Below are 45,431 nucleotides of genomic sequence, written 5' to 3' on the forward strand. Positions count from 1 at the left end.
GACGATCCGCTATTACGAGCAGGTCGGTCTTCTGCCGCAGCCGGAACGCTCCGAGGGCAACCAGCGCCGCTATGGCCGCGTTCATGTCGAGCGGCTCGCCTTCATCAAGCATGCGCGCGATCTCGGATTTCCGGTCGACGGCATCCGCGCCTTGCTCCGGCTCTCCGACAATCCCGGCATGGCCTGCGACGAGGCCCATGCGATCTCGGTCGCCCATCTCGACGAGGTCCGGCACAAGATCGCGCGGCTGCGCTCGCTGGAAAAGGAGCTCGAGCGCATCGCCGCGACCTGCTCGGGCGGCGTCGCGGCCTGCGATTGCGCGATCATCGAGGCGCTGGCGGACCACAGCCAATGCCGGCACGAGCGACACTAAACGCACTCGGACACGACGAAGAGGAGCGCGCGATGAACATTGCGTTCGACAACAGCTACGCAAGGCTGCCAGAGCGCTTCCATGCGCCGACCATTCCGACCGTGGTGCCTCAGCCGCGTCTGGTGCGGCTCAACCTCGCTTTGGCTGCCGAGCTCGGGCTCGATCCGGACTGGCTGGCGAGCCCCGAGGGGGTCGAGGTGCTGGCGGGCAATGCGGTGGCGGAGGGTTCGACGCCGATCGCGACAGCCTATGCCGGGCACCAGTTCGGGCAGTTCACGCCGCAGCTCGGCGACGGGCGCGCCATCCTGCTGGGCGAGGTCGTCGACCGCGCCGGCACACGCCGCGACATCCAGCTCAAGGGCGCCGGGCGGACGCGCTTCTCGCGCGGCGGCGACGGGCGCGCGGCGCTGGGTCCGGTCATGCGCGAATACGTCGTCAGCGAGGCGATGGCCGCGCTCGGTATCCCGACGACGCGCTCGCTCGCCTTCGTCCTGACCGGCGGCGTCGTCATGCGCGAACAGGCCTTGCCGGGCGCGGTGCTGACGCGGGTCGCCGCGAGCCATATCCGCGTCGGCACCTTCCAGTTCTTCGCTGCAAGGCAGGATGTCGAGGCGCTGCGGCTGCTGGCCGACCATGTCATCAACAGGCATTATCCGCAGGCGGCCCGCGCGGCGAGCCCGTGTCTCGCCTTGCTCGAAGCGGTGATCGCGGCGCAGGCCGATCTGGTGGCGCGCTGGCTCTTGGTTGGCTTCATCCATGGCGTGATGAACACCGACAATGTCTCGATCGCTGGCGAGACCATCGATTACGGCCCCTGCGCCTTTCTTGATGCCTACGATCCGTCGACCGTGTTCAGCTCGATCGATCGCGGCGGGCGCTATGCCTATGACAACCAGCCCAGCATCGCGCTGTGGAACCTGACCCGGCTGGCCGAGACCCTGCTGCCGCTGCTGGCGCCCGATACCGACCAGGCGATCGCCATCGCGCAGAACGCGCTCGGCGCCTTTGCGCCGCGCTATCAGGCCGCATACGATGCCGGGATCGCGCGCAAGCTCGGCCTGCCCGGCGACAGCGAGGCCGACACCGTGCTCGGCGCCGAATTCCTCGGCCTGCTCGCGGTGCATCTGGCCGATTTCACCCTGAGCTTCCGCCATCTCAGCCGGTTGCATGCGGGGCTTGCGGGAGAGGAACCGCTGCGCACGGCGCTTGAGAACGATCCGGCCCTGGATGGCTGGCTGACGCGCTGGCGCGAGCGCAGTGCTGGCACGGCGCGGGGTGCGATGCTCGCGGTCAATCCCGCCTATATTCCTCGCAACCACCGGATCGAGGCCGCGATCGCGGCGGCGCAGGAGCATGACGACTTCACACCCTTCGAGACGCTTCTTGCGGTGCTGGAACGGCCCTTCGAGGAGCGGCCGGAATTGTCCGATTATGAGGCCCCACCGCAGCAGCATGAGCGGGTGATCGCGACCTTCTGCGGCACCTGAGTCGCGCGGCGACCACCTCCCAAACGACGATGTACCGGGCGCGCCGCCGGTACCGGACCAAAAGGTCCGGAGGGGTTTGGTGATCTCAAGGTGCTCAAAGGTATCGATCTCGCCCAGCGCCCGCCATGCGCGGGGCGCCAGCAGCCGCGCCAAAAATGTCGCGGCGACGGCCTTCCCCAGCCGGCGAATTGTGCTCTGATCTCGCCAGCCTAACGACGCCCGAATGCAAGGACGACTGACGATGCATGGCCGCCGCCCGACGATCCAATCCCGCCACGGCATGGTCGCCGCCGCCCATCCGCTCGCCGCGCAGGCAGGGGCGCGGCTGCTGATCCAGGGCGGCAACGCGTTTGATGCCATCGCGGCGACGGCCGCGGCGCTGAACGTGGTCGAGCCGTTCATGTCGAGCCTGTCGGGCATGGGCTCGGCGACCTTGTGGTCTGCCACTGAGCGCCGCGTGCGCGTGCTCGATTTCGTTCCGCCGATCCCGAAGAGCTTCCCGTCAGACCGCTTCTCGCAACGCTCCGACCTCGAACGCGGCGCGCATGCGGTGGCAGCGCCCGGCAACCTCGCCGGCTGGTGCGAGCTGGCCTCGCGCTATGGCCGAAAGCCCCTCACCGAGATCCTGGCGCCGGCGATCGCGCTGGCGCGGGACGGCTTCGCGCTCTCCGAATTCGGCGTCGCCGAGTTCAACGAGCAGGCGCCGCTGCTTGAGGCCTGGCCGGAGATTTATCCCAGCTTCGCCGCGACCTATCTGCCCGAGGGCGGGCCGGTGAAGATCGGCCAGGTACTGCGCCAGCCCGATCTGGCGCGGACCTTCAGCGAGATCGCCGCCAAGGGTCCGGACCATCTCTATCGCGGCGAGCTCGGGCAGCGCGTCGTCAGCCATCTCCAGTCGCTCGGTGGGTTGATGACGATGGAGGACCTGGCCGCCGTGGCGCCGCGCTGGCGCGAGCCGCTAGCGGTGTCCTATCGCGGGCTCGACATCCATGTGCCGCCGCCGGCCTGCGAGGCCTTCCAGTTCCTGCTCAGCCTGAAGCTGCTCGAAGGCTTCGATCTCGCAGGGCTACCGAAGGACGGGCCGGAGCATCTCGACCTGGTCTACCGCGCGATCAGGCTCGCGGCGGGCGTGCGGATCGCCTCGAACAACCCCTCACCCGAAACGCTGGCCGCGATCTTCTCCGAAGATTCGCTGGCAAATCTTCGTGCGCGCCTCGGAGACGGCGTGCCGGTCGAGGGCCCGACCGAGCAATGGACGCCGCAGGCCGGCGAGGATCCCGCGCATACTACCTCCTTCTCGGTAGCGGATGCGGAGGGCAATCTGGTTTGCATCACCAACAGCCTCGGCAGCCCCTTCGGCAGCGGCGTGGTGGTGCCGGGCACGGGGCTTTGCCTCAACAATTTCCTGTACTGGTCGGACGTCCAGCCCGGCAGCCCCAACCGCTCCAGGCCCGGCGACGAATTGCCGATGTGCATGTCGCCCAGCATCTCGACGCGCGCCGGCAAACCGGTGCTCGCGCTCGGCACGCCCGGCAGCTACGGCATCATGCAGACGCAGACGCAGGCCATGGTGCAGCATCTCGATTTCGGATTGCCGCTGCAGGAGGCGATCGAGGCGCCGCGCTCGCGGCTCTGGGACGGGCGGGCGATCGAGGCGGAGAACCGGATCGCGCCGGAGACGATCGCGGAGTTGCGCAAGCGTGGCCACGACATCACGGCCTTCGATGTCGGCTGGACGATGAAGTGCGGCGGCATGCAGGCGGTCGCGGTCGATCCCGCGACCGGCGTGATGACCGGCGCGGCAGACCCGCGCCGGGATGGGTATGTCGTGGCGGTGTGAGGCAGCTCGTGAGGCCGGAGCGTGCCGCGTTGGCGAGGAAACACGCCGTCATCCTGGGCGACCGCAGGTCGACCCGGGATCCATCATAGAGCGCCGTACTGCCCTGCGATGGATCCCGGAGCTGCGCGGCTGCGCCGCTTGTCCAGGATGACGGCGCGCTTCTGAGCGAAGTCACCGCCATCCCGTGTCGTCGAAAGCCTCAGCCCCGGCTTGCCGTGACCACGATCTCGATGATCGCGCCGCCGCCGAGATCGGCGACGCCGACGGTGGCGCGGGTCGGCAAATCGTCGCCGAAGAAGCCGGTCCAGGCGGCGTCCATCTCCTTCTTCTGGGAGAGATCGGTGACGAAGATCTGCGAGGCGACGATCGCCTTGCGGTCGAGCCCGACCTCGCCGAGATAGCCCTCGATCTTGGTCAGGATGTTCTGGGTCTGCGGGCCCATCGACTGGGTGGTGTCGTCGGCGATGCAGCCGCCGACGAAGACAAGATTGCCGGTCTCGACGATGCGGTTCTGGATCGGGGTCTTGATGCTGCGCTTGATGGTCATGGTCATTCTCCTGCTTGGGATAAAATGGCGATCATGGAAATTACGCGGTCATCCCGGACAAGCGGCGACAGCCACGCCGATCCGGGATCCATTCCGGAGCGCTTGTCGGAGAGGTTCCGGAATGGATCCCGGGTCTCCCTTCGGTCGCCCGGGATGACAGCGGTGGTCACGAGGCAAGTCGGGCATCGCTCCCGTTCATGGACCCGAATCGTGCAATGCCGAGCCCGTCGATCGGCACATTGCTGGCGCCGGTCGCGATGATCTCGGCCATGACGGCGCCCGCGCCGGGGCCGAGCTGGAAGCCATGGGCCGAAAAGCCGAACTGGTGGTAGACGCCCTCGTGCCGGGCGCTGGGGCCGAAGACCGGCAGATCGTCGGGCATGCGTGCCTCGATCCCAGCCCAAGCGCGCACGATCGGGGCGCCGCGCATGATCGGGAACAGATCCCAGACCGTTCTGGCGTTGGTGGCGAGCTTGCCCCAGTCGAGCACGGTGCGGTTCTCGTCGCGGATGGCGCGGCCGAGATAGCCGCCGCCGATCAGCACGGTGCCGTTGGCGAACTGCTTGAAGGAGAGCTTGCGCTTGCGCAGGATCACCACCGGCCTGATGAAGGCCGGCATCGCGGCCGTAATCATCAGCATCGGCGCGATCACCTCGAGCGGCACCGGCTCGTCGAGATCGGCGGCGATGCGATCGGCCCAGGCGCCGGCGGCATTGACTATGCGGGGTGCGAGGAAGGTGCCATCGCTGGTCTCGACCCGCCAGTTCGTTCCATCGCGGCTGACGCGGGTGACCCGCACGCCCTCACGGATATCGGCGCCGAGCGCTTCCGCCTTGCGCCTGAAGGCCTGCGTCGCGCGCAAGGGAATCGCGGCGCCATCGCGGCGCGAGACGACTCCGCCGGGACAGGTCTCAGAGACGGCCGGCACCAGCCGGCGCAGCTCGGTGGCGTCGATCAGTTCCTCGTGATGGAAGCCGCGCAGGGTCAAATCGTCGACGCGGGCGCGGCAATTGCCGAGGTCGTCGTCATCCTCGGCGACCAGCACCTGCCCGTCGCAGGTAAAGCCGCAATCATCGTCGACGAGATCCTCGATCTTGTGCCAGAGCGCCATCGAGGCATTGGAGAGCGGGATTTCCGCGACATGGCGCGCGAGCTGGCGCACCCCGCCGGCATTGACGCCCGAGGCGTGCCGGCCGGCATGGTCCTTCTCGATCAGGATCACGGAGAGCCCGCGCATCGCGCAATGCAGTGCCGTCGAGCAGCCATGGATGCCGCCACCGATGACGATGACATCGGCGCTGCGGCCCTTTGCGCTCACCGCACCACCGCTTTGACGGCCGCCTCGCTCGGCGGCAGCGCCGCGAGCTCGCCCAGCGTGATCGGCTTCACCGGCGGACGCAGACGATAATAGCCGACCTCCGCGGGTGACACCTTGTGTGCCTGCGCGATCAGCTCGACCACCGTCGGCCCGCAGAGCCGGCCCTGGCACGGCCCCATGCCGCAGCGCAGGAAGGCCTTCATCTGGTTGGGGCCGGTGACGCCGAGCCGGCGGGCGGTGTCACGGATCTGGCCGGCGGTGACCTCCTCGCAGCGGCAGATGATGGTCTCGTCGGCGGGGGGCGCGAGGAAGCTCTCGGCTGGTCGGTAGAGCAGGTCGAGGAAGCGGCGGCCGCGCAGGCTGCGGGCAAGTTCGGCGCGGATTGGCGCGGCCTTCTCGTCGCGCTGTGCCTCGCTGAGGCGGCCGAGCCGGCACACGGCGTCCAGCGCCGCGATCTCGCCGCGCAAGGCCGCGCTCTCGGCACCGCCGATGCCGGCCCCGTCGCCGGCAATCGCGATGCCCGGTATCGAGGAGCCGAACCAGTCATCGACCGTCGGCGTCCAGCAATGCTGCTCAGTATCGAAATGCTGCGCGCAGCCGGCCGCGTTCGAGAGGTTGATGCCGGGGATGACGCCCTGATGCAGAAGCAGCGCGTCGCAGGCGATGGTTTCGGTGGCGCCGCCGCGCGTGACCTTCACGCTCGTCACGGTGTCGGTGCCCTCGGCCGCCAGCGCCGTGACGCCGGTCTTGAACGGCAGCTTGCGGCGCGCCTCCATCATCAGCTTCAAGCCCTTGGCGAGATAGGGCGAGAGCAGGAAATCCGGCAAAGACGCCAGCGCCGAGAGCCAGTTGCGGCGCGGCGTCGTGTCGAGCACGGCGACGATGTTGGCTCCGGCCGCCGCGAGCTGGTCGGCGAGCAGATAGAGCAAGGGGCCGCAGCCTGCGATCACGGTGCGCCCGCTCGGCACAAGGCCGGAGCTTTTCAGAGCGATCTGCGCCGCGCCGGCCGTCATCACGCCGGGCAAGGTCCAGCCGGGGATCGGGAATGGCCGCTCCTGCGCGCCTGTCGCCAGGATGATCTGGCTGGCGGAAACCAGCCGCGCCTGCCCGCCGAGCGACAGGCCGAGTTCGAAGCCGCCGGCCTCGTCGGGCGCGACAGACCAGACCGTGCAGCCCGGCGCGTAATGCGTATCCGTCCGCTCCAGCCGGGTGACCAGCGCCCCGCCCTTCCAGTAATCCTCGCCCAGAATGCTGCGGTCGGCGACCGGTGTCGTGGTGACGGCGCGGTAGATCTGCCCGCCCGGCGCCGGGTTCTCATCGGCCAGCAGGACGGAGAGGCCGAGTTCAGCGGCGCGCGCGGCGGCGGCAAGCCCGGCCGGGCCGGCGCCGACCACGGCAATGTCGTAATGCTCGGCGACATGATCGATGGCGGTGAGCGTGATCATGACTCGGCCCCGTCGGGATGGCGGCGCCCGACCTGGGTCTCAACCCGCATGCCCTCGCGGAGCGGCACGAGACAGCCCTGCCGGTTGCCGACGCCGTCGATGACGACGAGGCAGTCGAAGCAGACGCCCATCATGCAGTAAGGCCCCCTCGCCGCGCCCGAGACCGGCGTCTGGCGGCAGGCCTGGACGCCATTGGCGAGCAGCGCGGCCGCGACCGTGTCACCCGCGCGCGCCGTCAGGGCGCGGCCGTCGAAGGTGAAAGCGAGCGCATCGGCCGCCTTCAGCTCATGCATGGGCCGGAACATGGAACCTCCGTGCGGAAAAGGCATCGAGCGTCTCGGGCAGTCCACCCGCGAGAATGGCGGGCGCCAGCGTCAGGACGTGGTTGGCGGCCAGCGTCACGCCGGAATGGCAGGTCACGACGAAGGCGCCGGGGTGGCTCAGCGACTGGTCGTAGATCGGGAAGCCGTCGGGGCTCATCACGCGCAGCGCCGACCAGGAGCGCACGACGTTGAGCCCGGCGAGGCGCGGGAACATGCGGACTGCCCTCTCTGCCATCACCGAGAGGATCGGCTGGCCGACGACCGTGTCGAAGCCGCGATCCTCCTGGCTGTCGCCGATCATGATGCCGCCCTCGTCGGTCTGGCGGAGCGTGACCATCGGGTTGTGCAGGAAGGCGTCCGTCTTCTCGGTGACGATGATCTGGCCCTTGCTCGGCTTCACCGGCGCGTCGAGGCCGACCATGGGGGCGAGCCGGGCGTTGCCGAGGCCGGCTGCGAGCACGACCTTGCCCGCCGCAATCTCGCCGAAGGCGCCTTTCAGCCGGAAGGCGCCCGCGTCTGACGTGATGCTGTCGACGGTGCAGTTGGGGCGGTAGTCGACGCCGCGCCGCTGCGTGGCGTCGCGCAGCGCGCGGAACAGCTTGAGCGAGTTCACATGCCCATCGAGCGGGCTGTAGACCGAGCCGACGACATCGGGGCCGATATCGGGCAGGCGGCGCTTCGTCTCGTCATGGTCGAGGATCTCATAGGGGAAATCGCTCAGCGACATCTGGTTGTGCAGCCGCTGCATGGTGTGGCGGCGCTGCTCCAGCTCGGCCTCGGACAGGCAGAGCATGAAGCCGCCGGGCTGGCTGTGGGCGACGTCGATGCCGGCCTCCTCGCTCAGCACGCCGGAAAGCTGGTGCCATTGCTCGGCCGAGCGGCGCGACCACATCGCGTATTCCGGCATGCCCAGCCCCTTGGACTGGACCCAGACCAGCGCGAAATTGCCGCGCGAGGCGCGAAAGGCGACATCGCCCTCGTCGAGGATGGTGACGCGGGCGCCGCCGCGCGCCAGGCCGAGCGCGATCGCGCCGCCGACGACGCCACCGCCGACCACGACGATATCGGCTTCCGATATGGATTTCTGCGTAGTCACGGCCTGTCAGCCCTTTCCGGATCCGACGAAGAGACGGTCGAGCCCGAACAGCCGGTCGAGCGCGAAGAGCAGCGCCGCGGTCATGGCGATGAGGCAGGCGGAGACCGCGGCGATGAGGGGGTCGATATTGTCCTGGACGTAGAGGAACATCCGCACCGGCAGCGTCACTGTCGCCGGCGAGGCGATGAACACCGTCATCGTGACCTCGTCGAAGGAGTTGATCGCGGCGAGCAACCAGCCGGAAACGACGCCGGGCAGGATCAGCGGCAGCGTCACCCGCCGGAAGACCGTGCTCGTGCCGGCACCGAGCGAGATCGCGGCGTGCTCGATGCGCCGGTCGATGCCGTAGGAGGCGGCGAGCACCAGCCGCAGCGCGAACGGGATCACCACGATGATGTGGCTCAGCACCAGGCCGACAAAGGTGCCGGAAATGCCGATCTGGGTGAAGAAGCGCAGGAAGGCGATGCCGAGCACGACATGCGGCACCATCAGCGGCGACATGAACAGCGTCGTCATCGCCTCGCGTCCGGGGAAGCGATAGCGCGCGATGGCGAGCGCGGCCGGCACCGCCAGCATGATCGCGATGGTCGAGGACAGCGCCGCCAGCCAGAGCGAGTCGCGGAAGGCGCGGATGAATTCGGGATAGTCGAAGATCGCCTTGAACCAGCGCAGGCTCGGGCCGCGCGTCGGCAAGGAGAGATAGCCCTCGGGCGTGAAGGCGACGATGCAGACGATCAGCAGCGGCGCCAGCATGAAGACGACGAAGAGGCCGTGGAAGATCAGAGCGGGCAGGCTGTTGCGCCTCATGTGAAGCACCTCCCGCCTTCAGCAGAAAAAGCGCCGTCATCCCGGGCGACCGAAGGGAGACCCGGGATCCATTCCTGAACCTCAGCGGTAAACGCTCCGGAATGGATCCCGGGTCTGCGCTGCGCTCCGCCCGGGATGACGGCGCGCTTGAGGTTTGTGGTCTTGCGCCTCATTCGAACACCTGTGCGTAGCGGCGCTCGATCAGCCGGTTGGAGCCGACCGTGATCAGCACGAGCGCGAGCAGCAGCAGGGTCGCCACCGCCGCGCCGAGCGGCCAGTTCAGCGTGTTCAGGAACTCGTCATAGGCCAGCGTGGCTGCAACCTTCAGCCGGCGGCCGCCAATGATCGCGGGCGAGGCGAAGGCGCTCGCCGCCAGCGAGAAGACGATGATCGAGCCCGAGAGGATGCCCGGCACGATCTGCGGCAGGATCACGCGCCGCCAGATCGTCAGCCGGCTGGCACCGAGCGACAGCGCCGCATTCTCGATCTGCGGATCGAGCCGCTGCAGCGAGGCCCAGACGGCCAGGATCATGAAGGGGATCAGCACATGGATCAGCACGATGACCACGCCGGTCTCGGTGAACATGAATTCCAGCGGGGTCGTGATCAGCCCGAGCGCGATCAGGCCCTGGTTGACGAGGCCGGTCGAGCCCAGCAGCAAGGCCCAGCCGAGCGTGCGCGCCACGACCGAGACCAGCAGCGGCCCGATCACCACCAGCAGGAAGGCGCTGCGCCAGGCCGGGGCCATCCGGTTGAGGATGTAGGCCTCGGGCACGCCGATGACGATCGACGCCAGCGTGACCAGGATGGCGATGCGAAAGGTGCGCAGGAAGATCTCGAAGAAATAGCTGTCGGTGAAGACCTCGATCCAGTTCTTCAGCGTGAACTCCGGCACGATGCCCTTGTACTGGCCCCAATCGTAGAAGGAGAGCAGCACGGTCATGCCGAGCGGGATGATCACCAGCCCGAGGAAGACCAGTAGGGCCGGCCCGGTCAGCAGGAAGGGCGCGTTGCGCTCGGTGACGGCAAGGCTCATGGCGTCGCCCCGCCGGGCAGGAGTGCCGCGTCGGTGGCGTTGAAGCGCAGACGGACGGTCTCACCTTCGGTGGGAACCGCCGCGCCGTCATTGCCGCGCATCAGCGTCAGCGCGCCCGCCGCGCTCTGCGCGCTCAACAGCCAATGCGTACCCTGGAAGATGCGGCCCAGGATGCGGGCCTCGAGGCCGGGTTCGCCGGCCGCCGCGATCGATAGGCGCTCCGGCCGCACCGCCAGTTGCAGCGGCCCCTTGCCGGCGCCGGGAAGCGGCAGGACGAGATCGCCGATCGCAACCGAGCCCTGCCCGTCGCCGGTGCCGGCGAGCACGTTGGTCTTGCCGAGGAAGCTCGCGACGAAAGCGCTGGCGGGGCGGTCATAGACCTGGTCGGGCGCGCCGATCTGCTCGATGCGGCCCTGGTTCATCAGCACGATGCGGTCCGACAGCGCCATCGCTTCGTGCTGGTCATGGGTGACGAGGACCGTGGTGGTGCCGACCGAGCGCTGGATCTGGCGCAACTCGCCCTGCATTTCCTCGCGCAGCTTGGCGTCGAGATTCGACAGCGGCTCGTCGAGCAGGAGCAGCGCCGGCTTGATGACGAGCGCACGGGCGAGCGCGACGCGCTGCTGCTGGCCGCCCGACATGCGGCGCGGATAGCGGTCGGCGAAGCCCTTGAGCCCGACAAGTTCCATCGCGGCGAGCGTGCGCTTGTCGCGGTCAGGCTTGGAGACATCGCGCATCTCCAGCCCGAAGGCGATGTTCTCGGCCACCGTCATATGCGGGAACAGCGCATAGCTCTGGAACACGATGCCGAGCCCGCGCTTGTTGGGCGCGACGGAGACGAGGTCGGCGCCATCGAGCCTGATGCCGCCGCGATCGACATCGACGAAGCCGGCGATCATCTGCAGCGTCGTGGTCTTGCCGCAGCCCGAGGGGCCGAGCAGCGAGACGAACTCGCCGCGCTCGACCGAAAGGTTCATGGCATCGACGGCGGTGAAGCCGCCGAAGCGCTTGGTCAGGCCATCGAGGACGAGATGCGACATGGGTTTTCGAACGATTTCTGCTTGAGCGGGGGCGTCATGGTCGGGCTTGACCCGACCATCTCAGGACGGAGGTGCTCGGGTCACGCCCGAGCATGACGCAGCGCTTTCGCGTCACGAGATTCCCGGGTCGCCGCTTTGCGGCGCCCGAGAATGACGAAAGATTGCCTTACCGCTCGACCTCGCGGTTCCAGCGCCGGGTCCACTCCTCGCGCTTGGCGTTGGCGACGTCCCAGTCGACCGCCTTGAGCTTCTTCACGTCCTCGCCATAGGGCAGGCCCTTCTGCTCGTCGGTGGTCAGCGTCACGGTTGTATTGGCGGGGCCGAAGCCGGCGCCGGTCGCCATCACCTTCTGGATTGCGGGCGAGAGCATGAACTGGATGAAGGCGTTCGCCTCCGCCGCGTTCTTGGAGCCCTCGATCGGGCAGGCTGCGACGCCGAGCGCATAGCCACCTTCCTTCGGGTAGACGAACTCGACCGGGAAGCCGGTGTCGGCGAAGGCCTTGACGCGACCCGAGCCCCAGACGCCGAGCACGGCCTGGCCGTTCTGGAACAGCTCGGTCATCTTCGCCGGAGACGGCTCATAGGCGATGATGTTGGGGTTGATGTCCTTCTTGAAGGCCTCGAAGCCGGGCTCGATGTTGTTCTCGCCGCCGCCGCCAAGCTGGGCAAAGGCGATCAGGGCATGCAGGCCATAGGTGTTGTTGATCGGCGGCGTGACGATCTTCTTGCCATAGGTCTTCGACTTGAGATCGTTCCAGGAGGTCGGAGCCGGCCACTTGTTCTCGTCGAAGACCTTCTTGTTGTAGAACAGCCCGGTGCCGACGAGGCCCAGGCCCACGCCCTTGTTGGACTTGAACTTCATCACCGGCGCGACGTCCTTGTAGACGGGGCCGTCGGTCAGCGTGCCGCAGAAGCCGAGCGCCACCGCCTGATAGGCCGGGCCGTCATCGACGATGGCGACATCGATCTGCTGGTTGCCCTTCTGCGCCTGCAACTTGGCGAGGGTGTCGGTCGAGTTGCCGGCAACGTATTCGATCTTGACGTTGGCCTGCTTCTCGAAGGCCGGGATCACGTCCTTGCGCATGGTCTGCTCATAGGAGCCGCCATAGCCGGCCACGAACATCGTCTTCTGCTGGGCGAAGGCGGCCGATGCGACGAGCGCGGTGCTGGCGGCCAAGGCGAATGTAACGGCAATCTTCACGGGATCCCCTCCTCGTTTTCGAGTGATGGTGAAGGTTCTGCGACAGGCTGGAACTGGTCAAATCGAATGATTCGCGGAAGACATACCGAAATGTTATGATTGGCATCCAACCCTGGAATGCCATGCTGAACCCTCGCCAAATCGAAGCCTTCCGGACCGTGATCGTCACCGGAGGCATCACTTCGGCTGCCCGCGCGCTGCATATCAGCCAGCCGGCGGTCACGCGGCTGATCCACGATCTCCAATATGCGCTGGGCCTGACGCTGTTCGAACGCCGCGGAACCAGGCTGGTCCCCACCAACGAGGCGCTTTCGTTATATCGGGAGGTCGAGCGGCAGTTCGTCGGGCTGGATCGCATCGAGAGCGCTGCGCGACAACTGCGCGAGGGCGAAGCCGGCCGGCTCCGGATCGCGGCGCTGCCGACCTTCAATGTCGGCTTCCTGCCGCGCATCGTCGGCGCCTTCCTGAAGGAGAAGCCGGGTCTCGAAGTCTCGATCTACGGGAGCATCTCGTCGCAGGTGATGGAATGGGTCGCCAGTGGATTCTGCGATGTCGGCTTCGCCCAGTCCCCGCTCGACTTCCCGAACATCGAGGTCGAGGCGATGGCGCCGGTTCCCGGCCTCGCAGTCATTCCCGAAGGCCATCGCCTGGCGGGCAAAGAGGTGCTGGAGCCGCAGGATTTCGCGGATGACCCCTTCGTGCTGCTCGAACAGTCGACGCCGATGCGCTACTATACCGACGCCGTCTTCGCCGCGGCACGTATCAGCCGCCGATCGCGCGTCGAGACGCCGCTGTCGATGATTGCCTGTTCGCTCGTCGCAGCCGGTGCCGGGCTTTCGATCGTCGATCCGTTCACGGCGGCGGAGTATCATGGCCGCGGCGTCGTCGCGCGGCGCTTCCGACCCTCAATCCACTATGATGTCGGCGTCGTCTGGGGCGCCGGGCGCCTGCGTTCGACGCTGGCGCTCGGCTTCGTCCAGAAGGTGAAGGCCGCGGTCGAAGCGATGGCTGACCGCGACGCGATTGCAGCAGAGCCGTCAGGCGGCCTGCCTGTCCCATGACGGGAACGGGTCGTCGAGCGCGAGCAGGCCTGGAGTCATCCCGGTCGCCGGGCTGCCGGCCAGGCAGGCATCGAGCGCGGCGCGGATCGCGGCCTCGTCCATCTCGGCCGTCCCGATGAAGACGAGTTCCTGGCGGCGGTCGCCCCAGGTTTGCGACCAGTGCCGGCGCATCAGCGAGGCGAACTCCTCCGAACGTGGCCAGCGATCCTTCGGCACCGCCGCCCACCAGCTGCCCATGCCCTCCGTCCGCGTGATGCGGCCCGCCAGCGAATATTCGCCCACCCAGCGCGGCCGCGTCGCCAGCCAGAAATGCCCCTTGGCGCGGATGACGCCGGTAAGGCGCTGCTCCAGCAGAGCATGGAGCCTCGCCGGGTGGAAAGGTCGCCGCGCCCTGTAGACGAAGGAGCGGATGCCGTATTCCTCGGTCTCCGGGACATGGTCGCGGAAGCCGAACAGCTCCTTGTGCCAGAGCGGATGTTCCTGCGATCGCTCCTCGCTGTAGAGCTTCGTGTCGAGCACGGAATCGAGTGGGACGCGGCCGAAATCGGCCTCGACGATGCGGGCATCGGCATTGAGGCCGCGTACGACCTGCCGGACCTTCTCGCGCTGCTCGGGCGTCGCCTCGCCGATCTTGTTGATGACGACGACATCGGCGAATTCGATCTGCTCGACCAGGAGATCGACCAGCGTGCGCGCATCGCCCTCGCCCGCCGTCTCGCCGCGATCGGCGAGGAAATCGCGGCTGTCATAGTCCGCCAGCAGGTTGAGGGCATCGACGACGGTGACCATCGTGTCGAGGCGCGCGACATCGTCCAGCGAATGGTCGTCCTCGTCGCGGAAGGAGAAGGTCGCCGCGATCGGCAGCGGCTCGGCGATGCCAGTGCCCTCGATCAGCAGGTAGTCGAAGCGCTTTTCGGCGGCGAGCCGGCGCACCTCAGTGAGCAGGTCGTCGCGGAGCGTGCAGCAGATGCAGCCATTGCTCATCTCGACGAGCTTTTCCTGCGTCTGCGACAGGCCGGCACCGCCGTCGCGAACGAGATCGGCGTCGATGTTCACCTCGCTCATATCGTTGACGATGACCGCGACCCGCTTGCCCTCGCGGTTGTTGAGGATGTGGTTCAGCAGCGTCGTCTTGCCGGCGCCGAGGAAACCCGAGAGCACGGTCACGGGCAGGCGGCGGTCGAGAAGGTCTGTGTGAGGCATGGGATCAGGTCCGTCTTGAAATGATATTTTGTTACAGTATAACATTTCATTTCTGTCAACCGCGACCGCGGCGGGCCAGATCGCCCCGCCGCAAGGTCCTTCCGAACCGCACAGGATGTCCCGTGACCAACTCCTTCCGTCCCCTCGCTCTGGCCACCGGTGCGATGCTCTCGCTCGGCACCGCGCAGGCCCATGACCATGCCGTCCTGCGCGGGCGCCTGGTCTTCGCCGACCACGACAAGCCGGTGTTGCGCATCCTCGATCTCGACAGCGGCGAGACCACCCACAGCTTTCCCGTGCCGCTGCCGAATGCCGGGCTGGCGACCGCTGGCGACGGCCGCCATGTCGTCGTCAAGACGGGCGAGGAGGCTGGGACGATTCGGATTCTCGACAGTGGTCTGGCGCGCGAATCCCATGGCGACCATGACGATGTCGAGAAGCTAACGCCCCGGCTGCTCGACCTTGTCGTGACCGGCGACAAGCCCGCTCATGTCGTCTCGGAGCAGGGCCAGATCGCGCTGTTCTATGACGGCGAGCGGCCCTGGCTGCGGAAGAGCGACCCCAAGGTCGTCCTGCTCGACCTCGCCAGCCTCGGGAGCAAATCCCCCAGATCCATCGTCTGGAAGAGCCCCGCCCCGCAGCACGGCATCGCGATCCCGCTCGGCAAGCGCCGGCTCCTCGTCTCTGTGCCCAACCCCGTCTACGCCAAGGGCGAGGACAGAAGTGCCTCGTCGCGTCCCGACGGGTTCGAGATCCTCGACACGACGGGAAAGCCCGAGAGCTGGAAGCCCGTCTTCAGGATCAACGACACGACGAAAGCCGATGCCTCCTGCCGGCTGTTCCACGGCCATGCCGCTCTCAAGGACACGCATGTCTTCGGCTGCGCCGAGGGCGAAGGCGGCGGCGTTCTCGTGCTGCGGCGGGATGGAAGGAACTTTGCCGCGCACAAGCTGGCCTATCCGGACGGACGCCGCACCAGCGCGATCAAGGGCGGCGGCGGACGCCATCTGGTCGGAAATTACGGGTTGAAGTCACCTTACGACGCGTTGCTGCGCATCGATCCGGCTGCGGCCAGCTTGTCGGAGGCCGATGTCCTGAAAGTGCCCGGCGAGCAGGGCGCCTGCCAGTTCGAGGTCTCGTCCAACGGCAAGCGGCTCGCCAATCTCACCGCCGACGGCAAGCTGCGCATCTACGAGATCGCGCCCGCCTGGAAGGAGATCGCCAGCTTCGACGCGGTGCCGGCCTTCGACTGCGCCTATGGCGCGAAGACGCCGACGCCGAACCTCGCCGTCATCGGCGCCAGTGCCTTCGTCAGCGATCCGACGCAGGGGCGGATCCGCGAATACAATCTCGACAGCCTGCAGCAAGGCCTCGACCTGCCCGTCGAGGGCAAGCCGACGGTGATCGCCGGCGGTGCGTCAGGCGGCTGATCGCAGAAACGTCCCGTCACATGGGCGGCCGGAGGTCGTCCTGGGATCCATCGTAGGGCTCCGGCGCCCTACGATGGATCCCGGAGCTGCGCCGCTTTCGCGGCTTGTCCAGGATGACGGCAAGGTTCCGACCAAACCAGTTCGACCTAATAAGCCGCCCGCAGATGCGGGCCGGTATTGGTGTCGATCACGCGCGGCAATTCGACCTCGACCGGCTTGTCCCAGCCGCCGCCGAGCGCCTTGTTCAGCGCGACGAAATTCGACGTCGTCGCGACGCGGCTCTGCAGCAGCGTGTCCTCGGCGCTGTAGAGCGAGCGCTCGGCATCGAGCACATCGAGGAAGCTCGCCGCACCGGACTGGTAGAGCGAGCGCGAGAGCCGCGCAGCCTCGCGGAAGGAGGCGGCGGCAGAGGAAAGCTTGCCCGCCCGTACCCGCTCCTTGGAGAGGTTGACCAGTGAATTCTCGACATCCTGCAATGCCGTCAGCACCGCCAGCCGGAAGGCCGCGTCGGACTGGTCGCGCTGGGCTTCCGCGACCTCGACCGCCGCGCGCAACTCGCCGCCATTGAAGATCGGCACGCTCAGGGTCGGGCCGAACGACCAGCCGATCGCGGAGTTCTTGGCGAGGTCGCCGGTCTTGAGCGCGCTCGTGGCGATGTTGCCGGTCAGGCTGATGCGCGGATAGAGCGCCGCTTCCGCCTGGCCGATCCGGGCGGTCGATTGGGCGAGCTGGCGCTCGGCGCGACGCACGTCGGGGCGGTTGATCAGGACGTCGGCCGGGATGCCGGCGGGCGGCGTGCCGCGGGCGGAGGGGATCGGGCCGCCCTTGCCAAGGATGCCGGCGAGCGCGGTCGGCGCTTCGCCCGTCAGGATGCCCAGCTGGTGCAGGCTTTGCGCGTAGGCGGCCTCCAGCGTCGGGATCGCCGCCTCGGTGGTCGCCGCCTGCGCGGCGGCACGCTCGACATCGAGCGCCGAGGCCGAGCCGGCCGTGAACTTGTTGCGGGTCAGCTTCTCGGTCTCGCGCTGCGAGGCTGCAGTGCGGCGAGCGAGCGAGGCTCGTGCCTGGGCGCCGCGCGCCTCGATGTAATTGGTCGCGACGTCGCCGATCAGGGTCAGCAGCACGCCGCGCAGATCCGCCTCGGCTGCATCGGCGCCATAGGTCGCGGCCTCGACGCCGCGGGCATTGGCGCCGAAGAGATCGAGCTCGAAGCTGGCGTCGAAGCCGCCCCGGAACAGGTTTCCGGTGACGTTGTTGCCGTTCGCAGAGGTCGCGGCCGAGGAGCGCGAGCGGGTCGCGGAAGCATCGCCATCGAGGACCGGGAAGAGCGCACTGACAGCCTGTCTGCGCGTCGCGCGGGCCTCGCGGATACGCGCCTTGGCCGAGGCGACGTCGAGGTTGCCGGCCACCGCGCGCTCGACGATCGCGCTCAATCGCGGGTCGCCCAGCTTCGTCCACCATTGCGAGAGCTGCCGCGCCTCGAGCGGCTTCTTCGTCTTGGGGGCATTGCCCCAGTTCGTCGGCAGGAACTGGCCCGGGGCCGCATAATCCGGCCCCACGGCGCAGCCGGCCAGAGCGACGACCACGAGGCCGACGCCCGCGAGGCGTGGCAGGCCGGCGAGGCGGGGCGCGAACCGAATGGGGAGGTTCATGGCGAAAGCCGTCTTCGTCATCCGCATCATGTCCTCAATGCGCCTCTGCCGGGAGCTTGGCCGCGTTCTCAGGACGGGTCTTGCGCCAGCGCCTGACAGTCCCGGCCACGATCACGTACAGCAGCGGCACGAAGAACACGCCGAGCATGGTCGCCGCGATCATGCCGCCCATCACGCCGATGCCGATCGAATTCTGGCTGCCCGAGCCGGCGCCGGTCGCGATCGCCAGCGGCAGCACACCGAGGATGAAGGCAAACGAGGTCATCAGGATCGGCCGCAGCCGCTGGCGCGCCGCATCGACCGTCGCCTCGACCAGGCTCTTGCCGGCGGCCTCCTGCTCGATCGCGAATTCGACGATCAGGATCGCGTTCTTGGCCGCGAGGCCGATCGTGGTGAGCAGGCCGACCTTGAAATAGACGTCGTTGGTCTGGCCGAACAAGGTCGCGGCGGCGAGCGCGCCGAAGATGCCGATCGGGACCGAGAGCATGACCGCGAAGGGGATCGACCAGCTCTCATAGAGCGCCGCGAGGCAGAGGAAGACCACGAGCATCGCAAGCGCGTACAGTGCCGCCGCCTGGCTGCCGGAGAGCCGCTCCTGATAAGACAGCCCGGTCCATTCATGGCCGAAGCCGGTCGGCATCTGCTTCATCAGCGTGTCGATCTCGTCCATCGCCGCACCGGAGCTGACGCCGGTCGCGGCCGCGCCCTGCATCTGCACCGCCGAAGAGCCGTTGTAGCGTTCGAGGCGCGGCGAGCCATAGGTCCAGCGCCCCGCCGCGAAGGCCGAGAACGGCACCATCGAGCCGCCGGCATTGCGGACGAACCAGCTTCCGACGTGCTCGGGCTGCATGCGGAACGGGGCGTCGGCCTGGACATAAACCGATTTCACGCGGCCCCGGTCGATGAAGTCGTTGACATAGGCCGAGCCCCAGGCGGCGGAGAGCGTCGCGTTGACGTCGCCCAGCGACAGCGTCAGCGCGCTCGCCTTCTCCTGGTCGATCTCGATCGAATATTGCGGCGTATCCTCCTGGCCGTTCGGACGCGTGCCCGAGAGGCTTTGGCTCCTGCCCGCAAGGCCGAGCAGCTGGTTGCGGGTCTCCATCAGCTTGGCATGGCCAGCGCCGGCGACGTCCTGCAGGTAGAAATCGAAGCCTGCGGTGTTGCCGAAGCCCTGGATCGCGGGCGGCGCAAGCGCGAAGACCATGCCATCCTTGATCGAACGGAAGGCGGCCATGGCGCGCCCGGCGATGGCCTGCGCCGTCGCCTGCTTGCCGACGCGTTCCTCGAAGGGCTTCAACCGGACGAAGGCGAGGCCGACATTCTGGCCCTCGCCGCCGAAGCCGAAGCCAGCGACGGTGAGCACGCCGTCGACCAGGTCCTTCTCCTTTTCGCGGTAATGCGCACTGACCTGGTCGAGAACCCTGAGCGTGCGATCCTGCGTCGCCCCGACCGGCATCTGGACGCTGGTGAGCAGGATGCCCTGGTCCTCGTCGGGGATGAAGGAGCTCGGCAGCCGGTAGAACAGATAGGCCATGCTGCCGCCGATCACGAGAAAGACGAGCATAAAGCGCAGCGGCCTGGCGATCATGCCGGCAGCGCCACGGTGATAGCCGTTGGTCGTGCGCTCGAAGCCGCGGTTGAACCAGCCGAACACGCCCTTCTGTTTCGCGCCGTGGTTGGTCGGCTTGAGCAGGGTAGCGCACAGCGCCGGCGTCAGCACCAGCGCGACGATGACCGAGAGCATCATCGCGGTGACGATCGTCACCGAGAACTGGCGGTAGATGATGCCGACCGAGCCGCCGAAGAACGCCATCGGCACGAACACGGCCGAGAGAACCGTGGCGATGCCGACAAGCGCGCCGGTGATCTCGCTCATCGACTTGATCGTCGCGTTCTTGGGAGAGAGATGCTCCTCCTCCATGACACGCTCGACATTCTCGACGACGACGATGGCGTCGTCGACGAGCAGGCCGATCGCCAGCACCATCGCGAACATGGTCAGCGTGTTGATCGAATAACCGGCGAGCGACAGCACGCCGAAGGTGCCGAGCAGCACGACGGGCACGGCGAGCATCGGGATGATCGTCGCGCGCCAGTTCTGCAGGAAGACGAACATCACGACGAAGACAAGCAGGATCGCCTCGAACAGGGTGTGCACGACCTTCTCGATCGAGAGCAGCACGAAGGGCGTGGTATCGTAGGGGTAGACGACATCGACCCCCTCGGGCAGCGTCGGCTTGAGCCGCTCGATCGTGGCCTTGACGCCTTTGGCGGTGTCGATCGCGTTGGCGCCGGTCGCGAGGCTGATCGCAAGGCCGGTCGTCGGCTGGCCGTTGTAGCGGGTGGAGGTGCGGTAGTCCCTGGCGCCGAGTTCGACGCGCGCGACGTCGTTCAGCCGGACGATCGAGCCCGACGCGCCGCTTTTCAGGATGATGTTCTCGAACTGCTGAACGGTCTGAAGGCGGCTGAGCGCCGTCACCGTGGCGTTGAGCTGCTGGCCCGCGACCTGCGGCAGCCCGCCGAGCTGTCCAGCCGAGACCTGCGTATTCTGCGCCTGGATCGCGGCGGTGACGTCGCTCGGCATCAGCGCATATTTTTCGAGCTTGGAAGGATCGAGCCAGATCCGCATCGCGTAGCCGGAGCCGAAGATCTGGGTCGAGCCGACGCCCGGCACGCGCTTGAGCGTGTCGTTCAGGGTCGAGTCGACATAGTCGGCGAGATCGTTCGTGGTCATGCGGCCGTCCTTCGAGACGAAGGCGGCGACCATCAGGAAGCCGTTCGACGACTTCGAGACGGTGATGCCGGTGCTCTGTACCGTCTGCGGCAGCTGCGCTGTGACGAGCTGCAGCTTGTTCTGGACCTGCATCTGCGCGACGTCGGGATTGGCCACGCTGGTGAAGGTCAGCGTGATCGTGGCGTTGCCCGAGGAGGTCGAGGTCGCCGTCATGTATTGCAGGTTGTCGACGCCGGTCATGCCCTGCTCGATGACCTTGGTCACCGAGTTCTCGACCGTCTGCGCATCGGCGCCAGGGTAATTGGCGCTGATGACCACGGTCGTCGGTGCGATCTGCGGATATTGCGAGATCGGCAACGTCCGCAGCGCCAGCAGGCCTGCGAGCATGATGACGATGGCGACGACCCAGGCAAAGATCGGCCGTTCGATGAAGAAGCGCGAGAGCATGGGGTTCAGTTCTTCTGCGCCGGGACGCTGCCGGGCACAGAATCGAGCGCAGCCTGACGGTTCGCCGATTTGAGCTCGCCGCTGGCCTCGTCGATCGTCACCTCATTGCCGGTGACGGTCTGGCCCGAGCGCACGAGCTGCCCGCCCTCGACGATGATGCGCTCGCCGTCCTTGACGCCCCTGTCGACGAGCCAGTTGTTGCCGACGCTGCGCGAGGTCGCGACCACGCGCTCCTCGACCTTGCCGTCGGCGCCGACGAACTTGGCCGTCGCCTCGCCCTTGGTGTTGCGGCCGATGGCGCGCTGCGGCAGCAGGAAGCTGTTCTCGGCGACGCCCTCCTGCACCACGGCACGCACAAACATGCCCGGCAGCAGCAGCCGATCGGGATTGGGGAATTCGGCCCGCACCGTGAAGGTGCCGGTGGTCTGGTCGATATTGGCCTCGGCGAATTCGAGCTTGCCGGATTGCGCGTACTCGGCGCCGGTATCGAGCTTGAGCTTCACCGCCACATTGGGGCCGGTGATCTTCAGGCGCCCTTCCGCGACCGCGCTGCGGAACTTCAGCAGATTCGTGCTCGACTGGATGACATCGACATTGATCGGTTCGAGCGCCCGGATCGTGGTCAGCGCCGTGGTCTGGCTTGCCGTCACCAGCGCGCCCGGGGTCAGCGTCGAACGATCGACGCGGCCGCTGATCGGCGCAGTGACCTTGGTGAAGCCGAGATTGATCCGCGCCGTATCGAGGCTCGCCCTGGCCGAGGCGACATCGGCCTGGGCCTGTGCCAGCGCGGCGTTGGCATCGTCATTGTCCTGCTTGCTGATCGCGTTCTGGCGGATGAGATCGCGATAGCGATCGACCTTGGCCTGGGCGCTGGGCACCGCCGCCTCGGCTTTGGCCAGCGCGGCGACGGCGCTGTCGAGCGCGGCCTGATAGGGCGCGGGATCGATCTCGTAGAGCAAATCGCCGGCCTTGACCTCGCTGCCCTCGCGGAACAGGCGCGACTTGATGAGGCCGCCGACCTGCGGGCGCACCTCGGCGACCAGGCTGGCGGCGACCCGGCCCGGGAGTTCGGCTGAGATCGCGACCGGCTGCGGCCGCAGCACCACGACGCTGACCTGGGCCTGCGGCTGCGGCGGCGGAGCAGCCGCCTTCTCGCTGTTGCAGCCAGCCAGGCCCATACCGAGCAAGGCGCCCCCCGAGAACAGGAGGCGCCGGACAATGTCGGTTCGCGTGATCGGCATCTGGCGCCTCATTAGGAAACTGGTGAGTTTCTTAACGCTTGATTTCTGCCCCTGTCAAACGCCATGATGTTTCCAGGGGTAACTGCCAATGATCGACAATTATGGGGATGCGATGGCCGCGACGCCGCGCCTGCGCGGGCGGCCGAAGCAGAGACCGGACGCGGAAGAGCGGCAGCGCATCGCCGCTGCCGCCTGCGATCTGTTCCTCGATCTCGGCTACGGCGCCACCACGATGGATGCGGTGGCGGCGCGCTGCGGTGTCTCGAAAAAGACACTTTACCGGCTTTTCCCGGCTAAAACCGACCTGTTCCGGGCGATGATCGCCGATCATCGCAAGTCGATGCTGGCGCTGCCGCGTGCCGATGACGACCTGCCACTGGACGAGGCGCTGGCCGATATCTTCCGCCTCGATATCGGCGAGGTGGAGAACCGCGAGCGGCTCGCCTTCATCAGGCTCGCCATTGCGGATGCCGACCGTTTCCCCGAGATCGGCGAAGCGATCACAAAAGAGGGAGCGGCGCCGGCACGTCAGCTGCTCGCGGACTGGCTCGACCGCCAGCAGCAGCGCGGCACCCTGCGGTCTTTTCCACCGGGAACGGCGGCGCGAATGCTGATGGATATGGTCTTCAGCGTGCTGGTAAAGCGCTTTCCGGGCGACGACCTGATGACGCGCGAGGACCGCATCGCCCATGCCCGGCAATGCATCGACGTGTTTCTGCGCGGGGTCGCGGAGGTGGCGCCGCTCGCGTGAGCGCCGGCCCGGCTTAAAGCCGCGCGCGAACTCAGCAGCAGCCGAGGCGCGCGAGGTAGTGCTGGCGCACCGCGCTCTCCAGCGGCGGCAGGGCGGAGACGAGGCCGGCACGCTGCGCGATGCCGCTGCGATAGATGCCGCGCAATTCGTCATGGACGGCGTCGAGATCGACGCCCTGCACGCGGCCGTGGCTGACGATCGTGCGGCCGGCGACGATCAGCTCGCGGATATGGCGGCGATTGGCGCGGGCGAACATCAAATCAAGCGGATCGACCGGCATCAGCGCATCCTCGTCCAGCGCGGCGCGGTCGAGGATCAGGAGATCAGCCGCCTGCCCTGCCGCGATCTGGCCGCCCGCGGGCGCACCGAGCGCGATGCGGCCGTTCTCCAGCGCCATGGCGAGCACGTCGCGGGGCGAGAGTTCGGTGTCGAAGCCCCAGCCGCCATGTAGCGACCAGAGCAGGCGCAGTTCGCGCAGGGCGTCATCATCCTCGTCGAAGGCCTGGCCGTCGACACCAAGCGCGACCTTGCAGCCGCGCCGGACCATCTCCGCGACCGGCGCGAGGCCCGAGCGCAAGGCAAGGTTGGAGGAGGTATTGGTGGCGATGACGCAGCCGGCCTCGGCGATCATCTCCAGCTCATCGGGCCGGGCCCAGACGCAATGCGCCAGCGTCAGGCGCGGCGACAATAATCCGATCTCCTTCCAGTGCTTCACCAGCCCGTTGGGATAGGTCCGGTCGGCCCAGTCGCGCTGGTATTTCGTCTCGAAGAGATGGGTTGTCACGCGCCGCCCGGTCAAAGCGGAAGCCTCAGCGATGGCCTGCCAGAGCGCGTCGGAACCCCATTGCGGGCCGTTGGGGGCGTATTGCACATCGACCATCGGCCCGGCGATGGCCTGAGCCACCGCATCGACGCGGGTGATCTGCTCGGCGATGGGGAGCATGGGGGCGAGATAGCGGCTTTCGATCTCGGCGCGGGAGACGGGATCGAGCGCCGCCAGCACCGGGCCGTGATCGCCATAGACCAGCGGGTTCTGGTCGCGCATGCCGACGCCGAAGGCGATGCGGACACCGACATCGCGGGCGGCGCGGGCCATGGCGGTGGCCTCCGTGGCCAGATCCGTCAGGCCCATCGGCCGGACATGGTGGATCATCACCGCGCCCTGCCCACCGAGCGCGGCGCGGCCGAGCGGCGCCAGCGTCGCGAGATAGGGATCGACGGGGGCAAACAGCGCCAGCCGATGCAGCCATTGTTCGAGTGGCTTGCCGAAGCCGCCGACGGAGCTCGTCCGGATCGGGCGGGCATGGTCATGCGCATTGACCAGTGCCGGCAGCACGACGACGTCGTCCTGCGGTGGGCTCGTGGCGGCCTCGACGGCCGCGATCCTGCCGCCGTCGAGGGTGAGCGTGGTGTCACCCAGGCTGCGGCGCGCATCGAAGGCGTGGCCGGCGGTGATCTGGCGCATCATGAGGCTCTGTGCTGGTGGATCGGACGTCGTCGCACGTTGTCGCACGTCATGCTCGGGCTTGACCCGAGCATCTCTTAAAATCAGCGCCTTCTCGTCCTGATATTCCCGGGTCGGTGCTGCGCACCGCCCGAGAATGACGCTGGTCCTCAGCTCTTCGGCACAGCAAAACTGCGCTCGGCGCGGGGCGGCAGGAAGGCGCGGTTGAACACGTCCTCGACCTTCGGCGTGCCCTTCAGCTCGAAGGCCTCGCCGATCTGGGTGATCGCCTTGGCCATGCGCTCGTCGGAGACGTCGCCGGCGCCGAGCTTCTCGGTCTCAGGCGTGAACATATGCGCCTTGTAGGTGAATGCGATGCGCCTGGCCTCGATCTCGGCGTTCACGGTCGGCTCGACCCGGTTCATCACCTTGCCGCCCTCAGTCGGGTTGGCGGTCATCTCGATCATCGCCTTGTTGATCGCCCGGACGAGCCCCGCGACCGCCTTGGGATTCTCCTTGATCAGCTTCTGCGAGACCATGACGCCGTTCGAATAGGATTCGATGCCGTGGTCCGCATACATGATGAATTTGTAGTCTTTGTCGGGGTCCTGCTTCATCCCGACCAGGTTCATGTAGGAGGTCACGGTGAAGACGAAGCCGCCATCGACCTGGTTCTGCACAAGCATCATCTCCTGCACGGAGGGCGCGATGTTGACGATATCGACCTTGCCGGCGTCGATGCCGTTGAGCTTGGCAAAGATCGGGAAGAGACGCTGCGTGGCGGCGCCAGCGGGCGAACTCAGCTTGCGGCCCTCGAGATCCTTCAGCGTCCTGATCGGTCCGTCGGCCTTGTGGATGATCGCGAAGGGCGCCTTGTTGTAGACCATGTAGACCATCACCGGGGCCTCGCCGGGCTTGTTGACGGCCTGCTGGATGATCGCGTTCATGTCGCCGAAGCCGGCGTCATAGGCGCCGCCCATGATGCGGGTCACCGTCGAGGCTGAGCCGTCGCCCTGGTCGATGGTGACGTCGAGGCCCTCGGCAGCGAAATAGCCCTTCTCCTTGGCGTGGAAATACCAGGAGTGGACGCCCTGGAATTTCCAGTCGAGCGTGAAGCGGATCTTGGTGGGAGCCTGCGCGTGGGCGGGCGCGGCGAGACCGAGGGCGGTGCAAAGCGCCGCAGCGAGCGATGATTTCAGAAACAGTCGGCGCATGGCGGGCTCCTTCAAAGAGTTCGGGTCGGCGGACAGCTCAGGCGGAAGCGAGATCGGTCTTGCGATGGGCCCAGCCGGTGACGCGCTGCTCGATCAGCGAGAACAGCACGTAGAGGGCGACGCCGAGGCCGGCGAGGACGAAGAGCCCGGCGAAGACCAGCGGCACATTGAAGCTCGACGAGGCGATCATCATCATGTTGCCGATGCCGCGGTTGGAGGCGACCGTCTCGGCCACGACCGAGCCGACGAAGGCGAGCGTGATCGCGACCTTCAGCGCGGCGAAGAAATAGGGCATCGCGCGCGGCAGGCTGACATTCCAGAGGATGTCCCATTTCGACGCCTTGAGCGTCTTCATGACGTCCTCGAGCTCGGGCTCGACGGTGGCGATGCCGGTCGCGACGTTCACCACGATCGGGAAGATGCAGATGATCATCGCGGTGAGGATCGCGGGCACCGTGCCGGCGCCGTACCAGAGCACGAAGATCGGCACGACTGCGACCTTGGGGATCGAGGAGAAGCCGACCAGCAACGGATAGGCAGTGTCGTAGGCGAGCTTCGACGAGCCGATCAGGATGCCGAGCAGGAGCCCGATGACGACGCCGATGCTGAAGCCGATCAGCGTCGTGTAGAGCGTCTGCCAGGTGTGCGGCCAGATCGCCGGCCAGTACTGGATCAGCGCCGCGATGATCTGCGTCGGGCGCGGCAGCAGGATGTCGGAGATGCCCGCCATTAGGCAGAACAGCTCCCAGAACACGAAGACGCCGATGATGAGCGCGGTCGAGGCGCCCTTCTCGCGGATGATCTCGCCGATCCGTTCCATCAGATGCCCCCTTCCACGATTGGCAAAGAAGCTCGGAAACACCTCGTCATTCCGGGCAAGCGAAGCGTAGACCCGGAATCCATCGTAGAGCCGAGGTGATCGAAGGAATTGGCCCTACGATGGATTCCGGAGCGGCGCCGCTGCGCAGCTTGTCCGGAATGACGGTGCGGCTGGATCGAAAACCACATGGCGCGCTCCTCAGACCGGTTTCGGGGGGTGGCTGACGATGCCGGTGCCGCCGCGCGCGCCGACGATCATCGCCCGCAGGCGCTGGTTGAGCGCGACGAAATCGGGCTCGAAGGTCATGTCGATGGTGCGCGGGCGCACGATCTCGACGGGTGAATCGTCGAGGATGCGGCCGGGCCGCGCGCTCATCACGCAGATGCGGTCGGCGAGATAGGCGGCTTCCTTGAGATCATGCGTGACCAGAAGCACGGTCAGCTTCTTGGAGAGCCAGAGGTCCTGCATGATCGCCCAGAGCTCCTCGCGGGTGAACTGGTCGAGCGCGCCGAAGGGCTCGTCCAGCAGCAGGAGGTCGGGGTCGTGGATCAGGGCGCGGCAGAGATTGGCGCGCTGCATCATGCCGCCGGAGAGCTGCCAGGGGTACTTGTCGCCGAAGCTGCCGAGGCCGACCTGATCGAGCAGCGCTTCGACGCGGTCGCGGTATTCGGTCTTGCGCTTGGCGCGGTAGCCCTGCCGGAAGGGCGGCACGATCTTCAGCGGCAGCATGACGTTGTCGCGGATGTTGAGCCAGGGCAGCAAAGTCGGGTTCTGATAGGCCATGCCGATGCGGATCGGCGTCGCGCCGATCTCGCGGCCGGCGACGAAGACATGGCCGGTCGAAGGCTTCAGCAATTCGCCGACCATCTTCAGGATCGTCGACTTGCCGCAGCCCGACGGGCCGACCAGCGCGACAAACTCGCCCTCGGCGACTTTCAGTGAGGTCGGCGCCAGCGCCTGCACGGCCTTCTCGCCGCGGCCATAGGTGATCGAAGCGCCTTGGAACTCGATGAAGGCCGGGACGCGGATCGCGGTGGCCGGCTCGATGGCGGTGACGGCTGCGTTCACGACCTAGCTCCCGTTGCGGCGATGGCAGGCGCTTGCAAACATGCAGCCAAGGTCTGGTCGGCGTTGCGAACATTGGGCTTCGGCATGCGCTGGACCGAAGTGACCTGTCGGCCCCAGCCGCTGGTCTCGGCGACGAGCTTGCGGTCGCGCTGGACGAAGCGGCCGCGCACCAGCGTGTGGATCGGCACGCCGGTGACGCTGACGCCCTCGAAGGGCGTGATCTTGCCGCGTGAATGCAGCGCTTCGGCCCGGATCGTCTCGGTGCGCTCCATGTCGACGACGGCGATGTCGGCCTCGGCGCCGGCCTCGATGCGGCCCTTGGCCGGCCAGAGGCCGAAGGACTTGGCCGGGTTCTCGGCCGAGATGCGGACGTAATGCTCCAGCGTCATGCGGCCCTTCGAGACCTCGTTCAGCATCAGTGGCATCTGCGTCTCGACACCGGGGAAGCCGCAATCGGCCTGCCAGATCACGGACTTGGTCTTCTCCTCAGGTGTATGCGGCGCATGGTCGGTCGCGATCATGTCGACGACGCCCGATTGCAGCGCTGCCCAGATCGCAGCCGAATCCGAGGCCTCGCGCACCGGCGGGTTGACCCGGATGATCGAGCCGAGCCGCTCGTAATCGCGGCTATCCAGCAGGAGATAGCAGGGGCAGGTCTCGCCGGTGATCTCGACGCCGCGCGCCTTGGCGTCAGCGAGCGGGCGCAGTTCGGCGGCCGAGGAGATATGCAGGATATGGACGCGCGCGCCGGTCCATTCGGCGAGTTCGGCCGCACGCGAGACCGCTTCCGCCGCGACGATCGCAGGGCGCGCTGCGATATGGGCGAGCGGGTCGTTGCGGCCGGCCGCCATCAGGCGCTGCTGGCGCCAGGCCATGATCGAGGCCGTCTCGGCATGGAGCGAGATGCGCAGCCCCGAGGGCGCGATGATCTCGAAGCCCTCCAGCATCGCGCCCGTCGAGGGCGAGGGCAGATTGCCGAAGGTGTTGCCCATGAAGCATTTGAAGGCGTTGACGCCGCCGTCGATCAGGCCCTGGAGCTCGTCGATATTGTCCTCGGCGAGCAGGCCGTAGATGCCGTAATCGACATGGGCCTTGGCGGCCGCCTCCTGCTTTTGCCTGAGTTCGACGACCGAGCGCGTCGGCGGGTTGGTGTTGGGCATCTCGAAGACGGTCGTCGTGCCGCCCATCGCGGCCGCCGCGCTGCCCGTGCGCCAGTCTTCCTTGTGGGTGTAGCCCGGCTCGCGGAAATGGACATGGACGTCGATGGCGCCGGGCAGCAGGAATTTGCCGGTGACGTCGACCGTCTCACGGGCGGCCGGCATCGCGGCGGGGCTGCCAACGAGCGCAATCAAACCGCCCTTGATCGCGACATCGGCGGCAAAGCGCGTCTTGCCGGTGACGATCGTGCCGCCGGTCAGGACGAGATCGGCGATGAAGGGCGTTTCGGTCATGGCGGCGCTCACAGCATGGCCCAGCCGCCATCGACCGGCAGGTCGACGCCGGTGATCTGGCGGGAGACGTCGGAGGCAAGGAAGAGGCAGGCATTGGCCACGTCCTCATCGGTCGAGACGCGCTTCAGCGCATAGTCCGCCGCGTGCTTCTCGAAGGCGGCTTCTTCCGAGATGCCGAGGCGTTTTGCCATCTCGGGCACGACCTTGCCGCGGAAGCGCGGCCCGTCGACCATGCCCGGCGCGACGCAGTTGACGTTGATGCCATAGGGGCCGGCTTCCAGCGCGAAGCTCTTGGTGATGCCGCGCAGGCCCCATTTCGACGCCGAGTAGGCCATGCGCCCGGCCCGTCCGCGCATGCCGAAGGTGCCGCCGACATTGACGACCTTGCCGGAGCCCTGGGCGATCATCGCCGGCAGGCAGGCGCGCATCGTGTTGAAGCAGCCGCGCATGTTGAGGTCGACGATCTCGTCGAACTCGTCCTCTGTGGTCTCCCAGCCGGTCTTGCCGATCGGGCCCGAGCCGCCGGCGACATTGACGAGGATGTCGATGCGCCCGCCGAAGGCATTCTTGGCTGCGCGAACCGCATCGTCGCACTCGCTGCCCCTGGTGATGTCGCAGGGCATCACGATCGCCTCGGCGCCGCCGGCCTGGACCTCTGTGGCGACCGTCTCGATCGCTGCAACGTCGCGGCCGATCAGGACGAGCCTGCAGCCCTCCGCCGCGAAAGCGCGGGTGACGGCGGCGCCCATGCCCTTGGCGGGGCCGGTGATGACCGCGACGCGGCCGGTGAGGTTCAGATTCATCGCCATTCTCTTGTTCTTGTATGCACTTGGTCGACCCTCAGCCCTCATCCTGAGGAGGCCCGTAGGGCCGTCTCGAAGGATGTTCCAGCCCGCACCGGAGACATCTGGACCATCCTTCGAGACGCCGCTGACGCGGCTCCTCAGGATGAGGGCTGGAAGGAGGGTTTCAGGTCAGCTTGGTGATGCGGTCGGCCAGCGGCGGCAGGAAGCCGCGGCTGAAGACCTCGTTGGGGGTCGGCATGCGCGGCAGGCCGTCGGCCTCGACGACGATGGCGATCGACTTCCGGAAGCGCTCGTCATCGACATCGCCGAGCCCGATCTTGGCCGCCTCGGGATGGCTCATCTCGGAGGCCAGCGTCGCGATCAGGCGCTCCTTCTCGATCGCCTTGTTGATCAGCGGCTCGCGCCTCGCGACGGCCTCGATCGCCGCGTCGTTGTCCTTGAGCGTATCCTTGAGGCCGCGATCGATCGCCCGCAGCAGGCCTTTCAGCGCATCCGGGCGCTCGGTGACGAGCTTGCGCGAGGCGATGATGGCGTTGGAGTAGAGGTCCATGCCGTAATCGCCGAAATTGATGAAGCGGAAGTCCTTGTTCGGGTCGATGCCGACGAGCTTGGCCGAGAAGGCGATGGTGTTGACGAAGCCGAAGACGCCGTCGACCTGGCCGCGCTGCAGCATCTGCTCGCGCAGATTGGGCTGCATGTTGGTGATGTTGACCTTGGAGGCGTCGATGCCGGCGAGCTTGGCGAAGGCCGGGAAGAGCTTCAGCGCGCCGTCATTGGCCGGGCCGCCGATGGTGCGGCCTTCGAGGTCCTTGGGCGTCTTGATCGGGCCGTCGGCCTTGACCGCGATGGTGAAGGGCGGGCGGTTATAGGTCGCCGAGATCGCCAGCGGCGGGCCGGCACCGGGCTGGCTCCTGGCCACGAGCTGGATCAGCGCGTTGATGTCGCCGAAGCCGAGATCATAGGAGCCCGAGGCGACGGAGCCGACGGCGGCGCCCGAGCCGTTGCCCTGGTCCATGACGATATCGAGCCCTTCGGCGCGGAAATAGCCGCGGTCCTCGGCCAGGAAGAACCAGCCCTGCGGCCCCTGATAACGCCAGTTCAGGATCATCTTGAGCTTGGTCGGCGTCTGCGCCAGCGCCGGTCGCGGCAGGGCCGACACCAGGGCTGCGGCGCCGGCGGCAAGGCTGAAACGGCGTCTGCTGATCGTGTCGGCCATGCCAGATCTCCATGCCTGTTGCTTGCGCGGCGGCCTGCCGCTGCCATGAAGGAAGCCTATGCCGGGTTGACCGATGCCGTCTTGTGCTGACTTCTTGCCGGATCTATTCGAAAAACGCATCGCTCATGAGGATCGCGCCGTGAAGCATCTGCGCCTGCTCAATTATGTCGACGAGGTCGCCCGCGTCGGCTCGATCCGGAAGGCCGCCGAGCGGCTGAACATCACGGCGTCCGCCCTGAACCGGCGCGTCCAGGACATCGAGGAGGAGCTCGGCACCAAGATCTTCGAGCGCCTGCCGCGCGGGGTCAGGCTGAACGCGGCCGGCGAATTGCTGATCCGGCACATCCGCAGCCAGCTTGCCGATATCGGTCGGGTTCGCTCGCAGATCGAGGATCTCTCAGGCTTCCGGCGCGGCACGGTCTCGATCGCCTGCAGCCATGCGCTGGCGCATGATTTCCTGCCCGTCGAGATCGCCTCCTACCGGCAGGCCTTCCCGATGGTCGAGTTCGACGTGCGCGTCGCCGTCCATAGCGAGGCCCTGCGGGCGCTGGTCGCCTATGAGGTCGATCTCGCGCTGATCTTCCGCCTTTCGGCGATGCCGGGTTTCCAGGTCGTCGCCTCGGCCGAGCAGCGCATCGTCGCGATCATGCGCCACGACCATCCGCTTGCCGGCGAGGGCAGTTTGCGCCTGCGCGACTGCGCCGATTATCCGCTGGCTTTACCGGATAAAGGTTATGGCGGGCGGCAATTGCTGGAGGAGGCGCTGGCGCGCAGCTCGTTCCGGATGTCACCGGTGGTCGAATCGAACTCCTTCGAGTTCCTGCGCAACTATGTGCGCTTCGAAAATGCGATCACCTTCCAGATCGAGATCGGCGCGCCGAGCAATCTGAAAGAGCGCGACGGGCTGGTCTCGCGCCCGATCGATCCGCGCGACATCGCGCCGGCCCGTTTCGCGATGGGGCAGTTGCATGGCCGCTCGCTGCCTGTGGCGGCGGCGAAGTTCGCCGAGCAGCTCGCGCGGAAACTGGAAAATGCGAGCCATTCTCCCTCTCAGCCCTCATCCTGAGGAGCGATCTGAAAGATCGCGTCTCGAAGGATGCTCCAGATGTTTCCTGAACCTCCTGAAGCATCCTTCGAGACGCCGCTTCGCGGCTCCTCAGGATGAGGGCTGAGGGCTGTGAGGGCTGAGGGAGATGAGGCGCGTCGAGCGCTACAGCCATTTCGGCACGGTGACGCGCTCGAAGGCGATCAGCCCGTCGATCAGCCGCGCCGGATCGGCGTCGACGACGATGCCATCGCGATGCGCCGGCGGCAGGAAACCCTGCGCGATCATGTGGTCGATGAAGCCCATGAAGGGCTGGTAGTAGCCGGCGACATCGAAGAGCCCGGCCGGCTTGTCCATGTCGCCGAGCTGGTTCAGCGTCCAGGCCTCCATGAACTCCTCCAGCGTGCCGATGCCGCCGGGCATGGCGATGAAGCCGTCGGCGAGATCGGCCATGCGCTGCTTTCGCGCCCGCATGCCGTCGACGATCTCGTGCCGGGTCAGGCTCTCATGGAGATGGCCGATATCCGCGAGCCTTCGCGTGATCACGCCATGCACCGCGCCGCCCTGCGCCAGCACCGCATCGGCGACGATGCCCATCAGGCCCTTATGCGTGCCGCCATAGACCAGCGTCAGCCCGCGCCGGCCGATCTCGGCGCCGAGCGCGGTGGCGGCCTCGCGATAGGCCTCGCCATGGCCGGTGTTCGAGCCGCAAAACAGGGCGATGGCGGTAAGGGCTCTTGGCATCGTGGTCTCTCTAACCATCAGAAGTGGATCGCTTCACTCGGAAACACCGCGTCATTCTGGACAAGTCGCGCAGCGGCGCAGCTCCGGGATCCATCATAAGGCGGCGGCGCTGCCCTATGATGGATCCCGGGACGGCCTTCGGCCGCCCAGGATGACGGCGTGTTTCCGCGCAAAATCAGCATGCCCTCAGCACAGGGCACGCCAGACCGCTATGTCGCGCCAACTGAGCAAGAGCGCGACCGCCGCAGCGCACGAAATTTGCACTCGACAGGCCAAGCGCCCCCAGCCCATCCTCGCGCGACAGCCCCCACGGACGCAATCATGACGCATCACCTGAAGGCCTCGCCTGAAACCTGCCACTGGGGCTATTTCGACGCCCGCGTCGCGCCTGCGCTGACCATCGCCAGCGGCGACACGGTGACGATCGAATCCGTCAGCGGCACGGCCGAGGTGCTGCCGCCGACCGGCTTCCACGTTCCGCCGGAACTGCTGGCGATCCATGCCGCGCAGAAGGGCCCGCCCTTCGGGCCGCATATCCTGACAGGCGCCGTCTCGGTCGAGGGCGCCTGGCCCGGCGACGTGCTGCAGATCGACATCGAATCCGTCTCGCTGCGGCAGGACTGGGGCTACAACCTCAACCGGCCGCTCGCCGGCACGCTGCCCGACGACTTCCCGCATTTTCACCTGATGAACATTCCGCTCGATTCCAGCCGCATGGTCGGGACGATGCCCTGGGGGCTGGAATTGCCGCTGGCGCCGTTCTTCGGGGTGATGGGCGTGGCGCCGCCGCTGGAATGGGGGCGCTGCACCTCGATCATCCCGCGCGCCTTCGGCGGCAATCTCGACAACAAGGAACTCGTCGCCGGCACGACGCTCTATCTGCCGGTCTTCGTGCCCGGCGCGCTGTTCTCGGTCGGCGACGGCCATGGCGTGCAGGGCGATGGCGAGGTCAACGTCACCGCGATCGAGACCGCGCTGTCGGGCACCTTCACGCTGACCGTGCGCAAGGATCTGCACTTCACCTATCCGCGGGCGGAGACGCCGACCCATGTCGTCACCTGCGGCATGGACCCCGATCTCGACCGCTGCGCCGAGAAGGCCCTGCGCGACATGATCGTGCTGATCGTCGAGCGCACCGGCATCACCCGCGAGCAGGCCTATGCGCTCTGCTCGATGGCGGCCGATCTGCGCGTCACCCAGACGGTGAACCAGCACAAGGGCGTGCACTGCATGCTGCGGAAGGAATTGCTGGCGAAGCACTGACGGGGCCGCACCAACAGCGACGCGGCGGCTCAGATATCCAGCGTGTTCGTCCGCTCCCACTGGGTGAGGTGGCGGGAGTAGTCGTTCCACTCCTGCGTCTTGAGCTTGAGGAAGCCGTCGACCAGGGCTGAGCCGAGCGCCGACCGCAGGACGCTGGATTTGTCGAGCGCGCGCAGGGCATCGAGCAGGTTCAGCGGCAGCTTCTTGGCGCCCCTGACCTTGTGCCCATCCGTGTACATGTTGATGTCGAGGCGCTTGCCGGGATCGCGGGTGTTGCGGATGCCGTCCATGCCGGCCGCCAGCACGGCGGCGGGCAGCAGATAGGGGTTGGCGGCGCCGTCGGCGAGGCGGAACTCGAAGCGCCCGGCATCGGGGATGCGGATCATGTGGGTGCGGTTGTTGCCGGTGTAGGTGACGGTGTTGGGCGCCCAGGTCGCGCCCGAGACGGTGCGCGGCGCGTTGATGCGCTTGTAGGAGTTCACCGTCGGGTTGGTGATGGCGCAGAGCGCATCGGCGCTGTGGATCAGCCCGCCGATGAAGCCGTAGCCCAGCGCTGAGAGCTCAAGTTCGCCCTTGGCGTCGGCGAAGGCGTTCGCTTTCCCTTTCCACAGCGAGACATGCATGTGGCAGCCCGAGCCGGTCAGGTCGATGAAGGGTTTCGGCATGAAGGTCGCGCGCAGGCCGTGCTTTTCGGCGATCGAGCGCACCATGAATTTGAAGAAGACGTGGCGGTCAGCGGTCTTGAGCGCATCGTCATAGTTCCAGTTCATCTCGAACTGGCCGTTGGCGTCCTCATGGTCGTTCTGGTAGGCGCCCCAGCCGAGCGAGAGCATGGCGTCGCAGATCTCGCGGATGACCTCGTAGCGGCGCATCAGGGCCGACTGATCGTAGCAGGGCTTCACGGCATTGTCGGCGGCGTCGGAAATCTGCGTGCCGTCGGCCGAGATCAGGAAATACTCGCATTCGACGCCGGTCTTCATCGTGTAGCCGTCGGCGGCGGCGAGCTGGCTCTTCAGCACGGTGCGCGGGGCCTGCGCGACCGGCTTGCCATCCATGACGAGGTCCGACGCCAGCCAGCCGATCTCGGGCTTCCAGGGCAACTGGATCAGGCTGTCGGGATCGGGCACGGCGAAGAGATCGGGATCGGCCGGGCTCATGTCGAGCCAGGTCGCGAAGCCGGCAAAGCCCGCACCGTCGCGCTGCATCGGCCCGATCGCGCTGGCGGGCACGAGCTTGGCCCTGAGGCTGCCGAACAGATCGACATAGGAGATCAGGAAGTACTTTATGCCGCGTTCGGCGGCGATCTTTGTGAGATCGGTGGCCATGGTCGTGAAAATCCCCTCGAAGGCCCGGTTTCAGGCTCGTTGATGTCGATTTCTCAGTCAAAGCGCTCGCTTTGGAGTGCGATAATTTCACTCTGAAACACGCCGTCATCCTGGGCGAGCGAAGCTCGGCCCGGGATCCATCACAGGGCTCGGCGGCATCCTATGATGGATCCCGGATCTGCGCCGCTGCGCGGCTTGTCCAGGATGACGCAGTGGTTCCATACCAAATCCCAAGCGTTCAAAACCGCCCTGTGACCCCCGGTATCCAATCGGTTCCCGCAAGCGGGACTCGTGCCATCGCGGCGGCCTCGATCGTCAGCGCAACCAGATCCTCGGGCTCGAGATTGTGGACATGGCTCTTGCCGCAGGCGCGCGCGATCGTCTGGCATTCGAGCGTCAGCACGGCGAGGTAATTGGCGAGCCGGCGGCCGGCCGCGACTGGATCGAGCCTGGCGGAAAGGGCCGGGTCCTGCGTGGTGATGCCGGCCGGGTCGCGGCCCTCATGCCAGTCGTCATAGGCGCCGGCCGTGGTGCCGAGCGCCTGGTATTCGGCCTCCCAGTGCGGATCATTGTCGCCGAGCGCGACCAGCGCCGCCGTGCCGATCGCGACCGCGTCGGCGCCTAAGGCCAGCGCCTTGGCGACATCGGCACCATTGCGGATGCCGCCGGAGACGATGAGCTGGACTTTGCGATGCATGCCGAGATCCTGCAGCGCCTGTGCCGCCTGGCGGACGGCGGCCAGCGTCGGGATGCCGACATTCTCGATGAAGACCTCCTGCGTCGCCGCCGTACCACCCTGCATGCCATCGACGACGACGACATCGGCGCCTGACTTCACCGCAAGCGCGGTATCGTAATAGGGCCGCGCCGCGCCGACCTTGACGTAGATCGGCTTCTCCCAATCGGTGATCTCGCGCAGTTCCTCGATCTTGATCTCGAGGTCGTCCGGCCCGGTCCAGTCCGGGTGGCGGCAGGCCGAACGCTGGTCGATGCCAACCGGCAGCGTGCGCATCGCCGCGACGCGCTCGGTGATCTTCTGGCCGAGCAGCATGCCACCGCCGCCTGGCTTGGCGCCCTGGCCGACGACGATCTCGATGGCGTCGGCCTTGCGCAGATCGTCGGGGTTCATGCCGTAGCGCGAGGGCAGATACTGGTAGACCAGGATCTGCGAGCTCTGACGCTCTTCCTGGGTCATGCCGCCATCGCCGGTGGTGGTCGAGGTGCCCATCGCCGAGGCGCCGCGCCCAAGCGCCTCCTTGGCATTGGCCGAGAGCGAGCCGAAACTCATGCCGGCTATGGTGATCGGGATTTTCAGCGTGATCGGCTTCTTGGCGAAGCGGGTGCCGAGCACGACCTCGGTCGAGCATTTCTCGCGATAGCCTTCGAGCGGATAGCGCGAGATCGAGGCGCCGAGAAACAGCAGATCGTCGAAATGCGGGAGCTTGCGCTTCGCTCCGGCGCCGCGGATGTCGTAAATGCCCGTCGCCGCCGCGCGGCGGATTTCCGAGAGCGTATACTCGTCGAAGGTCGCCGAGGCGCGCGGAACTGTGCGGGGTGTCTTGCTGAGGTCGCTCATCGCGCTCCGCCTCTGGAAAATTCAGGGCATGCCAAACTGGTTCGGAAACACGCCGTCATCCCGGACGCAGCGACGCGGAGCTCCGGGATCCATCGGAGGGAACTGGGCTCTACGATGGATCCCGGAGCGGCGCGGCTTCGCCGCTTGTCCAGGATGACGGCAGTGGTTCCGAGCACAAACGGCATGACTCTAGTAGCTCGACACGTTGTCGACGTGGAAATGATAGAGCGTGCGCGCCGAGCCGTAGCGCTTGAACTCGCCGATATCGACGGAGCCGGCCAGGCCTGCCGCTTCGAGCTTGGCGGCCAGCAGCGCCCGGTGCTCGTCGCGCATTGCCTTCTCGATGCAGTCGGCGCCGAGGCTCGCGACCGTGCCGCGCACGAACAGCCTGGCCTCATAGAGGCTGTCGCCCAGCGCTTCGCCGGCATCGCCGAGCACGACGAGGCTGCCGGCCTGGCCCATGAAGGCCGACATGTGGCCGACCGAACCCTTCACGACGATGTCGACGCCCTTCATCGAGATGCCGCAGCGCGCGGAGGCGTTGCCGTCGATGACGATCATGCCGCCGCAGCCGGTGGCACCGGCCGACTGGCTGGCATCGCCCTTCACATGGACGAATCCCGACATGATGTTCTGGGCGAGACCGACGCCGGCATTGCCGTTGATGACGATGCTGGCATGCTTGTTCATGCCGCCGCAGTAATAGCCGACCGGCCCGTCAATCTCGATCGTGACGGGGGCATCGACCCCGGCCGCGACCGCATGGAGCCCGCGCGGGTTGGAGACGCGCCAGAGCGTCTCGTTGGTATCGGGGCCGAGCGCGTGAAGCGCGGCGTTGAGCTCCCGCACCGAGCCGGTGGCGAGGTCGATGGCGTGATGTCCGCTCATTGCAGGCGATTCCAGAAATAGACCTGCGCCGGCTCCGGCTCCCAGACCCTGGCCGAGGCGATGCCCGGCAGGTCGGCCAGCGCACGGTATTCCGAGCCGAAGGCGACGTAAGCTTCCGTCTCCGCCATCACCGCCGGCTTGCAGGCGATCGGGTCGCGCAGCACACCGAAGCCCGACTCCGTGCCGACGACGAAGGTGTAGAAGCCGTCGAGATCATCAAGCGAATGCTCCAGCGCCTGCCCGAGCGTGTCGCCTGCGCGCATGCGCGAGGTGAGGTAGGCGGCCGCGACCTCGCTGTCATTGTCGGTGGCGAAGGCCAGCCCCTCGCGCTCCAGCCGGCGGCGCAGGCCGCGATGGTTCGAGAGCGAGCCGTTATGGACGAGGCACTGGTCGGCGCCGGTCGAGAAGGGATGGGCGCCGTCGGTGGTGACCGCGCTTTCGGTCGCCATGCGGGTGTGGCCGATGGCGTGGGTCCCGGCCATCCGCTCCAGCCCGAAGCGCTTCGCCACCTCGATCGGCAGGCCGACCTCCTTGTAGATCTCCATGCGCTCGCCGGCGCCGACAACCACGATGCCGGGTGCCGTCGCGGCCAATGCGGCGCGAACCGCCGCCTCCTGCCCGACCGGGACGGCGAGCACGGCATGGGTGTCGCGGGCGGTGACCGGCAGGCCGAGCCCGGCGGCCAAACCGACGAAATCCGTGCCTTCCGGCCCACGCAGCGTCAGCTTGACGGAGCCGGCACTGCCTTCGCCGTAGATCGCGAAACCGGCGGAATCCGGCCCGCGATCGCACATCACGCCGAGCATGGTCGAGAGCAGCGAACCGAGTTCGGGTTCGAGCCGGGGATCCTTGATGAACAAGCCGACAATGCCGCACATGGCGCCGTTCCTGATCGAAGAACGCGCCTTTCGGCGCCCAACCTCCAGCCCTCATCCTGAGGAGCGCTCTGCAGGAGCGCGTCTCGAAGGATGATCCAGGAGGCTCTGGAGACCTCTGGAGCATCCTTCGAGACGCCGCTTCGCGGCTCCTCAGGATGAGGGCTATGGAAGTGCCGGCAGCCTAAGGAACGGCCGACGTCACGTCAATCAGTGGGAATATAATTTTCTCTTGGAGAAAATCAGACAGCCGGCGGCAACCGGCTGAAGATGATGATCGAGAGATAGGTCATCGGCCGCACGATCAGTTCCTCCGGCCCGTGGGTCGCGGCGGAATCAAACAGCAGCGAGTCGCCAGGGCGAAGATGATAGGTCCGGTCGCCATGGCGGTAGATCACCTCGCCGCTCAGCATGTAGATGAACTCGACGCCAGCATGGCGGAAACCGGTATAGGGCACCGCCTCCTCGCTCAGCGTGATCAGATAGGGCTCGACCGCGATCTCACCGCCGAGCGCATGGCCCAGCAGTTCATACAAGTGGCCGACCTTGGTGCCGCGCCGTTCGATATGGACGCCCTGCCCGGCCGGGACATAGGAACAGTCGCGCTTTTCCTCGAAGACCGAGAAGAGCGAGCTGATCGGCACGTTGAGCGCGCCCGTGATCGCCTGGAGCGTCGCCAGCGAAGGCGAGATCAGCCCGTTCTCGATCTTGGAGAGCATCCCGACCGAGATCGCGGCGGCGCCGGCGAGATCGGAAACGGTCAGGTCGAGGTCGTGGCGGATCGCGCGGATGCGCTGGCCCAGCGCCTGTTCCAGCGTGCGGGCGGCGGCAGCGGGCGCGCCCGAGCCGGTGCGCAGCTCATCGGCGGCGGCGTCTGCCGTCTTCGCGTCCTTGCGTCCGGGCCGTATCGCCAACGCAATCTCCTATCCGGACGCATCTGCGTGGACCGGCCGCCCGCAGGGGGAGCCGGTCCGTCGCGTGGTCGTTTTAGGCCTTGGCCGTTTACGCCTTGGCGCGGGCGGCGCGCTTGGGCTTCACGGCGGCGGGGGCCGGAACCGCGGCCTTGCGGCCCAGGCCCATCGACTTGGCCAGCGCCGAACGCGCCTCGGCATAGGCTGGAGCGACCATCGGATAATCGGCCGGCAGGCCCCATTTGGTGCGGTACTGCTCGGGCGTCAGGTCGTATTTGCTGCTGAGATGGCGCTTCAGCGACTTGAAGGACTTGCCGTCCTCCAGGCAGATGATCGCCTCCGGGGTTACCGACTTGCGGATCGACACGGCCGGAACCAGCGGCGCGGCGGCCGGCGCCTCGGGCTCGCCGCCGAGCTTGGCGAGCGAGGCGTGGACGCTGGCGATCAGATCGGCGAGATCGGCGCGGGGGACATTGTTGCGGGCGACATAGGCGGAGACGATCGAGGTCGTCAGATCGAGAAGCTCTTCGTTATTGTCTGCCATGGTGCGTTCCGATCGAGAGAAGAAATGACATTGCTGTGAGAACTGTATCGGGATTACGGCGAAGACAGGTGAATGTCTATCCGCGGCGCATCGAAACCTGACTCAAAGGTTGATGATCCACCGAAGGTTCCGCGACAAACGGCGGCTTTGCACGCAAAGCGCGCAACGACATGGGCTCAGCTCAACGCCTGTTCCGAATCAGTTGAACGATCTGACGCGTTTCGGACCAGTCGCTCAGAACAGGAAGTCGTCGAGATTGTCCGTCGACTGCACGACGACTGGCGCGGCCGCACCGGATGACGCCGGCAACAGCAATCCGATCACGGCCTGATGGATCGTGCGCTCGCCCGCCATGGTGTAGTTCGGCCAGACATGCGCGTCGATGAGACCGCGCACGCGCTCGGCCGCGTCTGCCCGCGAGGGCATCTCCTGATCGGCAACGACGCGCGCGAGTTCGACGGCGCCCGAGGCGATCAGGTCGCTCATCGCGCCGGCATTCGAGAAGGACAGCCGCGCATCGGCGACCACGGCACCGAAGCCGCCGCCCTCGCGGGTCAATTGGGCCAGCGTCGCTCCGAGGCGGTCGCCGGTCTGGCGCATGGCCGCCAGCGAGTCGCGCATCGCCTCGTCCAGCGCGGCGAAATGGGCTGCGTCGAGGCGCCCGCCGCGCTTCAGCCCGGCGGAGGCCTCCTGCATCCGGGCGAAGGTCGGGGTCAGGAGGTTGGCGTCCGTCGCGACCTGGTCGGCGGCGGATTTCAGTTCCTGGGCGATGACCACGAGGCTGCGCCCGCCGCTGCCGATGCGCGCGGCGCGCAGCCCGGCATTCATGCCGATCAGGACGATGCTGGAGACCGTGCCGGCCAGCGCCGCGACCGTCTCCTGGCAGGTTTCGAGCACGCTCGAGAGGGCCGCCGTGACGCGATCGACGCCGGAGCGGGCCCGGTCGCATTTGCCGAGCAGGTCGGACGCCTGGGCCAGATCCGATTCGAGATCGGCGAGGAAGGAGCCGGATGAGCCGCCATCGCCCTGGTAGAGCGAGCGCACGAGATCGAGCAGGCTGCCTGTGTCGCCCGCCAGAAGCGCCAGCGCCGATTCGATCGCGTCCGCATCCTGGGCCAGCGTCAGCGCGCTTTCGTCGAGCAGGGCCGCCTGCAGCCGGCGCAGCACGAGCCCGGCCGCGCCGCGCTCCTCGGCGTCGAGTTCGGCCCCTGGCCCCGAGCCCTCACCGAGCGAGCCGAGCAGGCGCAGCGCCGCGATGACGTGCTCCAGCCTCTGACGAATGCTGTCGCCCGATTGCAGCGCGATGATCGCGCCGCCCGCCGCCATTGCGATCTTGCCGGAATGGATCGCGGCATCTGATGTCAGCGAGACGCTGCGCCGCTGCCGCTCGGCCACCTCGGCAAGGGTCTGCTCCAAATTGTCGGCAAGGGCCGACAGCGCATGGCCATAGCGCCCTTCGAAATCGCGTTGCGCCTCTAGCGCCGAGCCGAGCAGGGCACTGAGATGATCGTGGTCGCGGGCGCAGTTCTGGATGGTGTGCTGTGCCTGCGTCGTCAGGGCGACGATCTCGCTGGTGAAGTCGCCAAAATCGCGGCCGGCCGCCTGGACCGAGACGGCCTCGATGCGGGCGCTGCGAGCGAGAATCGTGATCAGCCGCATATGCTCGAGCAGGCGCTCGAGAGACAGCGACGCCTCCTTGCTGTGGGTCGCGAGTTCCCGCAGCACGCCTGTCTCGTCGCGCAGCCCGTCATTGATCGCGCGCAGCTCGCCGGCCAGCCCCGAGAGCGCCTTGCCCGCCTCCGCGATCTCCGCGCCGGAGAGTTCGGTGGAGAGCGTCGAAAGCCGCTCCTTCAGGCCCTCGAACAGACCCAGGCCTTCGCCGAGCTGGCTCCCGGCCCTGGCGAAGGTGACGTCGATCTCGCGGGCGCTGCCTTCCAGCGCCAGGACCAGCCTCGCCAGACCCGGATCACTGCCGCCCATCGTCACACCGCCGCTGCCGTTGTCGACTTCAAACGCCGCGCGCATTCCCGCCCCCTATCGCCGGCGTCGCCTGAGGCCACGCCATGATCTCCTGCGGCACGCGCGAAAGGTTGACGATGCGCTCGGCCGCGCCGAGATCGATCGCTTCCTTCGGCATGCCGAAGACGACGCAGCTCTCGGCGTCCTGCGCCAGCGTGCGTGCGCCCGCCTTGCGCATTTCGAGCAGCCCGCGCGCGCCGTCGTCGCCCATGCCGGTCATGATGATGCCAAGCGCATTGGCTCCGGCATATTGCGCCGCCGAGCGAAACAGCACATCGACCGAGGGGCGATGGCGCGAGACATGCGGGCCGTCCTTGATCGCGACACGGTATTGCTGACCGACGCGCTGCAGCAGCATGTGCCGGTTGCCCGGCGCGATCAGGACGCGGCCGGTGGAGACCTCGTCGCCGTCCTCGGCTTCCTTGATCTCCATCGCGCAGATGCCGTTCAGCCGCCGGGCGAAGGCCAGCGTGAACTTCTCCGGCATGTGCTGGACAATGGCGATCCCGGGACAGCTCGCCGGCAACTGCTCCAGAACCTCGCGCAGAGTTTCCGTGCCGCCCGTCGAGATGCCGATGCAGACGATCTTGTCGGTTGCGTGCCGGACACGCCCCAGCACGGGCGGCGGCAGGATCGCGTCCGCCGTCAGCTTCTTCTCGATCTGCATGCGCGGTTCGCGCGGCCGCAGCTTCGCCTGCGCGGCAGCCCGGACGGAATGTCGCAGCCGATCGGCCGTCTCCATCAGCGCGGCGCGCGTATCGATGCGCGGTTTGGGCAGGACGTCGACGGCGCCGGCCTCGAGCGCATCGAACAGCGCCCGCGAGCCAGCCTCGGTCAAGGTCGAGCAGATAATCACGGGAATGGGCCGCTGCGCCATGATCTTGCGCAGGAAGGTCAGCCCGTCCATGCCCGGCATCTCGATGTCGAGGATCATGACATCGGGGACTTCGCTCTGCAGGCGGCGCGCGGCGGCGAAGGCATCGGCTGCCGTGCCCATGATCTCGATGCCCGGATCCTCCCCGAGGATCGAACTGAGGACCTGCCGCACCGAGGCGGAATCGTCGACGATGAGGACGCGGATGGGCTTGCGGGTCATGCTGCCGACCTCCCGTTCACCGCCAGTCCAGCCTGGTAGATCGTGGGCGCGACGGAACGCAGCCGGTCGACGCCGCTGCCGGCCATCGATTCCGAATGACCGAGCATCAGATACCCTCCCGGCCGCAGATGCGAGGCGAGCCGCGACAGCACCTCCTGCTGCGTCGCCCTGTCGAAATAGATCAGCACATTACGGCAAAAGATCACGTCGACGTCGCGGTCGAATGGATAGGATTCATCCATCAGGTTCAGCCGTTCGAAATGGACCTGCCGGCGCAGTTCAGGCGTGACGCGGACGAGATCGTCGCGCGGATCCTTGGAGCGCATCAGATAGCGCTGCTGCATCGGCGACGGCACGGGCTCGACGAAGGCGCGCGGATAGATCGCGGAGCGGGCCTCGCGCAGCACTTCCGTCGAGATGTCCGTCCCCAGGATCGAGAAGCGCGCGACCTTTCCAGCCGCGACCATGTCCTGCAGCACCATCGCGGCAGTATAGGCCTCGGCTCCGGTCGAGGCGGCGGCGCTCCAGATTTTGAGGTTCGGCGGACGCCCGCCATGGCGTTGCGTCAGCTGCGGCACGGCGATGTCACGCAGAAACTCGAAATGGCTCGGCTCACGGAAAAAGTCGGTCTTGTTGGTGGTGACGCAGTCGATCAGGTGGATCAGTTCGTCGTCGAGCCCGTCCCGGTCGAACAGGTGCGCGCCATAGGCCTGGAGTCCCGAGAGGCCGAGCGCGCGCACGCGCTTGCGCAGCCGGCCCTCCACCATGGTCCGCTTGGCCGGCGGCAGCTTGATGCCGACGCGCGACTCGATGACCTTCGAGATCGCGGTGAAATGCTTGTCGGCCAGATGGTCGTAGGTCTCGGCAACTTTCTGCGTCATCGGCTCAAGCCGCCTTCTCTGGCGCGACCGCGGCGAGCATCGGCAGATCGTCCGATTCCATCAGACGTTCGAGATCGAACACGACGATGAACGCCTCGCCCTTACGGCCGATGCCGGCGATGTAGTTCGACTGCCAGCGGCCGCCGACATCGGGAGCGGCCTCGGTGTGGTCGTCGTCCAGGCCGGTGACCTCGAAGACGCGGTCGGCGACGAAGCCGACGCCCAGCGTGCGACCCTTGACCGGCACGTCGAGGATGATGATGCGGGTGGCGTCGGTCGGCTCGGCGCGGACCAGGCCGAGCTTGGTGCGCAGATCCACGATCGGGTAGCCGGCGCCGCGGACATCGATCATGCCGAGCAGGAAATTCGGCGCATGCGGCAGCTTGGAGATCGGCCGCATGTCGAGGATCTCCCGGACATTGCGGATGTCGATGCCGAACAGCTCCTGGTCGATGCCGAGCGTCAGATATTGGGCGGTATCAGCCATGATGACCTCGCGGGATGCGTTGAAGAGCGGCGAGCGAAAAGCCTGGACCGGGCGGTCCGGCCCCACCGGGAGGCGTGGCCGGACGCATCGGGTCAGTTGCGGTGGAAGGCAGCGTCGTCGCCGTCCTCAGCCCCGGCCATGTCGAAGGTGAAGCCGCCGCTGGCCGCCTTCCTGGCAGGGCGGGCAGGCGCCTTCTTCGGCTGGACGACCGCGGCCATGCTGGCGGCCTTGCCGCGCAGCTGCTTGACCGCCATGTCGACGACCGCGGGCCGAACCGTCGCTCCGTCTTCGAGACGGAAGAAGGCGATGGTTGTCTGGAGCTGCTCGGCCTGTGCGGCGAGTTCCTCGGAGGTGGCCGAGACCTGCTCGGAGGCGGCCGCGTTCTGCTGGGTGACCTTGTCGAGCTGCTGGATCGCCTGGTTGATCTGGCTCGAACCGACATCCTGCTCGCGGCAGGCCGCCGTGATCTCCTCGACCAGCTCCGCCGTCTTCTTGATGTCGGGCACCAGCTTGGCCAGCATGGAGCCTGCCTCCTGCGCCACCTTCACCGTATCGACCGAGAGCGTGCCGATCTCGGCAGCCGCGGCCTGGCTGCGTTCGGCGAGCTTGCGCACCTCCGAGGCCACCACCGCAAAGCCCTTGCCGTGCTCGCCGGCCCGCGCCGCTTCCACCGCCGCGTTCAGCGCCAGGAGGTCGGTCTGGCGGGCGATCTCCTGGACGATGTTGATC

Annotated in this window: 40 protein-coding genes (1 of these 40 running past the window's edge); 8 read left to right on the plus strand and 32 right to left on the minus strand. The window is 67.1% G+C overall.

Going from position 1 to position 45,431, the window contains the following annotated elements:
- From AC1DYU_RS21790 to AC1DYU_RS21800, 3 genes are all read left to right on the plus strand, one after another.
- Positions 1-373 carry the 3' portion of a MerR family transcriptional regulator gene (locus AC1DYU_RS21790; RefSeq protein ID WP_476793446.1) on the plus strand. The gene continues 71 nt to the left of window position 1, outside the view, so 373 of the gene's 444 nt are visible here — the last part of the coding sequence; its start codon lies off the left edge, out of view; it ends in the stop codon at positions 371-373.
- 32 nt (positions 374-405) lie between these two features.
- Positions 406-1,860, plus strand: a complete 1,455-nt coding sequence (locus AC1DYU_RS21795) for a protein adenylyltransferase SelO (RefSeq protein WP_476793447.1) — start codon at positions 406-408, stop codon at positions 1,858-1,860.
- A gap of 241 nt (positions 1,861-2,101) precedes the next feature.
- Complete coding sequence (locus tag AC1DYU_RS21800; RefSeq protein WP_476793448.1) at positions 2,102-3,700, plus strand: gamma-glutamyltransferase family protein; 1,599 nt, start codon at positions 2,102-2,104, stop codon at positions 3,698-3,700.
- Between the two features lie 199 nt (positions 3,701-3,899).
- Here the strand turns inward: AC1DYU_RS21800 and AC1DYU_RS21805 are convergent, their stop codons facing one another.
- The 9 genes from AC1DYU_RS21805 to AC1DYU_RS21845 all read right to left on the minus strand — a co-directional run bounded on the left by AC1DYU_RS21805 (position 3,900) and on the right by AC1DYU_RS21845 (position 12,513).
- The gene (locus AC1DYU_RS21805) at positions 3,900-4,247 is read right to left on the minus strand and encodes a Rid family hydrolase (protein WP_476793449.1); all 348 of its coding nucleotides are present in this window, start codon (positions 4,245-4,247) and stop codon (positions 3,900-3,902) included.
- Positions 4,248-4,413: 166 nt separating this feature from the next.
- Positions 4,414-5,565 (minus strand): NAD(P)/FAD-dependent oxidoreductase, encoded by a 1,152-nt coding sequence (locus AC1DYU_RS21810; protein WP_476793450.1) that lies wholly within the window; start codon positions 5,563-5,565, stop codon positions 4,414-4,416.
- The gene (locus AC1DYU_RS21815; protein WP_476793451.1) at positions 5,562-7,010 is read right to left on the minus strand and encodes an FAD/NAD(P)-dependent oxidoreductase; all 1,449 of its coding nucleotides are present in this window, start codon (positions 7,008-7,010) and stop codon (positions 5,562-5,564) included. The genes AC1DYU_RS21810 and AC1DYU_RS21815 overlap by 4 nt, the downstream gene beginning before the upstream one ends.
- Positions 7,007-7,303, minus strand: coding sequence for a (2Fe-2S)-binding protein (locus AC1DYU_RS21820; protein ID WP_476793485.1), 297 nt, complete (start codon positions 7,301-7,303; stop codon positions 7,007-7,009). The genes AC1DYU_RS21815 and AC1DYU_RS21820 overlap by 4 nt, the downstream gene beginning before the upstream one ends.
- The gene (locus AC1DYU_RS21825; protein WP_476793452.1) at positions 7,296-8,429 is read right to left on the minus strand and encodes an NAD(P)/FAD-dependent oxidoreductase; all 1,134 of its coding nucleotides are present in this window, start codon (positions 8,427-8,429) and stop codon (positions 7,296-7,298) included. Before AC1DYU_RS21825 ends, AC1DYU_RS21820 begins: the two co-directional genes overlap by 8 nt.
- Before the next feature lie 6 nt (positions 8,430-8,435).
- On the minus strand, positions 8,436-9,236 hold the full coding sequence (locus AC1DYU_RS21830; protein WP_476793453.1) for an ABC transporter permease: 801 nt from the start codon (positions 9,234-9,236) through the stop codon (positions 8,436-8,438).
- Positions 9,237-9,405: 169 nt separating this feature from the next.
- The gene (locus tag AC1DYU_RS21835; RefSeq protein ID WP_476793454.1) at positions 9,406-10,272 is read right to left on the minus strand and encodes an ABC transporter permease; all 867 of its coding nucleotides are present in this window, start codon (positions 10,270-10,272) and stop codon (positions 9,406-9,408) included.
- Positions 10,269-11,312, minus strand: coding sequence for an ABC transporter ATP-binding protein (locus tag AC1DYU_RS21840; protein WP_476793455.1), 1,044 nt, complete (start codon positions 11,310-11,312; stop codon positions 10,269-10,271). The genes AC1DYU_RS21835 and AC1DYU_RS21840 overlap by 4 nt, the downstream gene beginning before the upstream one ends.
- A gap of 166 nt (positions 11,313-11,478) precedes the next feature.
- The gene (locus AC1DYU_RS21845; protein WP_476793456.1) at positions 11,479-12,513 is read right to left on the minus strand and encodes an ABC transporter substrate-binding protein; all 1,035 of its coding nucleotides are present in this window, start codon (positions 12,511-12,513) and stop codon (positions 11,479-11,481) included.
- Between the two features lie 122 nt (positions 12,514-12,635).
- Here AC1DYU_RS21845 and AC1DYU_RS21850 point away from each other — a divergent pair, with 122 nt between their 5' ends.
- Entirely contained in the window at positions 12,636-13,574 is a 939-nt protein-coding gene (locus AC1DYU_RS21850) for a LysR substrate-binding domain-containing protein (protein ID WP_158485277.1), read from the plus strand.
- Here the strand turns inward: AC1DYU_RS21850 and AC1DYU_RS21855 are convergent.
- Positions 13,551-14,777: a GTP-binding protein gene (locus AC1DYU_RS21855; RefSeq protein WP_476793457.1), complete on the minus strand. Its 1,227-nt coding sequence runs from the start codon at positions 14,775-14,777 to the stop codon at positions 13,551-13,553. The two genes, AC1DYU_RS21850 and AC1DYU_RS21855, sit on opposite strands and share 24 nt — an antisense overlap.
- 122 nt (positions 14,778-14,899) lie before the next feature.
- Here AC1DYU_RS21855 and AC1DYU_RS21860 point away from each other — a divergent pair, with 122 nt between their 5' ends.
- The gene (locus tag AC1DYU_RS21860; RefSeq protein ID WP_476793458.1) at positions 14,900-16,207 is read left to right on the plus strand and encodes a hypothetical protein; all 1,308 of its coding nucleotides are present in this window, start codon (positions 14,900-14,902) and stop codon (positions 16,205-16,207) included.
- A 146-nt stretch (positions 16,208-16,353) separates the two neighbouring features.
- Here AC1DYU_RS21860 and AC1DYU_RS21865 read toward each other — a convergent pair whose 3' ends face one another.
- Genes AC1DYU_RS21865 through AC1DYU_RS21875 form a run of 3 tightly spaced genes read right to left on the minus strand, consistent with a single transcriptional unit; the run spans position 16,354 to position 22,278 of the window.
- The gene (locus AC1DYU_RS21865) at positions 16,354-17,856 is read right to left on the minus strand and encodes an efflux transporter outer membrane subunit (RefSeq protein ID WP_476793459.1); all 1,503 of its coding nucleotides are present in this window, start codon (positions 17,854-17,856) and stop codon (positions 16,354-16,356) included.
- A gap of 34 nt (positions 17,857-17,890) precedes the next feature.
- Entirely contained in the window at positions 17,891-21,037 is a 3,147-nt protein-coding gene (locus AC1DYU_RS21870) for an efflux RND transporter permease subunit (protein WP_476793460.1), read from the minus strand.
- Positions 21,038-21,042: 5 nt separating this feature from the next.
- Positions 21,043-22,278 (minus strand): efflux RND transporter periplasmic adaptor subunit, encoded by a 1,236-nt coding sequence (locus AC1DYU_RS21875; RefSeq protein ID WP_476793461.1) that lies wholly within the window; start codon positions 22,276-22,278, stop codon positions 21,043-21,045.
- Between the two features lie 112 nt (positions 22,279-22,390).
- Between AC1DYU_RS21875 and AC1DYU_RS21880 the strand changes: the two genes are divergently transcribed.
- Positions 22,391-23,029, plus strand: coding sequence for a TetR/AcrR family transcriptional regulator (locus AC1DYU_RS21880; protein WP_476793462.1), 639 nt, complete (start codon positions 22,391-22,393; stop codon positions 23,027-23,029).
- Between the two features lie 31 nt (positions 23,030-23,060).
- Here AC1DYU_RS21880 and AC1DYU_RS21885 read toward each other — a convergent pair whose 3' ends face one another.
- From AC1DYU_RS21885 to AC1DYU_RS21915, 7 genes are all read right to left on the minus strand, one after another.
- Positions 23,061-24,494, minus strand: a complete 1,434-nt coding sequence (locus AC1DYU_RS21885) for an amidohydrolase family protein (protein WP_476793463.1) — start codon at positions 24,492-24,494, stop codon at positions 23,061-23,063.
- A 149-nt stretch (positions 24,495-24,643) separates the two neighbouring features.
- A complete protein-coding gene (locus AC1DYU_RS21890) occupies positions 24,644-25,687 on the minus strand; it encodes an ABC transporter substrate-binding protein (RefSeq protein WP_476793464.1) in 1,044 nt (347 codons plus the stop codon).
- A 37-nt stretch (positions 25,688-25,724) separates the two neighbouring features.
- Positions 25,725-26,507 (minus strand): ABC transporter permease, encoded by a 783-nt coding sequence (locus AC1DYU_RS21895; RefSeq protein WP_158485284.1) that lies wholly within the window; start codon positions 26,505-26,507, stop codon positions 25,725-25,727.
- 198 nt (positions 26,508-26,705) lie between these two features.
- Positions 26,706-27,575: an ABC transporter ATP-binding protein gene (locus tag AC1DYU_RS21900; RefSeq protein WP_476793465.1), complete on the minus strand. Its 870-nt coding sequence runs from the start codon at positions 27,573-27,575 to the stop codon at positions 26,706-26,708.
- Entirely contained in the window at positions 27,572-29,026 is a 1,455-nt protein-coding gene (locus AC1DYU_RS21905; protein ID WP_476793466.1) for a dihydroorotase, read from the minus strand. Before AC1DYU_RS21905 ends, AC1DYU_RS21900 begins: the two co-directional genes overlap by 4 nt.
- A gap of 8 nt (positions 29,027-29,034) precedes the next feature.
- Positions 29,035-29,829 carry an SDR family NAD(P)-dependent oxidoreductase gene (locus AC1DYU_RS21910; protein WP_476793467.1) on the minus strand — a complete coding sequence of 265 codons (795 nt, stop codon included), beginning with the start codon at positions 29,827-29,829 and terminating at the stop codon, positions 29,035-29,037.
- A gap of 166 nt (positions 29,830-29,995) precedes the next feature.
- The gene (locus AC1DYU_RS21915) at positions 29,996-31,048 is read right to left on the minus strand and encodes an ABC transporter substrate-binding protein (RefSeq protein ID WP_476793468.1); all 1,053 of its coding nucleotides are present in this window, start codon (positions 31,046-31,048) and stop codon (positions 29,996-29,998) included.
- A gap of 139 nt (positions 31,049-31,187) precedes the next feature.
- Between AC1DYU_RS21915 and AC1DYU_RS21920 the strand changes: the two genes are divergently transcribed.
- A complete protein-coding gene (locus AC1DYU_RS21920; RefSeq protein ID WP_476793469.1) occupies positions 31,188-32,114 on the plus strand; it encodes a LysR family transcriptional regulator in 927 nt (308 codons plus the stop codon).
- A gap of 144 nt (positions 32,115-32,258) precedes the next feature.
- On the opposite strand, the gene AC1DYU_RS21925 is transcribed toward AC1DYU_RS21920, so the two are convergent.
- Positions 32,259-32,837: an LOG family protein gene (locus AC1DYU_RS21925; RefSeq protein ID WP_476793470.1), complete on the minus strand. Its 579-nt coding sequence runs from the start codon at positions 32,835-32,837 to the stop codon at positions 32,259-32,261.
- A gap of 321 nt (positions 32,838-33,158) precedes the next feature.
- Between AC1DYU_RS21925 and AC1DYU_RS21930 the strand changes: the two genes are divergently transcribed.
- Positions 33,159-34,100, plus strand: a complete 942-nt coding sequence (locus tag AC1DYU_RS21930) for an acetamidase/formamidase family protein (RefSeq protein ID WP_476793471.1) — start codon at positions 33,159-33,161, stop codon at positions 34,098-34,100.
- A gap of 29 nt (positions 34,101-34,129) precedes the next feature.
- On the opposite strand, the gene glnT is transcribed toward AC1DYU_RS21930, so the two are convergent.
- From glnT to AC1DYU_RS21985, 11 genes are all read right to left on the minus strand, one after another.
- Positions 34,130-35,425: a type III glutamate--ammonia ligase gene (gene glnT, locus AC1DYU_RS21935; RefSeq protein WP_476793472.1), complete on the minus strand. Its 1,296-nt coding sequence runs from the start codon at positions 35,423-35,425 to the stop codon at positions 34,130-34,132.
- A gap of 238 nt (positions 35,426-35,663) precedes the next feature.
- Positions 35,664-37,001, minus strand: a complete 1,338-nt coding sequence (locus AC1DYU_RS21940) for an FMN-binding glutamate synthase family protein (protein ID WP_158485292.1) — start codon at positions 36,999-37,001, stop codon at positions 35,664-35,666.
- Between the two features lie 189 nt (positions 37,002-37,190).
- Complete coding sequence (locus AC1DYU_RS21945) at positions 37,191-37,889, minus strand: protein glxC (protein WP_158485293.1); 699 nt, start codon at positions 37,887-37,889, stop codon at positions 37,191-37,193.
- A complete protein-coding gene (locus AC1DYU_RS21950) occupies positions 37,886-38,767 on the minus strand; it encodes a class II glutamine amidotransferase (protein ID WP_476793473.1) in 882 nt (293 codons plus the stop codon). The genes AC1DYU_RS21945 and AC1DYU_RS21950 overlap by 4 nt, the downstream gene beginning before the upstream one ends.
- A 239-nt stretch (positions 38,768-39,006) precedes the next feature.
- Positions 39,007-39,672 (minus strand): helix-turn-helix domain-containing protein, encoded by a 666-nt coding sequence (locus AC1DYU_RS21955; RefSeq protein ID WP_476793486.1) that lies wholly within the window; start codon positions 39,670-39,672, stop codon positions 39,007-39,009.
- 94 nt (positions 39,673-39,766) lie between these two features.
- The gene (locus AC1DYU_RS21960; RefSeq protein ID WP_158485295.1) at positions 39,767-40,219 is read right to left on the minus strand and encodes a MucR family transcriptional regulator; all 453 of its coding nucleotides are present in this window, start codon (positions 40,217-40,219) and stop codon (positions 39,767-39,769) included.
- 234 nt (positions 40,220-40,453) lie between these two features.
- Positions 40,454-42,244 carry a coiled-coil domain-containing protein gene (locus AC1DYU_RS21965; protein ID WP_476793474.1) on the minus strand — a complete coding sequence of 597 codons (1,791 nt, stop codon included), beginning with the start codon at positions 42,242-42,244 and terminating at the stop codon, positions 40,454-40,456.
- Positions 42,228-43,334, minus strand: a complete 1,107-nt coding sequence (locus tag AC1DYU_RS21970) for a protein-glutamate methylesterase/protein-glutamine glutaminase (protein WP_476793475.1) — start codon at positions 43,332-43,334, stop codon at positions 42,228-42,230. The genes AC1DYU_RS21965 and AC1DYU_RS21970 overlap by 17 nt, the downstream gene beginning before the upstream one ends.
- Entirely contained in the window at positions 43,331-44,215 is an 885-nt protein-coding gene (locus tag AC1DYU_RS21975) for a CheR family methyltransferase (RefSeq protein WP_476793476.1), read from the minus strand. Before AC1DYU_RS21975 ends, AC1DYU_RS21970 begins: the two co-directional genes overlap by 4 nt.
- A 4-nt stretch (positions 44,216-44,219) precedes the next feature.
- Complete coding sequence (locus tag AC1DYU_RS21980) at positions 44,220-44,702, minus strand: chemotaxis protein CheW (protein ID WP_158485299.1); 483 nt, start codon at positions 44,700-44,702, stop codon at positions 44,220-44,222.
- A 92-nt stretch (positions 44,703-44,794) separates the two neighbouring features.
- Positions 44,795-45,431: methyl-accepting chemotaxis protein (locus AC1DYU_RS21985; protein WP_476793477.1), on the minus strand; the 637-nt coding region annotated here is incomplete at its 5' end.

The organism is Allobosea sp. P2_B12, assembly GCF_056404835.1.

What these genes read in the sequence shown, in the direction of transcription:
- AC1DYU_RS21940 (WP_158485292.1), bottom strand. Translation starts at nt 37,001, where the DNA reads ATGAGCGACCTCAGCAAGACACCCCGCACAGTTCCGCGCGCCTCGGCG.
- AC1DYU_RS21805 (WP_476793449.1), bottom strand. Translation starts at nt 4,247, where the DNA reads ATGACCATCAAGCGCAGCATCAAGACCCCGATCCAGAACCGCATCGTC.
- AC1DYU_RS21855 (WP_476793457.1), bottom strand. Translation starts at nt 14,777, where the DNA reads ATGCCTCACACAGACCTTCTCGACCGCCGCCTGCCCGTGACCGTGCTC.
- AC1DYU_RS21905 (WP_476793466.1), bottom strand. Translation starts at nt 29,026, where the DNA reads ATGACCGAAACGCCCTTCATCGCCGATCTCGTCCTGACCGGCGGCACG.
- AC1DYU_RS21880 (WP_476793462.1), top strand. Translation starts at nt 22,391, where the DNA reads ATGGCCGCGACGCCGCGCCTGCGCGGGCGGCCGAAGCAGAGACCGGAC.
- AC1DYU_RS21865 (WP_476793459.1), bottom strand. Translation starts at nt 17,856, where the DNA reads ATGAACCTCCCCATTCGGTTCGCGCCCCGCCTCGCCGGCCTGCCACGC.
- AC1DYU_RS21840 (WP_476793455.1), bottom strand. Translation starts at nt 11,312, where the DNA reads ATGTCGCATCTCGTCCTCGATGGCCTGACCAAGCGCTTCGGCGGCTTC.
- AC1DYU_RS21975 (WP_476793476.1), bottom strand. Translation starts at nt 44,215, where the DNA reads ATGACGCAGAAAGTTGCCGAGACCTACGACCATCTGGCCGACAAGCAT.
- AC1DYU_RS21965 (WP_476793474.1), bottom strand. Translation starts at nt 42,244, where the DNA reads ATGCGCGCGGCGTTTGAAGTCGACAACGGCAGCGGCGGTGTGACGATG.
- AC1DYU_RS21890 (WP_476793464.1), bottom strand. Translation starts at nt 25,687, where the DNA reads ATGCGCCGACTGTTTCTGAAATCATCGCTCGCTGCGGCGCTTTGCACC.
- glnT (WP_476793472.1), bottom strand. Translation starts at nt 35,425, where the DNA reads ATGGCCACCGATCTCACAAAGATCGCCGCCGAACGCGGCATAAAGTAC.
- AC1DYU_RS21870 (WP_476793460.1), bottom strand. Translation starts at nt 21,037, where the DNA reads ATGCTCTCGCGCTTCTTCATCGAACGGCCGATCTTTGCCTGGGTCGTC.
- AC1DYU_RS21830 (WP_476793453.1), bottom strand. Translation starts at nt 9,236, where the DNA reads ATGAGGCGCAACAGCCTGCCCGCTCTGATCTTCCACGGCCTCTTCGTC.
- AC1DYU_RS21925 (WP_476793470.1), bottom strand. Translation starts at nt 32,837, where the DNA reads ATGCCAAGAGCCCTTACCGCCATCGCCCTGTTTTGCGGCTCGAACACC.
- AC1DYU_RS21910 (WP_476793467.1), bottom strand. Translation starts at nt 29,829, where the DNA reads ATGAATCTGAACCTCACCGGCCGCGTCGCGGTCATCACCGGCCCCGCC.
- AC1DYU_RS21795 (WP_476793447.1), top strand. Translation starts at nt 406, where the DNA reads ATGAACATTGCGTTCGACAACAGCTACGCAAGGCTGCCAGAGCGCTTC.
- AC1DYU_RS21800 (WP_476793448.1), top strand. Translation starts at nt 2,102, where the DNA reads ATGCATGGCCGCCGCCCGACGATCCAATCCCGCCACGGCATGGTCGCC.
- AC1DYU_RS21850 (WP_158485277.1), top strand. Translation starts at nt 12,636, where the DNA reads ATGCTGAACCCTCGCCAAATCGAAGCCTTCCGGACCGTGATCGTCACC.
- AC1DYU_RS21875 (WP_476793461.1), bottom strand. Translation starts at nt 22,278, where the DNA reads ATGCCGATCACGCGAACCGACATTGTCCGGCGCCTCCTGTTCTCGGGG.
- AC1DYU_RS21885 (WP_476793463.1), bottom strand. Translation starts at nt 24,494, where the DNA reads ATGCGCCAGATCACCGCCGGCCACGCCTTCGATGCGCGCCGCAGCCTG.
- AC1DYU_RS21970 (WP_476793475.1), bottom strand. Translation starts at nt 43,334, where the DNA reads ATGACCCGCAAGCCCATCCGCGTCCTCATCGTCGACGATTCCGCCTCG.
- AC1DYU_RS21950 (WP_476793473.1), bottom strand. Translation starts at nt 38,767, where the DNA reads ATGTGCGGCATTGTCGGCTTGTTCATCAAGGATCCCCGGCTCGAACCC.
- AC1DYU_RS21815 (WP_476793451.1), bottom strand. Translation starts at nt 7,010, where the DNA reads ATGATCACGCTCACCGCCATCGATCATGTCGCCGAGCATTACGACATT.
- AC1DYU_RS21835 (WP_476793454.1), bottom strand. Translation starts at nt 10,272, where the DNA reads ATGAGCCTTGCCGTCACCGAGCGCAACGCGCCCTTCCTGCTGACCGGG.
- AC1DYU_RS21980 (WP_158485299.1), bottom strand. Translation starts at nt 44,702, where the DNA reads ATGGCTGATACCGCCCAATATCTGACGCTCGGCATCGACCAGGAGCTG.
- AC1DYU_RS21930 (WP_476793471.1), top strand. Translation starts at nt 33,159, where the DNA reads ATGACGCATCACCTGAAGGCCTCGCCTGAAACCTGCCACTGGGGCTAT.
- AC1DYU_RS21945 (WP_158485293.1), bottom strand. Translation starts at nt 37,889, where the DNA reads ATGAGCGGACATCACGCCATCGACCTCGCCACCGGCTCGGTGCGGGAG.
- AC1DYU_RS21820 (WP_476793485.1), bottom strand. Translation starts at nt 7,303, where the DNA reads ATGCATGAGCTGAAGGCGGCCGATGCGCTCGCTTTCACCTTCGACGGC.
- AC1DYU_RS21895 (WP_158485284.1), bottom strand. Translation starts at nt 26,507, where the DNA reads ATGGAACGGATCGGCGAGATCATCCGCGAGAAGGGCGCCTCGACCGCG.
- AC1DYU_RS21960 (WP_158485295.1), bottom strand. Translation starts at nt 40,219, where the DNA reads ATGGCAGACAATAACGAAGAGCTTCTCGATCTGACGACCTCGATCGTC.
- AC1DYU_RS21915 (WP_476793468.1), bottom strand. Translation starts at nt 31,048, where the DNA reads ATGGCCGACACGATCAGCAGACGCCGTTTCAGCCTTGCCGCCGGCGCC.